The 57,671-nt window shown below is 69.8% G+C and carries 47 protein-coding genes and 1 pseudogene (2 of these 48 cut by a window edge); 23 read left to right on the top strand and 25 right to left on the bottom strand.

The genetic code is table 11. The features are described 5' to 3' along the window. From rsmG to KUA19_RS18980, 3 genes are all read left to right on the top strand, one after another. Positions 1–334, top strand: partial view of a 16S rRNA (guanine(527)-N(7))-methyltransferase RsmG gene (gene rsmG / locus KUA19_RS18990; protein WP_308167516.1) — the end only. The gene continues 371 nt to the left of window position 1, outside the view; the window shows 334 of its 705 coding nt (coding positions 372–705); its start codon lies beyond the left edge, outside the window; the stop codon is at positions 332–334. A gap of 453 nt (positions 335–787) precedes the next feature. Beyond that, positions 788–2,056, top strand: coding sequence for a ParA family protein (locus tag KUA19_RS43985; RefSeq protein WP_302499374.1), 1,269 nt, complete (start codon positions 788–790; stop codon positions 2,054–2,056). 34 nt (positions 2,057–2,090) lie between these two features. Then, a complete protein-coding gene (locus KUA19_RS18980; protein ID WP_217397320.1) occupies positions 2,091–3,128 on the top strand; it encodes a ParB/RepB/Spo0J family partition protein in 1,038 nt (345 codons plus the stop codon). 702 nt (positions 3,129–3,830) lie between these two features. Here the strand turns inward: KUA19_RS18980 and KUA19_RS18975 are convergent. Further along, entirely contained in the window at positions 3,831–4,316 is a 486-nt protein-coding gene (locus KUA19_RS18975; RefSeq protein WP_217397319.1) for a hypothetical protein, read from the bottom strand. A 5,814-nt stretch (positions 4,317–10,130) separates the two neighbouring features. On the opposite strand from KUA19_RS18975, the pseudogene KUA19_RS18970 reads away from it, so the two are divergent. Continuing rightward, positions 10,131–10,724, top strand: a pseudogene (locus KUA19_RS18970) (hypothetical protein); the annotation flags it as partial. A gap of 176 nt (positions 10,725–10,900) precedes the next feature. Here the strand turns inward: KUA19_RS18970 and KUA19_RS18965 are convergent. Continuing rightward, the gene (locus tag KUA19_RS18965) at positions 10,901–11,620 is read right to left on the bottom strand and encodes an SDR family oxidoreductase (RefSeq protein ID WP_217397318.1); all 720 of its coding nucleotides are present in this window, start codon (positions 11,618–11,620) and stop codon (positions 10,901–10,903) included. A gap of 102 nt (positions 11,621–11,722) precedes the next feature. On the opposite strand from KUA19_RS18965, the gene KUA19_RS18960 reads away from it, so the two are divergent. Then, on the top strand, positions 11,723–12,571 hold the full coding sequence (locus KUA19_RS18960) for a helix-turn-helix transcriptional regulator (protein ID WP_217397317.1): 849 nt from the start codon (positions 11,723–11,725) through the stop codon (positions 12,569–12,571). A 70-nt stretch (positions 12,572–12,641) separates the two neighbouring features. Here KUA19_RS18960 and KUA19_RS18955 read toward each other — a convergent pair whose 3' ends face one another. After that, complete coding sequence (locus tag KUA19_RS18955) at positions 12,642–13,616, bottom strand: D-alanine--D-alanine ligase family protein (protein WP_217397316.1); 975 nt, start codon at positions 13,614–13,616, stop codon at positions 12,642–12,644. A 9-nt stretch (positions 13,617–13,625) separates the two neighbouring features. Continuing rightward, on the bottom strand, positions 13,626–14,888 hold the full coding sequence (locus tag KUA19_RS18950) for an aminotransferase-like domain-containing protein (protein ID WP_254549758.1): 1,263 nt from the start codon (positions 14,886–14,888) through the stop codon (positions 13,626–13,628). A 289-nt stretch (positions 14,889–15,177) separates the two neighbouring features. Here KUA19_RS18950 and KUA19_RS18945 point away from each other — a divergent pair, with 289 nt between their 5' ends. Continuing rightward, entirely contained in the window at positions 15,178–15,846 is a 669-nt protein-coding gene (locus KUA19_RS18945) for a GNAT family N-acetyltransferase (RefSeq protein ID WP_217397314.1), read from the top strand. Here the strand turns inward: KUA19_RS18945 and KUA19_RS44580 are convergent. From KUA19_RS44580 to KUA19_RS18910, 7 genes are all read right to left on the bottom strand, one after another. After that, complete coding sequence (locus tag KUA19_RS44580; protein ID WP_217397313.1) at positions 15,843–17,081, bottom strand: DUF2786 domain-containing protein; 1,239 nt, start codon at positions 17,079–17,081, stop codon at positions 15,843–15,845. The genes KUA19_RS18945 and KUA19_RS44580 overlap by 4 nt on opposite strands. Continuing rightward, positions 17,078–18,241: an N-acetylmuramoyl-L-alanine amidase gene (locus KUA19_RS18935; RefSeq protein ID WP_217397312.1), complete on the bottom strand. Its 1,164-nt coding sequence runs from the start codon at positions 18,239–18,241 to the stop codon at positions 17,078–17,080. Before KUA19_RS18935 ends, KUA19_RS44580 begins: the two co-directional genes overlap by 4 nt. 149 nt (positions 18,242–18,390) lie before the next feature. After that, a complete protein-coding gene (gene trxA, locus KUA19_RS18930) occupies positions 18,391–18,714 on the bottom strand; it encodes a thioredoxin (RefSeq protein WP_217397311.1) in 324 nt (107 codons plus the stop codon). Positions 18,715–18,753: 39 nt separating this feature from the next. Beyond that, the gene (gene trxB / locus KUA19_RS18925; RefSeq protein WP_217397310.1) at positions 18,754–19,677 is read right to left on the bottom strand and encodes a thioredoxin-disulfide reductase; all 924 of its coding nucleotides are present in this window, start codon (positions 19,675–19,677) and stop codon (positions 18,754–18,756) included. Positions 19,678–19,783: 106 nt separating this feature from the next. After that, entirely contained in the window at positions 19,784–20,632 is an 849-nt protein-coding gene (locus KUA19_RS18920; RefSeq protein WP_217397309.1) for an RsmA family anti-sigma factor, read from the bottom strand. After that, on the bottom strand, positions 20,632–21,282 hold the full coding sequence (gene sigM / locus KUA19_RS18915; protein ID WP_217397308.1) for an RNA polymerase sigma factor SigM: 651 nt from the start codon (positions 21,280–21,282) through the stop codon (positions 20,632–20,634). The genes KUA19_RS18920 and sigM overlap by 1 nt, the downstream gene beginning before the upstream one ends. After that, positions 21,279–22,814 carry a protein kinase family protein gene (locus tag KUA19_RS18910; protein ID WP_217397307.1) on the bottom strand — a complete coding sequence of 512 codons (1,536 nt, stop codon included), beginning with the start codon at positions 22,812–22,814 and terminating at the stop codon, positions 21,279–21,281. The genes sigM and KUA19_RS18910 overlap by 4 nt, the downstream gene beginning before the upstream one ends. Before the next feature lie 234 nt (positions 22,815–23,048). On the opposite strand from KUA19_RS18910, the gene KUA19_RS18905 reads away from it, so the two are divergent. Beyond that, positions 23,049–24,572 carry a helicase HerA-like domain-containing protein gene (locus tag KUA19_RS18905; RefSeq protein WP_254549633.1) on the top strand — a complete coding sequence of 508 codons (1,524 nt, stop codon included), beginning with the start codon at positions 23,049–23,051 and terminating at the stop codon, positions 24,570–24,572. Between the two features lie 118 nt (positions 24,573–24,690). Here the strand turns inward: KUA19_RS18905 and murJ are convergent, their stop codons facing one another. Continuing rightward, entirely contained in the window at positions 24,691–26,430 is a 1,740-nt protein-coding gene (gene murJ / locus KUA19_RS18900; protein ID WP_217397306.1) for a murein biosynthesis integral membrane protein MurJ, read from the bottom strand. 58 nt (positions 26,431–26,488) lie between these two features. Between murJ and KUA19_RS18895 the strand changes: the two genes are divergently transcribed. Then, entirely contained in the window at positions 26,489–27,937 is a 1,449-nt protein-coding gene (locus KUA19_RS18895; protein WP_217397305.1) for a CCA tRNA nucleotidyltransferase, read from the top strand. 133 nt (positions 27,938–28,070) lie between these two features. Here the strand turns inward: KUA19_RS18895 and KUA19_RS18890 are convergent, their stop codons facing one another. The 7 genes from KUA19_RS18890 to KUA19_RS18860 all read right to left on the bottom strand — a co-directional run bounded on the left by KUA19_RS18890 (position 28,071) and on the right by KUA19_RS18860 (position 34,731). Further along, positions 28,071–29,411: an MFS transporter gene (locus tag KUA19_RS18890; protein ID WP_217397304.1), complete on the bottom strand. Its 1,341-nt coding sequence runs from the start codon at positions 29,409–29,411 to the stop codon at positions 28,071–28,073. A 112-nt stretch (positions 29,412–29,523) separates the two neighbouring features. Beyond that, the gene (locus KUA19_RS18885; protein WP_217397303.1) at positions 29,524–30,999 is read right to left on the bottom strand and encodes a flotillin family protein; all 1,476 of its coding nucleotides are present in this window, start codon (positions 30,997–30,999) and stop codon (positions 29,524–29,526) included. 43 nt (positions 31,000–31,042) lie between these two features. After that, positions 31,043–31,540, bottom strand: a complete 498-nt coding sequence (locus KUA19_RS18880; protein ID WP_217397383.1) for an NfeD C-terminal domain-containing protein — start codon at positions 31,538–31,540, stop codon at positions 31,043–31,045. Positions 31,541–31,698: 158 nt separating this feature from the next. Beyond that, positions 31,699–32,196, bottom strand: coding sequence for a DUF6584 family protein (locus tag KUA19_RS18875; RefSeq protein WP_217397302.1), 498 nt, complete (start codon positions 32,194–32,196; stop codon positions 31,699–31,701). A 104-nt stretch (positions 32,197–32,300) separates the two neighbouring features. After that, positions 32,301–32,765: a DUF6584 family protein gene (locus KUA19_RS18870; protein WP_217397301.1), complete on the bottom strand. Its 465-nt coding sequence runs from the start codon at positions 32,763–32,765 to the stop codon at positions 32,301–32,303. A 188-nt stretch (positions 32,766–32,953) separates the two neighbouring features. Continuing rightward, positions 32,954–34,033, bottom strand: coding sequence for an inositol-3-phosphate synthase (locus tag KUA19_RS18865; RefSeq protein WP_217397300.1), 1,080 nt, complete (start codon positions 34,031–34,033; stop codon positions 32,954–32,956). Between the two features lie 56 nt (positions 34,034–34,089). Further along, entirely contained in the window at positions 34,090–34,731 is a 642-nt protein-coding gene (locus tag KUA19_RS18860) for a PadR family transcriptional regulator (RefSeq protein WP_254549631.1), read from the bottom strand. 267 nt (positions 34,732–34,998) lie between these two features. On the opposite strand from KUA19_RS18860, the gene KUA19_RS18855 reads away from it, so the two are divergent. From KUA19_RS18855 to KUA19_RS18845, 3 genes are all read left to right on the top strand, one after another. Beyond that, entirely contained in the window at positions 34,999–35,418 is a 420-nt protein-coding gene (locus KUA19_RS18855; RefSeq protein ID WP_217397299.1) for a DUF5318 family protein, read from the top strand. 1 nt (position 35,419) lies between these two features. After that, entirely contained in the window at positions 35,420–38,275 is a 2,856-nt protein-coding gene (locus KUA19_RS18850) for a transglycosylase domain-containing protein (protein WP_217397298.1), read from the top strand. 115 nt (positions 38,276–38,390) lie between these two features. After that, complete coding sequence (locus KUA19_RS18845; protein WP_217397297.1) at positions 38,391–39,875, top strand: glycosyltransferase family 87 protein; 1,485 nt, start codon at positions 38,391–38,393, stop codon at positions 39,873–39,875. A 60-nt stretch (positions 39,876–39,935) separates the two neighbouring features. Here KUA19_RS18845 and KUA19_RS18840 read toward each other — a convergent pair whose 3' ends face one another. Continuing rightward, a complete protein-coding gene (locus tag KUA19_RS18840; RefSeq protein WP_308167505.1) occupies positions 39,936–41,786 on the bottom strand; it encodes a hypothetical protein in 1,851 nt (616 codons plus the stop codon). Between the two features lie 31 nt (positions 41,787–41,817). After that, entirely contained in the window at positions 41,818–42,606 is a 789-nt protein-coding gene (locus KUA19_RS18835) for a deoxyribonuclease IV (RefSeq protein WP_217397296.1), read from the bottom strand. 189 nt (positions 42,607–42,795) lie between these two features. Here KUA19_RS18835 and KUA19_RS18830 point away from each other — a divergent pair, with 189 nt between their 5' ends. The 5 genes from KUA19_RS18830 to rplI all read left to right on the top strand — a co-directional run bounded on the left by KUA19_RS18830 (position 42,796) and on the right by rplI (position 45,646). After that, the gene (locus tag KUA19_RS18830; protein ID WP_217397295.1) at positions 42,796–43,632 is read left to right on the top strand and encodes a hypothetical protein; all 837 of its coding nucleotides are present in this window, start codon (positions 42,796–42,798) and stop codon (positions 43,630–43,632) included. Positions 43,633–43,974: 342 nt separating this feature from the next. Continuing rightward, positions 43,975–44,265, top strand: a complete 291-nt coding sequence (rpsF, locus tag KUA19_RS18825) for a 30S ribosomal protein S6 (protein WP_120317645.1) — start codon at positions 43,975–43,977, stop codon at positions 44,263–44,265. Positions 44,266–44,365: 100 nt separating this feature from the next. Then, complete coding sequence (locus KUA19_RS18820) at positions 44,366–44,878, top strand: single-stranded DNA-binding protein (RefSeq protein ID WP_217397294.1); 513 nt, start codon at positions 44,366–44,368, stop codon at positions 44,876–44,878. A 64-nt stretch (positions 44,879–44,942) separates the two neighbouring features. Further along, on the top strand, positions 44,943–45,182 hold the full coding sequence (gene rpsR / locus KUA19_RS18815) for a 30S ribosomal protein S18 (RefSeq protein ID WP_120317647.1): 240 nt from the start codon (positions 44,943–44,945) through the stop codon (positions 45,180–45,182). Positions 45,183–45,196: 14 nt separating this feature from the next. After that, positions 45,197–45,646, top strand: a complete 450-nt coding sequence (rplI, locus tag KUA19_RS18810) for a 50S ribosomal protein L9 (protein WP_217397293.1) — start codon at positions 45,197–45,199, stop codon at positions 45,644–45,646. Between the two features lie 63 nt (positions 45,647–45,709). Here rplI and KUA19_RS18805 read toward each other — a convergent pair whose 3' ends face one another. Then, complete coding sequence (locus KUA19_RS18805) at positions 45,710–47,185, bottom strand: vWA domain-containing protein (protein ID WP_217397292.1); 1,476 nt, start codon at positions 47,183–47,185, stop codon at positions 45,710–45,712. 349 nt (positions 47,186–47,534) lie between these two features. Beyond that, the gene (locus KUA19_RS18800; RefSeq protein WP_217397291.1) at positions 47,535–48,164 is read right to left on the bottom strand and encodes a hypothetical protein; all 630 of its coding nucleotides are present in this window, start codon (positions 48,162–48,164) and stop codon (positions 47,535–47,537) included. 303 nt (positions 48,165–48,467) lie between these two features. On the opposite strand from KUA19_RS18800, the gene dnaB reads away from it, so the two are divergent. The 4 genes from dnaB to crcB are packed head-to-tail and all read left to right on the top strand — an operon-like array spanning position 48,468 to position 50,962. After that, the gene (gene dnaB, locus KUA19_RS18795) at positions 48,468–49,892 is read left to right on the top strand and encodes a replicative DNA helicase (RefSeq protein WP_443623178.1); all 1,425 of its coding nucleotides are present in this window, start codon (positions 48,468–48,470) and stop codon (positions 49,890–49,892) included. A gap of 7 nt (positions 49,893–49,899) precedes the next feature. Next, complete coding sequence (locus KUA19_RS18790; protein ID WP_217397289.1) at positions 49,900–50,295, top strand: fluoride efflux transporter FluC; 396 nt, start codon at positions 49,900–49,902, stop codon at positions 50,293–50,295. After that, positions 50,292–50,615: a DUF190 domain-containing protein gene (locus tag KUA19_RS18785; protein WP_217397288.1), complete on the top strand. Its 324-nt coding sequence runs from the start codon at positions 50,292–50,294 to the stop codon at positions 50,613–50,615. The genes KUA19_RS18790 and KUA19_RS18785 overlap by 4 nt, the downstream gene beginning before the upstream one ends. Then, positions 50,612–50,962, top strand: coding sequence for a fluoride efflux transporter CrcB (crcB, locus tag KUA19_RS18780; RefSeq protein WP_217397287.1), 351 nt, complete (start codon positions 50,612–50,614; stop codon positions 50,960–50,962). The genes KUA19_RS18785 and crcB overlap by 4 nt, the downstream gene beginning before the upstream one ends. Here crcB and KUA19_RS18775 read toward each other — a convergent pair. Then, entirely contained in the window at positions 50,944–52,323 is a 1,380-nt protein-coding gene (locus KUA19_RS18775; protein WP_217397286.1) for a glycosyltransferase 87 family protein, read from the bottom strand. The two genes, crcB and KUA19_RS18775, sit on opposite strands and share 19 nt — an antisense overlap. Next, a complete protein-coding gene (locus KUA19_RS18770) occupies positions 52,320–54,842 on the bottom strand; it encodes a putative bifunctional diguanylate cyclase/phosphodiesterase (protein ID WP_308167504.1) in 2,523 nt (840 codons plus the stop codon). Before KUA19_RS18770 ends, KUA19_RS18775 begins: the two co-directional genes overlap by 4 nt. A 307-nt stretch (positions 54,843–55,149) precedes the next feature. Here KUA19_RS18770 and moaCB point away from each other — a divergent pair, with 307 nt between their 5' ends. The 3 genes in view from moaCB to KUA19_RS18755 are tightly spaced (each overlapping or abutting the next) and all read left to right on the top strand, a layout consistent with a single transcriptional unit that may run on beyond the window. Beyond that, positions 55,150–56,160, top strand: a complete 1,011-nt coding sequence (gene moaCB / locus KUA19_RS18765) for a bifunctional molybdenum cofactor biosynthesis protein MoaC/MoaB (RefSeq protein ID WP_302499359.1) — start codon at positions 55,150–55,152, stop codon at positions 56,158–56,160. After that, positions 56,157–57,350 (top strand): molybdopterin molybdotransferase MoeA, encoded by a 1,194-nt coding sequence (locus KUA19_RS18760; protein WP_217397284.1) that lies wholly within the window; start codon positions 56,157–56,159, stop codon positions 57,348–57,350. Before moaCB ends, KUA19_RS18760 begins: the two co-directional genes overlap by 4 nt. Beyond that, positions 57,347–57,671: the 5' portion of a molybdenum cofactor biosynthesis protein MoaE gene (locus KUA19_RS18755; protein ID WP_217397283.1), read on the top strand. 101 nt of this gene lie beyond the right edge of the window; 325 of the gene's 426 nt are visible here — the first part of the coding sequence; the start codon lies at positions 57,347–57,349; its stop codon lies beyond the right edge, outside the window. Before KUA19_RS18760 ends, KUA19_RS18755 begins: the two co-directional genes overlap by 4 nt.

Here is a 57,671-nt window from a genome sequence, read left to right as displayed (position 1 = left end):
TGGGCGGGCCGAGGAGCAGGTGGGCCTGATCGCCGCGGACGTGGTCACCGCCCGCGCCGTCGCACCGCTGGATCGGCTGGCGGGCTGGTGCCTGCCGCTCGCCGCGGTCGGTGGTCGGCTGCTGGCGCTCAAGGGCGCCTCGGCAGCCGAGGAGATCGCGGAGCATGCGGTGGCGGTGGCCCGGCTCGGTGGCGGTACACCCGTCGTTCACCAGTGCGGGGTGGGCCTGATCGAGCCCGCGACCACCGTGGTGGAGATCGTCCGGGAGCGTGAGGTCGTGCCGAAGACAGCCAGGCCGTCCAAGCGGGCGAGCCGCGGAGGGCGCCGGCGCTAGCGCGACGCTAGCTTGACCCGCCGGGCACCCTCCACTCACGGGAGGGGTGCAGCGGTGGCGAAGCAGCGAGCGGGCAGATCCGGTATGCCGGTTCGGATACAGCTACCGTCCGCTCTCTCCGTCGCCCTCGCCCCTCCCCTGCCCCGGACTCTCGCAGGCTCCCTTCCGTACGCCCTGCGTCGAGCGATCGCGGCGCACGGCGACGGCTGTACCTCGTGGACGCCTGGTTTCTTCGTCTATGTCCGTCCGCGCGGCGGTTCGTCGACTGCCCAAGTGGACGACCGCGGTAGCGTCCGCCGCCCGACCGCCGTAGGCTGGCCGCGCGTCGATAATGTGGATCCGACTGTCGCAGGTGCGGATGCACCGCCGGCAGAGACGCCAGCGCGCGCCGGACCGGCCGGCGCCGCCATCCGATCCGATGCGGGCAGGGATGACACGGTGCAGGAATACGGCATGAGCCTCCCCCGGGGCTCCCACGGCGTTGTTTCACGTGAAACATCAACCCCGGCGCAGCGCGGCGCCACCGACCGAGTGGTCGGCGCGCGGCCAACCGCCCCGAACGTCTACATGTCAAGCACGGCCACCCCGGGCGCGACCCCTGGCAGCTCTGGCGGCCCGGACGCGACGGGCTTCCGGGCGACGGCCTCCGTGCCGCCGCCCAGTGGCGTACCGGCGGTGGAGGTCTCCCCTACTCCGCACGGCGCCACCGGTTATGTGCCGGCGTCGGCTCCCCCGGCGAACCGGCCCGCACCATCCCCACGCCCTCAGCCCAGTTCCACGCATGTCGCGGCTGAGGATCAGAACGCCACCGCGTACGGTGCTTCTGACGTGAACGCGACACCAGGCGATTCGGAGGACCCACCGTTGGCAATGGAAGCGATGCGCGCCGTGCAGATCCTGAACCCGAGCGGCGAGGTGACAATGCCTCGGCCGACCCGGCAGCGCGTCATGTGCGTCGCGAACCAGAAGGGTGGCGTCGGTAAAACCACCACCACCGTGAACCTCGCGGTGGCGCTGGCCCTTTACGGCAACCGGGTGCTCGTGGTCGACCTCGACCCGCAGGGCAACGCCTCGACCGGGCTGAACGTCCCGCACCACGCGGGCGTGCCCGACGTCTACGACTGTCTGATCGACCAGGTGCCGATGGAGGAGGTGGCGCAGGCGGTCGAGGGCATCCCGAACCTGTACTGCGTACCGGCGACCATCGACCTCGCCGGTGCGGAGATCGAGCTCGTCTCGGTCGTCGCCCGCGAGTCCCGCCTCGGCCGGGCGATCCAGTCGTTCCCCATGGAGTTCGACTACGTCTTCATCGACTGCCCGCCGTCGCTCGGCCTGCTCACGGTCAACGCGCTGTGCGCCGCGCAGGAGGTGCTGATCCCGATCCAGTGCGAGTACTACGCACTGGAGGGGCTGAACCAGCTGCTGAACAACATCAACCTGGTGAAGGCCCACCTCAACCCGAACCTGGACGTCTCCACCATTCTGCTGACCATGTACGACCGCCGCACCCGGCTGGCCGACGCGGTGGAGCAGGACGTGCGCAACCACTTCGGCGAGAAGGTGCTCACCTCCGTGATCCCTCGCAACGTGCGGGTTTCGGAGGCGCCGAGCTACGGGCAGTCGGTCATGACCTATGATCCCGGTTCGCGCGGAGCGACCAGCTACTTCGAAGCCGCGCAGGAGATCGCCGAGCGCGGCGCGAAGATCGGAGTCGTGGCATGACCGAGTGGACTGACATGGAAGGCGAGGTGCGGGCATGACCGCCCCCGGCCGACCCAAGGGAGGTCTGGGCCGCGGTCTCGGTGCCCTCATCCCCACCACCCCCGCTGCGGGCGCTCCAGCGCCGGTAGCGGCCCCTGCCCCCGCTCCCCCGGTTGAGACCACGGTCTCGGCATCGGCGGCCGCGGTCGAGGCGGTGGCGGTGCCGGTGCCGGTCGTACCGGTCCAGCCGAGCGGTTCGGAGCTGGCGCCGGTCCCTGGTGCTCGCTTCGCTGAGGTTCCGGTCGGCTCGATCGTGCCCAACCCCAAGCAGCCCCGGCAGATCTTCGACGACGAGATGCTGGACGAGCTGAAGATCTCCATCCAGGAGGTCGGCTTCCTGCAGCCGATCGTGGTGCGCGAGATCGGCCCCGACAAGTACGAACTCGTCATGGGTGAGCGCCGCTGGCGTGCCGCGCAGGCGGTCGGCAAGGACATGATCCCGGCCATCATCCGGGACACCCGAGACGACGACATGCTGCGGGACGCGCTGCTGGAGAACATCCACCGCGCACAGCTGAACCCGTTGGAAGAGGCGGCCGCGTACCAGCAGCTGCTGGAGGAGTTCGGGGCCACGCACGACGAGCTTGCCAAGAAGATCGGTCGTAGCCGCCCTCAGATCTCGAACACCATCCGACTGCTGAGCCTGCCCCCGCAGGTACAGGTGCGGGTGGCGGCGGGGATCCTGTCGGCAGGGCACGCTCGGGCGCTGCTCAGTCTGAACAAGCCTGAGGCCCAGGAGCAGCTGGCCACGCGCATCGTCGCCGAGGGGCACTCGGTGCGCGCGACCGAGGAGCTGGTGAAGCTCGCGAACATGGACGACGACCAGGCCAAGGAGCCCGCGGCGAAGCGGCGTACCAAGCCGCACGCCCCGGCGCTGGTCGACCTGGCGGACCGCCTCTCGGATCGGTTCGACACCCGGGTGAAGGTCGACATCGGCCGAAGCAAGGGAAAGATCACGATAGAGTTCGCCACGGTGGACGACCTGGAGCGGTTGGTGGGAATCTGCGGGGTGGAGATGTTGTGTTTTTGGTAAATGACGGGGGCCGCCCTCGGGCGGCCCGCTTCATTTTGCCTGTACAGCAGGACCGGGACCGCGACGAACGGCTGATGCCAGCCCCGCACTCCCCCGGCCCGCCCATCCTCTGCCGCTGTCGAGGGGTTGGGCGTGGCAGAAGGGCGCCAGGCCCGGGGGTGCGTACCGCGCCGGTCAGGCAGCCGGGCACGCTGTTCTTCCGGCCCGATTCGGGGGCTTGGGTCGCCGCCCACTCTCGTCGAATCGGCGTACCCCAGAGCAAAGCCCTCCGACGAGCCGGTTCCGCGCCTGGACGTGCTCGACACCTCATCCGGCGGCACGCTGGTGTCGGGGCTCTCCGCCGGCCAGACCACCACCTCAAGATCCGTTCGGTCCGGCAGAGGACGTGCGCCATCGAGCCGCCCGGGGTGGCCGGTATCCAGGCTCCAACTTCTCACCTTCGGCGGGCGGTAGCCGGAACCGACCACCTGTCACCGAGGATCGCCGGGACACTCGGGTGCCCCTCCCCGCAGTGGGTCGCCGCGACGGCGGCCAGGGGTCGCATACCGGGCCCGGCATCGGCCTGGGAGCTCATGCGTGCGGGTACGTCACCTCACGCTCGGATGGAGTCGAGCGAGCGACATCGGCAAGCGATCTCCCCGTATTGGCGAGCCCGGAGTGCTCGCTCAAGGAGCCGGGTCTGCTTTGGCCCAGACGATGCGGTCAGGCCGTGGTCCGAGACAAGTCCATGATCCAGTTTGTCGTCCAGGTGTGACCCTCGTCGAGGGAGAACGCCTGCTGCCATCGGGCAGAGTCCGGACCATCGGTCGTCCACTCGAACCGCACCTTCACCGGTCGACCGCCGAGCACGTCGTCACAGTTGAAGACGCCCCTGCCGTCGCGCCACACCCCCTCGACCGGCGGGTCGAGATGTCCCGCCCGGCGGGTGGACGCCCACCAGATTCGCCATACCTGTGCCTGCGGGTCGAACTGGCGCAGGGTGAACCCCTCGAATGGGTCCTCGCCAGGTGGCGCGTCCGTCCAGATGCGGTCCACGTGGCCCAGCCCGCCCAGAATCGGTTCGGCGTGTGCGGTCGCACCGAACTCGATCCATTCGGAACAGGCTGGGTCGGTGACATCGCGGAGCTTCCGGTTGCGTACCCGCCATCGTCCGAAGATGAAGTCGAAGTCGTTGCGGCCATCGTTCATGGGTCTCCTCCTGTGGTGCTCGCTTGGCAGCGGGTCCGATCATGCCTGCTGCCACCGACAGGAACAGGACGAGTGACTGCTGTCCGCACGCGAGGCGTACGCGTCTGACCCTCGGCGGTGGCTCCCTGGACGTGCTCGACGGGGTGGCGGGCGGGGTGCGTGCTCGCGGGGGGTCAGCGCAGGTGTGATCGCTTGATCCCCGTGTCGCCCCGCCAGTCGGTCATGACCGGAGAGGATCCGGATGTAGGGGGCCGAAGACTGCGCCGGTTGTGGCTACGTGGACGCCCCGTGGCAGATTGCCTTGCGGGTTTAGCGGGGCGTTCAGACAATCCGGTGCCGGGGTGCCGGGGTGCCGGGGTGCCGGGGTGCCGGGGTGCCGGGGTGCCGGGGTGCCGGGGTGCCGGGGTGCCGGGGTGCCGGGGTGCCGGGATTCGATGTTTCACGTGAAACATAGCCCCGGGGGTTGCGTCGGATCGCCCCCCCGTGTCTGGAGTTCTTCGGAAGTCTTAGCTGCGCTTCCGATTGCGAGCCCTGGGCGGATGGCGAACACTGCCCGGTGCCCGGTGCCCGGTGCCCGGTGCCCGGTGCCCGGTGCCCGGTGCCCGGTGCCCGGTGCCCGGTGCCCGGTGCCCGGTGCCCGGTGCCCGGTGCCCGGTGCCCGGTGCCCGGTGCCCGGTGCCCGGTGCCGTCTACGTTTCACGTGAAACAAGAAGATCCACGAGAACGCCACTCGGTGTCCTCGCAGCTTCTCCTGTGTGAGGCCAGCGGTTGCAGCTCCCGGCGCGGTGGGCAGGTCGATGGCCAAGCGATGGCCAGCACCAAGATGTCTGCCCGGGGAGCGCAACCTGGGGCATGGGCGGCCCTCATAGAGCGGGCCGGTTGACTTCGACCGACGAGAACTGATCCCCCCGCCTGTCCTCGACGGCTCGGCGCGGTAGGACGCGGGCCGCGGCTGGGTACGTGCCGCCCCTCCTGGTCGACGCTTGGATCGAGTTGAGCCCGCCACATCTGTATTCCTCGGATTCGTGGACCGCACTGGCACATCCGCTTGGGGCGGGGTCCGAACATCCGGCCATCTCTGAGGACCGCGCTGGAGGCCACCGAGGCGCCCAGCCGCAGCGGTGGACCGACGCCTGATTGGGACCCGGTGCCAACTGCCGACCGGGATTCGGCGCCGACGCTCACTGTGTCCCCCAGATCCGAACGAGGCCTGACGCATCCCAACGGACCAGCTTCACTTCCGGGCGACGTGACAGTATTGGTCGCCACCTGTTCGACCAGACATCTGATCGTCTCGAGGGCGGAGCCCGCCCTCGGTAGTACGAGTGAGGTGAACCTGGCGGCACTTTCGCAGCGCCGACATGAACCGCCTCACCCGCGTCGTAGGGCAACCCTTCGCACCTCAGTTATCCGGGCGAGCAAGCTGGCTAGTGCCCCAGCGACGAAGCCGCATGCATGGCGACTGCCAAAGGGGCCGTGCCACTCCGCCATGGCGGACCATGCCTACCTGCACGAGCCCGGCGTCCGATCCCGCCAGATCCCTACCGATCCCCAACTTCGGGTTCTGCGCACTCACCACGAACAGGTCCGATACGGCACCCGACATGCGGCAACGACATCCCGCGGGCCACAGCAAGCCCTGCTTCCCCGTCTTACCGTCGCCCCCGGCATCCGACTCGGACGACGATGTCGCCATCGGTCGCAGAGATTGTCCGGTGCGGTCTGGGCTCAGGCTGATCTCGACGCCCACGGCCGTTGTCGTGTCGGCACGCCAACCAGAGCCGGCCGGAAGAGCGGCCCCTGTGTGCTTCCGTTGGGGTATGGCGTCAGCGAGAGGGGCGCCTCCGGCAACGGCGGCGGTTGGTCTCAGCGACTAGACCTACCTCGACGCTGGAGTCGCGGTGTTGGTACTGCCGCCTTCTGCGTGCTCTCCGGTCAGCTCTGCCTTCCTGCTCGCGGTCTATCGCTGGCACTCGCGACCGCCACTGGCCGAGCCGGCATGTAGGAACAGGCTGGCGTCAGGTCTGTCGATCGAGTGGCCTACGGCCTCGTTGCCAACCCAGTGCGTTGTCCCCGGCTGGTGGTGAGCTCGGCGGGTTGACGGCACGACATCGGGCCGAGCGGGAAAGCTAAGCCAGCTGATGCAGACGCTGGCGTCGCCGGTTCTGTTGCTCCACTCCTCTTGGAACGTGAGCAGCCCGACGGTGTCGTGTCAGATCGGGCTGCGGGTACAGCTGCTCGACGGTGGAGGCGGGCACTGGGAGGAAACAGGGACGGGTCTTGGACCGCCCGCCGATCATTGCGTTTCACGTGAAACACGATGATCGAGTGCGGCCGGGTTCGGCGATCGGGCGGATCGAGATGGCAATGAGGTTGATGAGGCTGAAGTGGGACCTAGTGGCTAGGTGCCACAGACGGTGCCCATCGGGGCCGCCAGTGGTAAGTCCGCTCCGACAACCAGCTCTGCGGTCGCCATGGACCAAGTCGGTTGCTGACACGGTCACGCACTTCCAGTTGCCGGCGGCCGTTGGTGCGCTAGTCGTCGCGGCCCTCGATACGGTCAGGTGCCTGGAAGACAACCGGCCGCCGCGGGTGCACCGGTATTCGAGGTTTGGACCTAGGCCGCCGTCGGCAGCTGATGCCAGGCCACGAGCCGCGTAATCGTACGGGGCGAGGTGACAGTCTCGACGGCAAAACCCCATGGCCTGTCACGGGCAGCTGGCCGCGGTACACGCATTCGAGCACATCTGCCTTCACCCAGCGCACGCCGCACGTGCTACTGAAGTCGCCCCTTCCAGCTGAGGTGCGAACCTGCGTTCCGACGTACCGGCGTGCCTTTGTCGCTGAGCGGCTCTCCCGACCAGAGCCGGAGTACTCAGCCCAGGGCCGCTGAGGGGTCCGCGGCTGAGCAGTGGTGCCGTCGACCTGTTACGCATCCGCATCTCCTCTTATCTCCCTTTGGCGATTGGGGTGGGTACGACTTGGTGGTGAGGTACGAAGTTGGCAGGATCAGCCGCCCCTCACTCGCTCAGTAGACCGGCGGAGCGAATGTTGCCCATGGCGGATGGCCGCAGCTGATCGGATCCGAACGCTCCTTCATCCTCAATCCCCGCGACGGACCCATCACCTCCTCAGCGACGGACGGATGGGACGGTTGGATACGACGGAACATCGGGTGCTGATGACCGACTGGGACCGTGGAGCCAGTGCGTTGCGGCTACCCCTCCCCCACCGGATCGAAGTGAGGGTCATCGGCGTCGACGATGCGCAGCATCAAGTCAGGCTTCGACGCTGCTGTGCTCTGTCTGTTGGCACCGACGCCGGAACAACCCGAGACCTCGCGTTGACGCGCGCCGAGTTCGTGGTGTCTCCTGCCAACGTGCTTCAACCGCTGGCCAACACTCGGACAGGTTCGTCGCTGAGCAACTCTGAGTCGCCAGCTTCGTGGCGGTGCCGCCGGGAAGAATGAGGCATTCGGCTGGCGCAGTCTCGAAGAGCTGAGCACGGTCACCGGGGGACGGATCCTGGCCAGCTGACACAGAGACGCCACGACTCGGGAAGGCGGTGGCGGGAGCCAGAACGAACTTGCCTTCATTCGAGATGACCCGGGGACACGGTGCGACGTCCACGGCCTTAGGCATGTGTCCTCACGCTCGTTGTCGGCGCGTCCTGCAACGAGCGGAGAAGACCAGCGAAGAAGTTGGGCTGAAGCTGAGGTACAGCTGGGTGTCACCAGAGCAAGGAGCCTCGCGGGTTGGAACGCCCTCACACCCAGCGCTGGCAGCGAGGTGGCACCGTGTTCAACACCGCCGCCTCGGCCGCTCTGGCGAAGTCAGCGCGAAGGGCTGACGTACTCCCTGCGGCTCATGCCTAATGAGCCCAGCGTGCTCTGGAACCGCTGACGATGTTTCACGTGAAACATCGCCGCGCCGCAGCTTCCGCCGGGATGTGTCCATGGGTGGGTGAGGCGGCACGGCGGAGCGGCACAACTGCACGAGTGGCCGGTGCAACCGAGCCGCGGTACGCGCCCGCACCAGCGGCAGGCGCGGCTGGCTGAAGCTGCTGGGGTGGGACGTGCGGACCAGGCGGCGCATCGAGGAAGGCAAAGTCGAGTTGGCAAGCGCGGACGCACGTTCGCCGCCGGTGGCTCCGGCCACCATCTGTGGAGGACGTGGTGAGCGGAGAACCGAGGACGCCGCCCGCGTTCCGACAACTGCTGTGAGGGGCGGAGGTGCCAGTGATCCGTCGAAGCATCTGCCGAACCGTCCCTCCGACCCTCGGCTGGGGAGCCAAGCGATGGCCGTGCACGTGGACCACGAGACGTCGGCAGCCGACCACGAGACGTCGGCAACTGGAAGCCACGAGACCTGACCGCGCCTGCCGCTACCGCCGTGATGGGTTTCTGTTCGGTCGTCGTGCATCACTAGAGCTGTGTGCCGCCGTGGTGGAACTGGACAGTCGTTGACGCAGTCGACACCTCGCTCGCTCTTGCCGGCGACGAAGGAGGCGAGGCATGTTGAGCATCTCATTCGCCATCCACCCGATGGCACGCCACCTGACCGGCAGGGCCTGGCGGACGTCAGCAGGACTGAGAGCCAGCAGGACTGAGAGAGCCAGCAGGACTGAGAGCCAGCAAAGCTTCGAGAATCGCGGCCAAACTAGCTGATGACTGCGCGATGACACTCCGACCTGTACGACACCGGGCACCTGGCTGTCGAGGTTCGCCAAGAGCAGCCGACTGGCCGAAGCAGTCACATGCGGTCCGGCGGAGGTCAGGTCGCCCAGGCTGAGGAAGACGGCCGAACGTGGACGACACTGGCTAGGCGAGGACCACGACGGCTGACGGTGTCGACCAGTTGTCTGCCGTAGTCCGCTGCTGCGGCGGTGCGAGATCCATACCGGTCGGGCGGCTTGCCCAGACGCCAAGCGGGTCAGCCGACGAATGAGGCCGCCCTACCGGACGTGCGTCTCCGCCACATTCGATCAAGATCGCACCTCCGTGCCTCTCGGCCGCATCAGCCGGACACGTGGACCCGCCACAGGTGCTCGAGTGCCGGTAGCGCTTCCCACGGGAGTCGAATAGCCCACGCCGGATGCAAGCCCCTGTGGGCTCGACTCCCCATCGCGGGTCAAACCCCAGCGATTGCCGATCATGGCTTCCGCTCAGTGCACGAGCCTCCTTGGGACTGAGCGATGGCAGAGCTGTGCGTAGCCGACCGCACCGGCCAGCCAGCCTCCGAGCCGCCGAGAGACCAAGTGCTGCCCGCCAGTTATTGATCATGCCGGGCCGGTACATGTCATCTGACGAAGGCAGGTCATGCCCGGCCTCGCTGGTTCGCTACGCCAGTGGGATCAGGAGTGTCTATCGAGCGGACCGGCCGCGATCGAACGGCGTCACAGTCTCAGATCGTGTGCATGGACCATATATCAATATAAATAACACGAATCAGACTTCTCCCAGGTCAGGACCCCTGAGTGTGATCCACAACCTCTGTCGAGTTGTCCACACCTCCCCGCTACGGCTTTCCACAACCGGACATCGGTTATCCACAGGCCTCGTTTCACGTGAAACCAGCATCCGCTCTCATCCCCTTGAGCGCTGTTTCGGCGTGATGAGCACGCCAAATCACGGTTCCGAGGCCCGAACCGCAGTCCCGTGGCGGGCGTCACGATTCCTCGTTCCACAGGCGCGATCGCTTCTGTCCACACCGTTATCCACAGGTGCCTGTGGAGAGTGGTTTCACGTGAAACCGCGTGTCCACAACTCGCCGACCGGGGGGAGACAGGACCGCCGGGCTGGGCTAGATTCTGCAGGTGGCCGATACCCCCATGCCCCTTCCCGGCTTCACTGCGTGGCCCTCGTTCCCTTTCGAGGGTGATCTCAAGGTCAAGCAGCTTGACCCGCCGGTGGAAAACGAGCCCGCCCGCAAGGGTGAAGATTCTGCCGACTGCACGGCCTGCGCCGCGCCAGACGACGCTTACATCTGGGTGAACGAACGCTGGCGGGTGCGGACCATGGACCGCCCGACCGGGCTGCCCATGGTGCTGATGCTTGAGCCGCGATCGCACCTCGATCTGGGCGATCTCCCCAACCTCCTCGCCGCCGAGCTCGGCGTGATGACTGTGCGACTGGAGCGGGCGATGCGTTCGCTCGACAACGTCGCCCGGGTCCACGTCTACCGCTGGGGTGACGGCGCCGCCCATCTGCACGTGTGGTTCATGGCTCGGCCGACGGGTCAGCTCCAGCTGCGCGGCACCTTCCTTCCGCTGTGGGACGACATCCTGCCGCCGATTCCGGAGGATCAGTGGAAGGAGAGCCTGGCGCATGTCGCCGCCTGGCTCGCCGAGTTTGGGGGCACTCCTCTGGCTCAGCCGCCGCGAATCGACTGGCAGGCGCCGGCCAAACTCGGGGAAGCCTGAGCCTCAAGGCACGAACGTCATAACCTGACCCACACGGAACGAATGAAAAACCGGGAGCGGGTCTGGTTTCACGTGAAACCAGACCCGCTCCCGTTTGTTGGCTCGGTCGCGAATCGCGGACGCGCGTCCGCCGTCGAGCTCATCGGGAGTCCGCGTGCGTCGGTTCACCAGGGCAGCGGCCCGTCCTCTTGGCGGAAGGCGCCCGTGGGCGGTGCATCCTGGGTCGCCACGGTGATGACGATGCGGGCACCCTCCCCGGGCGTTCGGTGGCCGCTGTGGTTGTTGAGGTCGGTCGCGGTGAGGCCGGGGTTCACCGCGTTCACGGTGATGCCGGTGTCGCGCAGTTCCTTGGCCCAACAGGCGGTCGCCATGTTCAGCGCATTCTTGGAGGAGGCGTACGCCAGGAACGCCAGGGGGTAGTACGGCGACCCCGGATCCAGTGCGAGGGCTATCGAACCGAGATCGCTCGACACGTTGACGATCCGCGCCCGGTCGGCGCGGCGCAGAAGTGGCAGCAACGTGTTGGTGGTGACTACGCCGAACAGGTTCGTCTCGTACACCTCGCACAAAGTCGCCAGGGTCGTCTCGCTCGGCAGCGCCGAACCGTCGTAGCGAGCGATGCCGGCGTTGTTCACGAGCACGTCCAGGTGGCCGTGCTCGGCTTCGATCCGAGTGGCGGCCGTGACGACCGAACCAGGGTCGGTGACGTCCAATCGGATGAAGTCGACCCGGTAGCCCTCTTCGCGTAGCGCCGCCGCGGCCGTCCACCCTCGCTCAGCAGAACGCGCGCCGAGCAGGACGGTGTAGCCGTGAGCGCCGAGACCGCGGGCCGTCTCGTAGCCGATCCCCTTGTTGGCCCCGGTGACCAGAGCAATCTTTGTCATGACCGCAGCGTGCCCGCTGGCGCGGGCGCCGACGAGGCCACCGACGATGGTGGTACTGCTGGTACCTCCCACGGCGAGGGCCGGACGGGCAGGCTGTGGAGCGTGAACAGAGAAGCGTTCGCGGAGTTCGTCCGCAGCCGCCGGGCTCGCCTGCGTCCGGCCGAGGTCGGCCTGTCCGACAGCGGTACGCGCCGCACCCCCGGACTGCGCCGTCAGGAGGTCGCGCAGTTGGCCGGTATCTCCATCGAGTACTACATCCGGCTGGAGCAGGCCAGGGGTCCGCATCCGTCCTGGCAGGTGCTGTCGGCGCTGGGGCGGGCGCTGCTCCTGAACGCCGATGAACGGGCGCATCTGTTCCAGCTCGCGGGCGTGTTGCCCCAGCAGCAGGACGGCCCCTCGCGCGACGTGCCGGATGGCATCCGGCACCTGCTGATCGCGCTGACCAAGGTGCCCGCGTACGTGCTGAATGCGAAGTACGACATCCTGGCGTGGAACGAGATGGCGTCTCGACTGCTCATGGGTGGCCCGGTCGCCGGTCTGAAGGCGATCCCGCCAGGGCGGCGCAACGTGGTCCGGTGGACCTTCCGATCGCCGAACCTGCGCCGCCACCTGGCGGACGAGCAGGCAGCACGGTTCGCCAGGTTCTCCGTCGCCGACCTGCGTGCCGCACGTGCCCGCTACCCCGGTGACCGAGGCATTCGCGACCTGGTCGATGAACTGCTGCGCACCAGCCCTGAGTTCGGTGAGATCTGGTCCGAACACGAGGTGGAGAGCCACCGGACCATGACCAAGCGGATGGAGTACCCGATCGCCGGTCCGCTGGAGTTGGAGTGCCAGGTGCTGCTGGTGCCTGACCGGGACCAGCGGTTGGTGGTGTACACGGCCGCGCCCGGTTCCTCATCCGCCCAGGCGCTGCGAGCCTTGGCCACCGTCGACCAGCCGCAATGGTGAGACGTTAAGAGGGCACCTTCTTCTACGCAAAGCGATAAGAAGGTGCCCTTCTTACCTCGGGACCGAGGGGTCAGCGGTGGGCGGCGCGGTTGACGAGGGTGGCGAGGACCTCACCGAGGTCGAGCCCGCCCGCTTGGATCGCCATGGGGAGCAGCGAGGTTTCGGTCATGCCGGGAGCCACGTTGACTTCGAGCACGGTGCAGTCGCCGTCCGGGGTGACGATGAGGTCGACGCGGGACAGGTCACGCAGGCCGAGCGCGTTGTGCGCGGCCAGGGCGGTCTTGACCACGTGGGCGCTGACCTCGGGCGCCAGCCGGGCCGGGGTGTGCCAGGTGGTCAGTCCGGCGGTGTAGCGGGCGGCGTAGTCGTACACGCCGTTGCTGGGGACGATCTCGACCGGGGGCAGCGCGAACGGGCCCTCGCCGAGGTCGAGCACGGAGACGGCCACGTCGACCCCCTCGACGTAGCGCTCGACCAGTGCGGTCTGGTGGTACGCGAAGCAGCCGACCATCGCCGCGGGCAGCGCCGACGCGTCGGACACGACCGCGGCGCCCAGCCCGGAGCCGCCTTGGGCGGGCTTGACCATCAGCGGGAGGCCGAGTCGGTCGACGATGCGTTCCAGCACGGCGACCGCGCCCAACTCCGAGAAACGGTCGTGGGGCAGCGCCACCCACTCCGGGGTGGGGATGCCCGACTCGCTCAGCACCGCTTTGGCCGACGGCTTGTCCCAGGCGAGCCGGGACGAACTGGCGTCGCAGCCGACGTACGGCACGCCGCAGAGGTCGAGCACGCCGCGCAGGGAGCCGTCCTCGCCGGTGGAGCCGTGCAGGGCGATGAACACCGCGTCCGGCGGGTCGGCCTTGAGCGTGGGCAGCAGCATCACGTCGGCGTCGGCGAGTTCCGCTTCGACCCCGGCGGCGCGCAGCGCGTCGAGGACCCGGGCACCAGAGCGCAGTGACACGTCACGCTCGTACGACAGCCCGCCCGCGAGGACCAGGCAGCGCAGTTCGGCGGCGGTTGCGGGCGGGGCAGAGGACTCGGTCACAGGTTCAGATCATGCCAAGTCGGGCCCGGGTGCGTGCGCGCCGGGCCGCTGCGGGCCGGACGCGCTGTCCAGGGAGCCCGCGTCGGCGAAGACGGCGCGCAGCGCCAGCTCCTGCTCGACGACGCCGGCCAGGCGGCGCACGCCCTCACGGATGCGCTCCGGCGACGGGAACGAGAAGTTCAGGCGCAGGTGCTGGCGACCGGTGCCGTCGGCGTAGAAGCCGGTGCCGGGCACGTACGCGACCCGGGCCGCGATGGCCCGCGGCACCATGGCCTTGGAGTCCAGGCCCTCGGGCAGGGTCGCCCACACGAACAGGCCGCCCGCCGGGCGGGTCCAGGTGGTGCCCTCGGGCATCAGGTCGGCCAGCGCGGACAGCATGGTGTCGCGGCGCTCGGCGTAGATCTGCTGGTACGTCTTGAGCTGCTGGCGCCAGGGCATGGTGGACAGGTAGGTGCTGACCACGGACTGGGCGAAGTTGCTGGGGCACAGGATGTTCGCCTCGGTGGTGATCACCAGCTTGTCCCGCACCGCGTGCGGGGCCAGGATCCAGCCGACCCGCAGGCCCGGCGCGAAGGTCTTGGAGAAGGTGCTCAGGTAGAAGACGCCGTCGCGGCGGCGGGCGCGCAGCGGGCGCGGGGCCTCGCCCTCGAACCCGAGGCGGCCGTATGGGTCGTCCTCGATCACCAGCAGTCCGGCCCGCTCGCAGATGTCGAGCACCTGCTCGCGCCGCTCCTCCGACAGGGTGACGCCGGCCGGGTTCTGGTACGTCGGAATGGTGTAGAGGAACTTGACCCGCCGGCCGAGCCTGCGCTGCTCCTCGATCGCGGTCTCCAGCGCCGCCGGGATGAGCCCGTCGTGGTCCATCGGCACGTGCACGACCTCGGCCTGCGCGGCCTGGAACACGCCCAGCGCGCCCACGTAGGTCGGGCCCTCGGCGAGGATGACGTCGCCCGGGTCGAGGAAGAGGCGGGCGATCAGGTCAAGGGCCTGCTGGCCGCCGATGGTGACGACGACGTCCTCCGGGGACGCGCCGACCGAGGCGTCGATGCCGACGTCGGCCATCAGGGCGCAGATCTGCTCGCGCAGCTCCGGCATGCCCTGGCCGAGTCCGTACTGCAGGGCGGTGGCACCCGAACGGGCGACGAGCTCGCCGATGACCTCACCGACGGCGTCGAGCGGCAGCGCGGAGATGTACGGCATACCCCCGGCGAGTGACACCACTTCCGGGCGGTTCGCCACGGCGAAGAGAGCTCGGATCTCCGATGCGGTCATCCCCGAGATGCGCTGCGCGTATCGGTCGGTGTAGTCGTCGAGCGTGGTGCCCGTCTCCGCCACGATCCCTCCCAGTGCCGTGGAACCCCGGTAGGATCGGCGTTCCGCAAAGTCAGTCTTCGAATCGTACGCTCGGTGAAGTCGGTCTTGAACCGACATTCGGTCGAATCCAACCGCCGGGATAGGGTGCAGTCGGGCAGAAGTCGGGCGTAAAGTCTATGAGTTGACCCGTTACAGCGGTCGACTCGTGTCGGTCTGCGGCGTTGCCGCTACGGAGCCGGAGCTGCTCATGTCACGCAGAGTGGTCAATCTGACACTTGACACCCTGGAAGACCTGCCCAAGGGGTGCCGCAGCTGCGTGTACTGGGAGCTCGATCCGGTGTCGGCCGAGCGTGCCTGCGCCGCCGGTGATCCGGGCCTGGAGAAGGAGGCGTGGGTCTCGCAGACCCTGCTGGAGTGGGGCTCCTGCGGCAAGATCGCCTATGTCGACGGCATGCCCGCCGGGTTCGTCCTCTACGCCCCGCCGATGTACGTGCCGCGCGGCAGCGCCTTCCCCACCTCGCCGGTCTCCCCCGACGCGGTCCAGCTGATGACCGCGCACGTGGTCGCGGCGTTCGCCGGGGGCGGGCTGGGCCGGGTGCTGATCCAGTCGATCGCCCGCGACCTGACCAAGCGCGGCGTCAAGGCGATCGAGGCGTTCGGGGACGCCAAGTTCGGCGAGCGCGACGAGGACGAGACCAGGCAGACCAGCTGCCTGGCTCCGGCCGACTTCTTCCTGGCCGTGGGCTTCAAGACGGTGCGGCCGCACCCCCGCTACCCGAGGTTGCGGATGGAGCTGCGCACAGCCTTGTCGTGGAAGTCCGATGTCGAGTACGCGCTGGAGAAGCTGCTCGGCTCGATGAGCCCCGAACTGCTGCGCCCCGGCGTCCGCCCCGCCGTGCGGGGCACCACCAACTAGTTCGGCAGCCGCTCGCGCATCGTCAGTTCGGCCCGGTCGGCGGCGGCCAGCCCGGCGTGCCAGCCCTCGCGGTTGCTGACCGACGCGCTGCGCCCGATGCGGGTGGGGAACAGCGCCTCGAACGCCGCGTCCACCGCCTCCGCTCGCGCCGCCAGCACCGGCACCAGGTCCGTTCCGGCGACCATCTCGGCGTCGACCTGGTCGGTTGCCTCGGCCAGTCGTTCGCCGATGCGCTGCGCGTACGCCGTGAGGAAGGACTGGCGGAACGAGCGGATGTTGTTGCGGCCGTAGCGGTCGGCGCGCGGGCCCGTCCCGGTCATCGCGCGGGTCGCCTGCACGAGCAGCGACGTGAACAGCAGCTCCACCGACTCCAGGTCGGCCTCGAAGCCGACCACGGTGCTCAGGCCCCACTCCTTCATGAACACGGCGTGGCAGCGGTTGGCCTCGGCGACGGCCTGCAGCAGCAGGCACTTGGGCAGCTCGTACGGGTTGTCGATCGGGATCCGCAGCACGGCCGGGGCGTCGGCACCGCCCCCGGCGGCGGACAGCCGCGCGGCGTCGATGCTGTGCCGGGCCATCAGCTCCTGCGCCTTGGCGGTGAACGCCTCGGCCTCGTCCGGGTACGTGGTCGACTCGGCCTTGGCCAGCAGCGCCCGGATCCGGTCGAGCTGCCGCTCCGGCCCGTCGGCCGGTGGTACGCGGCGCCGGAGCTGGCGCGGCATCACCGAGACGCCCGGAGCCGGGACGACCAACTCCATCTGGGGCAGGCGCAGGAAGAGCTCCAGCAACCTAACGACATAGTCCACTAGATCGCCTCGGTCCAGCCGATGCTGGGCGCCGGCCTCGCGGGCATAGGAGAGGCCATCGCTCCACCAGACCGCCGCGCCGATCTCGTCGAGTTGGCTCTGCCAACGCGGGTCGATCTGGTCGGGGGTAAAGCCCCGGATCAGGCTCGCCATCGCGTCGACCGTGAGCGAGGCGGCCGTCGCGTCGAAGGTCCGCCGCACGGCACGGGCGAGTTCGGCGGGCTGCCAGTTGGCCTCCCAGGCGCGCAGCGCGCCCTTCTCCAGCAGCACCGGCATGGCGGCGTCGATCACCTGCTCGCCGAGGGTGGAGGTCAGGATCTGGCCGCGCACTCGGCGGTAGTTGCGTTCGTCGCCGTTGCGCAGGGACAGCACGGCCTCGTGGAACATGCGCTCCGCGTAGAAGACCGGCGAGGGGCCGGGGTCGGTCACTTGCTCAGTTCCCCCAAGGCCAGGCGAAGCTGGCTGACGTCGATGGTGCCGGTCTTCACGTCGATCTCGGCCGGGTAGTACATGCGCTGCACCGCGGCCACGATCGCCTCGACCACCCGCTCGCGGAACATCGGGTCGGTGAGCTGGGCGCGATCCTTCGGCGAGGTCAGGTAGCCGACGTCGACGCGTACCGCGGGCATGCGGGTGTAGCGCAGCAGCTCCCACGTCTTCGCGTGAGTGTGGCAGTTGCGCAGGCCGGTGCGGGCCACGATCTCGCGCTGCACCAGCCCGGCCAGCCGCTCCCCCATCGTCGAGGTGACACCGTTCTCGGTGCCGTAGTGGTACGTGGCGACGCCGTCGGCCTCCGGGTTGTGGTGGCCGTCGATGTGCAGCGAGATCAGCAGGTCGGCACTCAGATCGTTGGCCAGCTGCGCCCGGTCCGCGTCGCTGGGCGCCTCGATCGGCAGCGGCCCGCGGGTCAGGTGCACCCGCATCCCGGCGGCGGCCAGGCGGCCTTCCAGCCGCGTGGCGAGGTCGTACGCGAGGTCGGCCTCGGTCCAGCGCAGCGGCCCGTCGGGGACGACCACCCCCGGGTCGGAACCGCCGTGCCCCGGGTCGACCACGATCTGGCGACCGACCAGGCTCGGCCCGGAGGCGCGGAACAGCGACTCCTCACGCAGTTTCAGCGGCGAACCGCCGGTCACCTTGCGTCCGAGCCGGCGCAGCATGTGCAGGGTCTGCGGGCCGCAGGAGCCGTCGGGCACCAGGCCCATCTCGCGCTGGAACGCCGACAGCGCCTTGGCGGTACGGGCACCGTACGTGCCGTCGGTGCGCCCGGCGTCGTACCCCATCTCCAGCAGCCGCTCCTGCAGCTGGCGCACGTCGTCGCCGCGCAGCGGATTGGAGACGCTGTAATACAGCGTGCGGGCGCCCAGCGTCCATCTGGCGGCGTCCAGGGCGCGCCAGGTCTCCGCGCCCACCTCGCCGTCGACGGACAGCCCTCGGCTCTGCTGGAAGGCGCGCACGGCCCGTTCCGTGGCGTCGTTGAAGTGGTCGGCCTCGGCCGAGTCCGGGGCGGGCTGCATCAGGCCGAGGGTGACCAGAATCTGCCGGATCTCGGTGACGGCAGGGCCACGCTCACCGCGCTTGATCGCTCGCACAGGCGGACCTCCTGAGAAACCTCACAAATGCCACCGGAGCCTACCTCGCCTGTCGGCCCGCCAGTGACGCGCGCCACGGTTACGGCTGTCCGGGGGCGCCGTAACAGACCGAGGCCCCGAGCCTGAGCCCGGGGCCTCGTAAGACGCTGTCAGAGAGCGGACTCGATCAGCCGGACGATGTCGCCCTTCGGGCGGGCGCCCGCGACCGACTGCACCGGCTGGCCGCCCTTGAACAGGGTCAGCGTCGGCACCGACATGACCCGGTAGGCCCGTGCGGTCTCCGGGTTGGCGTCGATGTCCAGCTTCACGATGGTGACCTGGTCCTTCATCTCGGTGGCGATCTCCTCGAGCACCGGGGCGACCTTGCGGCACGGGCCGCACCACTCGGCCCAGAAGTCCACCAGGACCGGCTTGTCGGACTGCAGTACATCAGCGACGAACGAGGCGTCGGTGACCGCCTTGGCGGATCCCATCTCGGGTCTCTCCTATCTCAGATCTCTACGGTGTCTCAGTCAGTGCGCCAAGAACCGCTCCGCGTCCAGCGCGGCGGTACAGCCGGTGCCGGAGGCGGTGATGGCCTGGCGGTAGGTGTGGTCGACCAGGTCACCCGCGGCGAAGACGCCGGGGATGCTGGTACGGGTGCTCGGCGCGTCGACCTTCACGTAGCCCTCGTCGTCCATCTCTACCTGGCCGACGAACATCTGGCTGCGCGGGTCGTGGCCGATGGCGACGAATACGCCGGTGACCGGCAGTTCACGGGACTCGCCGGTGATCACGTTGTGCACGCGTACGCCGGAGACCTTGCCGTCGGCACCGAGGATCTCGTCGATCACGGTGTTCCACTCGACCGAGATCTTCTCGTTCGAGAGGGCGCGCTCGGCCATGATCTTGCTGGCGCGGAACTCGTCGCGGCGGTGGATGATCGTGACGTGGTCGGCGAACCGGGTGAGGAAGGTGGCCTCCTCCATCGCCGAGTCGCCGCCGCCCGCCACGACGATGCGCTGGCCCCGGAAGAAGAAGCCGTCGCAGGTCGCGCAGGACGAGACGCCGTGGCCGAGCAGCTCCTGCTCGCCGGGCACGCCCAGCGGGCGCCACGCCGAACCGGTGGCCAGGATGACGGCACGGGCACGGTACTCGGTGTCGCCGACCCAGACGCTCTTGACCTCGCCGGACAGCTCGACCCGGGTCGCGTTGTCGGTGATGAACTCGGTGCCGAACCGCTCGGCCTGCTTGCGCATCTGGTCCATCAGTTCGGGGCCCATGATGCCGTCGGGGAAGCCGGGGAAGTTCTCGATCTCGGTGGTGGTCATCAGCGCGCCGCCGGACTCGACACCTTCGATGAGCAGGGGCTTGAGGCTGGCGCGTGCGGCGTACACGGCGGCGGTGTAACCAGCCGGACCCGAGCCGACGATGATCAGGTTTCGGACGTTCTCCACGAAACGCGCTCCTAGCGATCGGTTCGCCGTGCTGACGCAGGCTGAAACGCCATCGTACGGAGCGCGCATTCCTTTACCACCCCAGCGGTGGGTCAGCTCACTGTGTCTAGTCCGCCGCGATCCGGAAGAGCTCGTCAGAGCCACCGACACCGCACTGCGGACCCGCCACCACGACCCAGTGCCGGTCCGGCCCGGCGATCGAGATGACGACCGCGGGGCGCCCCTCGAAGCGGGCGAAGTCGACCAGTTCGACGGTGCCCGGCACCGTCGAGAGCACCGCGTTGAGGCAGCCGGCGAGGGCGGGCTGCGAGGCGGCCAGCGGCTGCAGCGCTGCGGGAACCCGGTCGACCGAATATCCGTCCGCGGCCGCGCTCTTCGGCGCCTCGGGCGTGCTGAGCGTCGTCATCGGCGGCGCCGACTTATCCGTCTCGCGCGCGTTCGGGGTGATCGTGGCCCGGTTGTAGTCGAGCCCGCTCGACGACAACGGGACCGACGGGTACAGCTCCGCACTGGCCGGTTTCTCCGCGGTGTCATAGGCGCCGGTCCCGCCGTACTGCGACAGCGGCAGCGACACGCCGGCGACCACGAGCGCGGCCGCGGCGACACCGACCGGAACCGCCCAGCGGCGACGGCGGCGGGTGGCTGCACCGGGGCGGCGATCCAGGGCGCGCTCGCCGGTGCCCGGCCGCGGCGCGGGAGCGGGCACCGCGGCGAACTGCGGCCCGGCCAGCAGGTCGTCGAAGCGGGCCGCGAGGTCGGCGGGCATGGGTTCGGTGGCTGCCGCGAGCAGGGCCAGGTCGGCCGAGACCAGCGGGAGCGCGGTGCGGAGCCGGACGGCGGCCTCGGCCCAGGCCGGGTCGTGGGCCACGAGGTCGGCCACGCGGGCCTCGTCGGGAGTGCCGTCGAGGGCACCGTCGACGTAGTCGGCGAGCAGATCGAGATCGACCGGGCTCATCAGGCGCCTCCTCTCGGCATGGTCTGGCTGTCGCGCGGCTGTGTGGCCGTGTCGGGTCGGACGTCGCCGTCGCCGCTGAGGTTGCGTAGGTGGCCCAACATCACAGCCAACCGGGCGCGACCGCGTGAACAGCGGCTCTTGATGGTGCCCTCCGCCACTCCCATCATGATCGCCACTTCGGCCACCGAGTAGCCCTGCAGGTCGACCAGGACGAGAGCGGCGCGCTGCTCGTACGGCAGCTCGGCCAGCGCCGCGCGCACGACCATCGCGGTGTCGTGATCCGTGGTCGGGGCGGCCGGTTCGTGGCGCCCGGCGCCACGGTCGTCCTCGTCGTGGCCGACCTGGCCCGGCAGCGGGACAGTGGCGTGGGTCTGGCGTCGCCGCAGTCGGTCGACGCAGGCGTTCACCACGATGCGGTGCAGCCAGGTGGTGACGGCGGCCTCACCCCGGAACCTGGCCGCCGCGCGGTGCGCCGACAGCATGGCTTCCTGCAGTGCGTCGGCGGCGTCCTCGCGGTCGTTGACGGTGCGCACGGCGACCGCCCAGAGGCGGTCGCGGTGTCGGCGGAACAGCAGCCCGAAGGCGTGGGGGTCACCAGCGACGTGGGCGTGCAGCAGCTCCTCGTCGGTACGGGGATCCGGGCCGGTCACTGCACCTCGACCACGATCTCCTGCACGCCGATGCGGTACTTGTTGGCGGTCTCCAGCGGCAGGTCGGTGATCCAGACCATGAGGAACTGGTACGGCACCGAGGTGTCGGCCGGGAACACCATCGTGGTGCCGGAGTCCTTGCCGACCGGCTCGCCGAGCCGCTTGTACGTCTCGACGATGGTCTTGTCGCCGGCGCTGGTGGCCGGCTGGTCGGCGTTGCCGTAGCGCAGCTCGGCCGAGGCGCCCGGCACGGTCAGCTGCACCCGCACGCTGGACACCAGCGCCGGCTGGTCCAGCTTGATCAGGATGCCCATGCCGGCCTTGCTGTTGCCGAAGTTCGAGCGGTTGTAGTAGCGGCTGGTCTGCCACGCCGTCTTCGGGTTGCCGTCGACGACCAGCTCGGAGTCCTTGGTCTCGCTGCGGTCGCCCTTGGGGTCGACGATGCGGACCTGGTCGGCGCGCAGCTTCAGGGCGTGCGGCTGCGGCGCCGGCGACGCGGTGGCCTGCGGCGAGGCGCTGGCCGGGGCCTGGGCCAGCGGGTCCTCGCCGCCGGAGTTGAGCGCCCGGATGGCGAAGACCAACCCCGCGATGACCAGTGCCACCGCCACGCCGCCCGCGATGAGCAGCTTGGGGGTGGTGGCCCGGGTGGTGGTCTCCGGGGCGATCTCGTCGGCGAAGCGCAGCGTGCCGTTGCCGCCGAGCAGCAGCCGCTCGCCGGTGTCCAGCCGGGCCAGCTCGGAGGCGAGCACCTGGGCCGTGGGCAGCGCGAGCTTGCCGTCGAGCAGGTCCATGACCAGGTCGTCGAGGTACGTCGGGACGCCGGCTCGGACGTTGCGCGGTGCGACGAGCGCACCCGTGCCGTCGCGGCGGCCGTCGGGCAGTGCGGACCGCCCGCCCTCGGTGGGCCAGTGGCCGGTGAGCATGAAGTAGGCGAGCGCGCCGAGGCTGCGCACATCGGCCTCGGCGCTGGTGTTGGCGTCGACCCGCGCGTCGGCGAGCACGACCCGGCTGTCGTTGGCGACGAGCACGGTGCCGGGGTGCACGTTTCCGTGCGCCATGCCGCTGGCGTGCAGCGCGGACACCGCGTCGGCGACCGCGTGCAGCACCGTGGTGGTGCGCTCGGCGTCGAAGGGGCCCTCGTCCGCGACCAGGTCGCGCAGGGCCACACCCTCGATCCACTCGCGGACCACGTATGCCTGGCTGCCCTCGTCGATGGCGTCGTAGACGCCGATCAGGTTGGGGTGCACGACCCGACTGGCGGTCACCGCGGCCGACAGCATCTCCTCGGCGGACGAGCCGCCGGGGCGTCGGAGCACGAGGGCCACGGGGCGCCGGAGCACGACGTCGACGCCGCGCCACACCTGGCGGCCGGCGCTGTCGTTGTTGATGTGCTCCTCGAGGCGATACCGCTCGGCCAGCACGTCGCCAGCCGAGAGCCCGCCGCGGGTTTCCGCCGCCGGCTCGGCCGCGCGTGGACCCTCGCCGACCTGGGTCACCCGTCCTCCCCCTCGTGAAGCAGTGTGTCTTCGCATCGATGACTTCGGCCGCCGCCGAAGTCGCGAGGACGCCGTCCGCTACTTAGAGAGCCTAGGCGCTCCGCTCGGTTGCCGAGTGCGACCTTACAGCTATCCGACGGATCGGCGTACCGGTAAGGCGCCCCGTTCTCGGATTCGAACGTATACCACCCGCCGAGTCAGATACTCCCTGCGTAGGACACAAAGTGGCTACGCTTCCTCCATATCGGGCAAAACAGGCAGGGGGCGCTGATGGATGCCGAGGCGATCAAGGCGGGGTACGCCTTCGCGGGAGCCACGCTCGAACTCGGTGCTCTCGTGGTCGACGACGGCAAGGCCGATCCCCAGTGCCCGATCCGCCTGCCGCTGGCCATGCTCAACCGGCACGGGCTGGTCGCGGGCGCGACCGGCACCGGCAAGACCAAGACGCTGCAGGTCATGGCCGAGCAGTTGTCCGCGGCCGGCGTCCCGGTCTTCCTCGCCGACATCAAGGGCGACGTCAGCGGTATGGCCGCCGCCGCCACCGCGTCCGACCGGATCACGGAGCGGATGGCCGAGCTGGGCCAGCCGTGGACGCCGACGGCGTACCCGTGCGAGTTCCTCACCCTCGGCGGCAGAGGCGTCGGGGTGCCGATCCGGGCGACCGTCACCGATTTCGGGCCGCTGCTGCTGTCCAAGGTGCTCGGGCTCACCGAGGTGCAGCAGTCCTCCCTCAACCTGGTGTTCCACTTCGCCGACCAGAAGGCGCTGCCGCTGGTCGACATCAAGGACCTGCGCGCGGTGATCCAGTACCTGGTCTCCGACGAGGGCGCCGCCGAGCTGAAGAACCTGGGCGGGCTGTCCAAGCAGACCGCCGGGGTGCTGCTGCGCGAGCTGATCGGGTTCAGCGACGCGGGCGCGGACGCGTTCTTCGGCGAACCCCAGTTCGACACCCCCGACCTGCTGCGGGTGGCGCCCGACGGCCGAGGCATGGTCACCATCCTGGAGCTGCCCGGGGTGGTCGCGCAGCCCGCGCTGTTCTCCTCTTTCCTGATGTGGCTGCTCGCCGAGCTGTACGAGGAGCTGCCCGAGGTCGGCGACCCCGACAAGCCGAAGCTCGTCTTCTTCTTCGACGAGGCGCACCTGCTGTTCAAGGACGCGTCCAAGGCGTTCCTCGAATCGATCACCCAGACGGTGCGGCTGATCCGTTCCAAAGGAGTAGGTGTCTTCTTCGTCACGCAGACGCCGAAGGACGTGCACGCCGACGTGCTGGCGCAGCTGGGCAACCGGGTCCAGCACGCGCTGCGGGCGTACACGCCGGACGACGCCAAGGCGCTCAAGGCGACCGTGTCGACGTTCCCGAAGTCGGACTACGACCTGCAGCAGGTGCTGACCCAGCTCGGTACGGGTGAGGCGATCGTCACGGTGCTCAACGAGAAGGGCGCCCCGACGCCGGTGGCCTGGACCCGGCTGCGCGCACCGCAGTCGTTGATGGCGGCCGTCGACCCGACGGTGCTCGGGGCGGTGGTGGCCGCCTCGCCACTGGGCACGAAGTACAACCAGCCGGTGGACCGCGAGTCGGCGTACGAGATCCTCACCGCGCGCATCGCCGCCGCCGCTCCCCCGCTGCAGGCCGCTCCCCCGCCCGCCGGGCGGCAGGCTCAACCCAAGCCGGACCCCAACCTCGCCGAGCAGATCCTCGGCTCCCGGACCACCAAACGCCTGCTCACCACGGCTGCCGCCGCGGCGGGCACCGCCATCATCCGCAGCATCTTCGGCACCCGACGCCGCCGCTGAGGCCGCCCCCGCTTACCGGCAGGGTGCAGGGAACGTGCTGGAATCTTGGCCGGATAAGCGCAGTTTCCCCAAAACTGCACCTACCCGGGCTGCGAAGCTTGCGCCCGGCGGGCGGGGGTCACCTGCCGAGGCGACGGCGGACCATGCCGAGGACGTCGTGGACCTCTTCCACGCGCAGGGCGAGGGTGACCGCGCCGTACACGCCGCAGATGATCAGGCCGCCGAAGATGAGGGTGACCCAGGCGGTGAGGCTGCTGACGGAGCTCTGGGTGGCGCCCATGTAGAGCAGCTTGACGCTGCCCCAGCCGGCCGCCGCCGCGATCAGCGCCGCGACCAGCACCTTGGCCAGCGTGGTGGAGATCCGGCGCAGGCCGATCAGACCGATCCGGCGCTTGAGCAGCACCGCCGAGAACAGCGCGGCCGCGATGTAGGAGACCGCGTTGCCGAACATCATGCCGACCGCGGTGGTGCTGATCGCGAACGCGGCGATCCAGCCGAGCTGCAGCGCCAGTCGCAGTGAGATCACCGGGAGGTTGATCAGGGCGGGGGTCTTCGTGTCCTGCATGGCGTAGTAGCTGAAGTTGAACAGCTGGCTGATCGCGAACGGCAGCAGCGCCAGGCCCGCCACCATCAGCACCGGCGCGGTGTGGATCGAGGCTTCCCGGTTGACGGCACCGCGCTCGAACAGCGCGATGGCGATCGGCAGCGCCAGGACGGCGTAGGTGACCGCGATCGGCGCGATGACCACGGACACCATGCGGATGCCGCGGCCCAGGTCGGCGGCGATGTCGCTCGCACGCCCGTCGGCGGCGGCGGCGCTCATCCGGGGCAGCAGCGCCGTGATGATCGATACGGCGATGATGCCGTGCGCCATCATCATCAGCAGGAAGACGTTGTTGTAGATCATGGGGCCGGGGCCGTGCTTCTGACCGCGGTTGAGCAGGTTCGTCATCACCAGCAGCGCGAGTTGGTTGACGATCACGTAGCAGAGCATCCAGCCGCCGATGCGCGCCAGCCGCCGCAGGCCGAGCTCGCGGAAGCCGAACCTCAGCCGCCAGCGGAAGCCCACCTTGCGCAGCGCCGGCAGCAGGCCGATCGACTGGATCAGGATGCCGAGCAGCACGCCGCCGCCGAGCAGCAGGATCTCGCCCCGGGTCACCTGGCTCGGGTCGGTGACCGGCTTGTCGTGGTAGATGACCATGAACGCGATGCCGGTGCCGATGACCACGATGTTGTTGAGGATCGGGGTCCACATGGGGGGCCCGAACCTGCCCCGGGTGTTCAGCACCGCGCTGCACAGACCGGTCACGCCGTAGAAGAAGATCGTCGGCAGCATCAGGTACGACAGGGCCGTGATCAGGTCGCGGTACTCCTGCGGGTTGCCGCTGGCGTAGGTCAGCGACAGCAGCGGGGCGCAGATCACCGCGAGCACGGTGGTGATGCCCAGCACGATCATGGTGATCGTCAGCAACCGCTGCGTGTACGCCTCGCCCCGGTCCGGGTCCGTCTTGCGCGCGCGGACCAGCATCGGCACCAGCACGCTGGACAGAATGCCGCCGAGCAGCAGCTCGTAGATCATGCCGGGGAAGATCTGCGCCGTGGTGTACGTGTCGCCCAGCACCTCGGTGCCGATGGCGGCCGTCAGCACCGCGGTACGCAGGAAGCCCGTGCCTCGGCTGACCAGCGAGCCGACCGCCATGAGCATCGAGTTACCGGCCGCACCCTTGTGCTCGTCCTCGAAGCTGGGCTCGGCCGCGGCCTCCAGCTCCTCGGCGGGCAGCCCGTCGGACACCAGCCGTGGCAGCACAGCGGTGTGATCGGCGGCGTCGATCGGGGGGAGGCGATCGGGGGCGGTCATGGCATGCACCATACCTGCGAATCAGGCTGAGCAGCCCGCCAAGTAGGCTGGATGATCGATGTCGCCCTCCACTCCGCTCTCCGAAGCCCAGCGCAACGCCGTCACCGAGCTGTTGCGCGTCTCCCCCGTCGCCGACGAACTGGGTCGCCGGTTCGCCAAGGCCGGTCACCAACTGCACCTCGTGGGCGGTTCCGTCCGTGACGCCCTGTTGGGGCGGCTCGGCGACGACCTCGACTTCTGCACCGACGCGCACCCGGACGAGACGCTGCGCCTGCTGAAGGGCTGGGCCGAGGCGACCTGGGAGACCGGTCGCGAGTTCGGCACCATCGGCGCCCAGCGCTCGGGCCTGCGGCTGGAGATCACCACCTACCGCGCGGAGTCCTACGACGGGATCAGCCGCAACCCCCAGGTGCAGTACGGCACGAACCTGCACGACGACCTGGTGCGCCGCGACTTCACGGTCAACGCGATGGCGGTGAGCCTGCCGGGGCACGAGTTCGCCGACCCCTTCGGCGGGCTGCGGGACCTGGCCGCGCGGGTGATCCGTACCCCCGGCACGCCGCAGCAGTCGTTCGGCGACGACCCGCTGCGCATGCTGCGCGCGGCCCGGTTCGCCGCGCAGCTGCGCTTCGAGGTCGAGCCATCGGTGGTCGAGGCGATGGAGCGGATGTCGGCCGACCTCCAGCGGATCACGGCCGAGCGCATCCGCGACGAGTTCAGCAAGCTGATGCTCGGCGCCGACCCGGTCACCGGCCTGCGGCTGCTGGTCGACACCGGCCTGGCCGACCAGTTCCTGCCCGAGCTGGCTGGGCTGAAGCTGGAGATCGACGAGCACGCCCAGCACAAGGACGTGTACGAGCACACGCTCAAGGTGGTCGCCAACGCGGTCGGCTTCGACACCGTCGACGGCGGTCCCGACCTGGTGCTGCGGCTGGCCGCGCTGCTGCACGACATCGGCAAGCCCGCCACCAAGGCCGTGGGCGCCGACGGCGGCGTGAGTTTCCACCACCACGAGATGGTCGGCGCCCGCCTGGCCAAGTCGCGCCTCAAGCTGATGAAGTTCCCCAAGGACGTCATCACGCCGGTGGTCCAGCTGGTCGCGCTGCACCTGCGCTTCTACGGGTACGGCCGGGGCGAGTGGACCGACTCGGCGGTGCGCCGGTACGTCACCGACGCCGCCGACCAGCTCAACCGGCTGCACAAGCTCACCCGCTCCGACTGCACCACCCGCAACAGACGTAAGGCAGCCCAGCTGGCCGCCGACTACGACGCGCTGGAGCAGCGCATCGCGCAGCTACAGGAGGCCGAGGACCTGGCTCGGGTCCGCCCGGACCTGGACGGCAACGCGATTATGGAGCTGCTCGGCGTTCCGCCGGGTCCGATCGTCGGCCGTGCCTGGAAGCACCTCAAGGAGCTGCGGCTGGAGCGCGGGCCGCTCGACCGCGACGAGGCCGAGGCGGAGTTGCAGCGCTGGGCCAGAGCCGAAGGCCTCATCCCGGAAGCCTGACCCGGCGGGCACTCGCGGGAGCGGCGGCGGTCGGGCCCTCGCGGGGCGGTCGTGGGCCCAGGATCCTCGAACTGCCGGGCAGTCGGTCACCGTATGGCCCCTGAAACGGCCGATCGCCGGGCAAGTCAGATGATCAGGCGGGGGTCGGTCGGTCCGGGCGCGAGGCTGTGGCGTACCAGAACGCGAGCAGCATGAACGACGCGGCGGTCAGGACCAGCGCGAGGACGGACTTGCCGTTGGGCGGCAGCGTGAACGCGGCGGTGAACAGGCCGCCGACCCAGAGCAGGTTGAACAGGGTGTCGTTCACGCTGAAGATCCGCCCGCGGTAGGCGTCGTCGCACTCGTGCTGCAGCGTGGCGTCAACGATGATCTTGATGCTCTGCGCGGCGACGTTCACCAGGAACACGGCCACCAGCAGCGGTGACTGCCGGAACGGCAGGCCGAAGAGCAGCACCACCACACCCACGCCCGCGACCACCGCGACCAGCCAGCGCCGCGCGTCCCACCAGCGCACCGCCAACGGCGTGATGACGGCGGCCAGCGCCACCCCGGCCGCGCCGAGGATCACCACGAGCCCCAGCGACAGCAGCGACTGCCCCGACCGCTCGGTGCTGTTGCCGAAGTAGCGGCTGTAGAGCAGCAGTGTGGCGAGGGTGAGCACGCCGTAGAAGTAGCGGTAGCCCGCCTGCAGCAGCATCACCCGCGCGGCCTTGCGCCGACCGGCCAGGTGACGCGCCCCCTCGACCATGCCCCGGAACACCTCGACCAGCGCCTGCAGCAGCCTGCCGGTCCGTCGCTCCTCGGCCAGCGGGCCGAGCTCGCCGGGCTGGAACAGCGAGCGCGCCAGCAGGCCGGACAGCAGGTAGCCGACGGCGGCGGAGGCGCAGATCAGGCCGTACCCGTGGCGGTCGCCGCCGACGACGTGCAGGCCGATCAGCACCGCTGAGCTGAACAACCCGATCGAGTAGCAGATGGTGCCCAGCGTTGAGGCGAGCGCGTTGGCCGGGACCAGCTTGCGGTCCTCCACCACGTGCGGTAACGAGGCGGACAGCCCGGCCAGGAAGAACCGGTTGATCGCGATGACGATGAGCGCGGAGACGGCGAAACCGACGCCCTGCAGCCCCGACCACAGCAGCGCCGCGCACGGGATCACCATCACCGCGCGGGCGATGTTCGCGAACGACAGCGAGGCCCGGCGGTCCCAGCGGTCCAGCAGCACACCGACGTACGGCCCGAGCACCGAGTACGGCAACAGCAGGATCGCGAACCCGGCCGCGATGGCGACGGGGCTGCTCTGCTTCTCCGGGTTGAACAGCAGCGCCCCGCCCAGACCCGCCTGGAACCACCCGTCGGCGACCTGGCTGGTCAGCCGGGTCGCCAGCAGCCGCCGGAACGGCCCGCCGGCCAGGATCGCGCGCGAGGACGCGACCGGCGCGGTGCTGTCGGTGGTGTTCGGGATCACGGGGTGCGGCACGTCACCCACCCTACGTGCCTTCGGCCGGTCGTACGTGAACGCAACAACCCGCTGGCATGAACGGGGCCGGCGCCCCCGTGCTACGACGGGGAACGCCGGCCCGGTGGGGAACTCAGCTCTCGCGAGCCGCGCCGGTGACCTTGGCCAGCAGCGCGGGCAGGTCGATACCGGTCAGGTCCGTGCCCAGCTGCAGGCCCTGCGCCACGTTCGAGGCGACGGACTTGGTCAGCGAGCTGGCGCCGTCGGTGGAGATCACGGTCATCTTGTCGATGGCGCTCATCGGCGCGGCCGCGGCCGCCACCACCTGGGGCAGCACCTTGACCAGCAGATCGAGCACGGCCGCCTCGTTGTACTGGGCGAACGCCTCGGCCTTGAGGCGCATGGCCTCGGCCTCGGACTGACCCGTGGCCAGGATCGCCGCGGCGTTGGCGGTACCTTCCCGCTCGACCGCCTCCGCGATGGCCGACCGGCGGCGCTGCTCCGCCTCACCCTCCTTGGCACCTTCGATGGCGTTGGCCTCGGCCAGCGCGGCACGCCGCGCCCGCTCACCCTCACCGGTGAGCCGCGCCTGCTCGGCGTTGGCCTGCGCGGCGGCGATGGTCGCCTGGCGGGCCGCGTCGGCGGCGAGCACCCGGGCGTTGCGGTCGGCCTCGGCCTCCTGCTCGACCTTGTACCGCGCCGCGTCGGCGGGCTTGCGGACCTCGGTGTCGAGCTGCCGCTGCTTGAGCTCGGCGTTCTGCTCGGCGACCTTTCGCTGCTCGGCGATGATGATCTGCTGGCGCTCGGCCTCGGCCAGCGGACCGGCGGCGGCGGAGACGGCCTTGGCGGCGTCGATCTCGGCCTGGATGGCGGCCTGCTTGAGGGCCAGGTTGCGCTGGGCCTCGGCGATCGACTCCTCGGCCAGCAGCCGGGCCTGCTCCGCCTGCTGGCGGGCGACGGCCTCGGCGATGGCGGCGTCCTTGAGCACCCGGGCGGCCTCGGGCCGACCCAGGTCCTGCAGGTACGACCCCTCGGCGAGGATGTCCTGGAGCTGGAAGGTGTCGAGCACCAGACCCTGGTTGGTCATCGAGTGCTCCGCCTCCTCGGCCACCGCGCTGGCGAACGCGGCCCGGTCGCGGATGATCTCCTCGATGGTGAGTCGGCCGACGATGGAGCGCAGCGCACCGGCGAGCACCTCGCGGGTGAACTCCTCGATCTCAGCCTGCTGGTGCAGGAACCGCTGCGCCGAGGCGCGGATGGCATCCTCGGTACCGCCGACCTTGACGATCGCGACGCCCTGGAGGTTGGCCCGGATGCCCTGCTTGCTGACCGCGCCGGTGATCTCCACGTGGATACGGCGGCTGGACAGGTCGAGCACCTGCAGCTTCTGCACGACCGGCAGCACGAACACCGAGGCGCCCATGACGACCTTCTGGCCGGACAGGTCGGTGGAGCGGACGCCGTCGGCGGACTCGATGCTGCGGCCCTTGCGGCCGGTGACGATGAACGCCTCGTTGGGCCCGGCCACCTTGATCCGTGACAGCACGAACAGGACGACCAGAAGCAGCAGCAGTACGCCGCCGGCGATCGCGATGTAGAGGAGTGACATTGCCTTCCTTCTGACTGGGCGGCAGCGCGTGCCGCCGGAGGAGCTACTGCTCGGGGAGTTCCCGAACGTACACGCTGGTGTCACTGAGGGCCTCGACCACGAGGACCTTCATGCCCAGCGGTACGGGCCGGTCGGCGCGGGCGCCGAGCTTCACGGGCTGGCCGCCGATGCGGATCCGCACCTCGCCGTAGCCGCCGGCGGGCACCGGCGTCACCACGACGCCCCGGGTGCCGACCAGGTCGGCGCGGGTCGGGGTGGCATCGGTGGGCATGTCGCCGAGGCGGTTGGCCAGCAGACCGGTAAGCACGGCGATGGGGATCGCCGCCGCCAGGCCCAGCGCGAGCACCGCGATCAGGCCGACATCGCCGCCGACCAGTTCGTTGAGGATGGCGGCGGCGAAGCCGAACCCGCCGACGAACGAAGCCACGAGCTCGGTGGAGACGAATCCGTCACCGAGGTCGAGCAGGTCGCCACCGAGCATGGCGACCGCGGCCAGGACGATGCCCATGGCCCCGATGACCAGGAAGATCAGCGTCGCGATACCCACGGCCCAGAAGGTAGCCCCCAGCTGCAACCTGGCGCCCGCCTCCGCGGGCGCGGCGCGCTCGCCTTTCAGGCGGCGTCTTCCCTCGTCGCTGCCGAGCCTTCGGCCCGGTCACGCTCCTCAGTCCAGACGCCGCCGGGAGCGCGCGGTCGGGGTCAGGCTAGGAGGTACGCCATTACTTTCCAGGCGCCGATGCCGACGAGGGCGAGGGCCACGAGCAGCACGATCGTGGTGAACAGGCACGGCAGGGCGACGCCGCGGCTCTTGCCGGGGGCCCGGTACGAGCCGACCCAGCGGCTGGGCGCGCCGGACTTCTCGGCCTCCTCGGCCAGCTGCACGAGGCGCTGCGCGGCGGCGTCGGACAGGCCGACCGGATCGCCGTCGAAGTGCAGCAGGCGCAGTCGTTGCCAGGGGTCCGGATTGGCCTTGGCGTACGCGGTGAGTTCCGACTCGCGTACCTCGTCGGTGAGGAAGCCCCAGCGGCCCGCCTCGACCGGATTGCCCGTCTGCCGATAGACAGAGGTCAGCAGCGCGCGGACCTCCAGGTCGTTGGGCAGCACCGCGAGCAGCGTCCGGAGGCGCTGAACAGCCACATGGGTATGCCCGGCCGCGAGATCGGCGCGCACCCGGGCGAGTACGTCCGCCTTTGCCACGCACTGATCCTTATGGACTGGTGCCGATCACGCCAGAGGCATTTATAACGGCCGGGTCACAGAAAATGAGGGGGCCGGCCTCACGCGGCAGCAGCCCCGTCCTGTCAGAACAACCACTCCAGCACGGTCTGGGCGCCGATGACGGCGAGCAGAGCCAGCGCGACCAGGGCTGTCACCGCCGTGGCGGTCGTCAGCCGCCGTAGACCGGGCGGTGCGGCGGATGTCGGGGTCGCTACAGCCACTGCTTGCAGCGGGGCGAGCCGTACCCGGGAGATGTCGGTGGGGGCGTGGGCTCCGGCGGGCCAGCGCAGCGCCTCGAGACGGCGGTGCAGCGGGTACCGGCTCTCGAACGCGCCGATTTCGGCGGGGTCGGCGGAGTCGTCCAGGTAGGACCAGCGGCCGGCTTCGACGGCGTTGCCGGTGGCCCGGTAGATCGCCGCGAGTCTTCGCCGGAGATCGAGGTCGGTGGGGTGCGCGGCGACCAGGCTGTGCATGCGCTGGATCGCCGGGTAGGTATGGCCCTTGGTTAGGTCCGTGGCCACCCGGTCCATGAGATCTGACTTACCCATAGCTTCACTATGCATACTCTGGGGCATCGGGTCCATACGCTGAGCATGCCCAGAAGTGGAACGTCAGAGGCCACTTAGTACAGATGATGGCCTATCTGCCCATCGACCTGAGTCGATTTCTGCAGCAGATAGGCCATCGACGGTTGAGTGAGTAATCCCGCTCACATCTTCATGTGCGGGCTACGAAATCAACGATTTACGGTGCCCTTGATGAAGCCCTCGACGGCCTCGTGGGCGTCGTGGTCGTTGTACTGCACCGGCGGCGACTTCATAAAGTAGCTCGAAGCGGACAGGATCGGGCCACCGATCTTGCGGTCCAGCGCGATCTTCGCGGCGCGCACCGCGTCGATGATGACGCCGGCCGAGTTCGGCGAGTCCCACACCTCGAGCTTGAGCTCGGCGTTCAGCGGGGTGTCGCCGAAGGAGCGGCCCTCCAGGCGGATGTAGGCCCACTTGCGGTCGTCCAGCCACGGCACGTGGTCCGACGGCCCGATGTGCACGTCACTCTTGCCCATCTCGTGCGGGATCTGGGACGTCACCGACTGGGTCTTCGAGATCTTCTTCGAGACCAGGCGCTTACGCTCCAGCATGTTCATGAAGTCCATGTTGCCGCCGAAGTTCAGCTGGTACGTACGCAGCAACTCGACACCGCGGTCCTCGAACAGCTTCGCCAGCGCGCGGTGCACGATGGTGGCGCCGACTTGGCTCTTGATGTCGTCACCGACGATCGGCAGCCCGGCGTCCTCGAACTTCTTGGCCCACACCGGGTCGGAGGCGATGAACACCGGCAGCGCGTTGACGAACGCGCAGCCCGCGTCGATCGCGGCCTGGGCGTAGAACTTGTCCGCCTGCTCCGAGCCGACCGGAAGGTAGGCCACCACGACGTCGACCTTGGCGTCCTTGAGCACCTTGACCACGTCGACCGGGGAGTCGTCCGACTCCTCGATCATCTCGCGGTAGTACTCGCCCAGGCCGTCGAAGGTCGGGCCGCGCTGCACGGTGACACCGGTGGGCGCCACGTCACACAGCTTGATGGTGTTGTTCTCGCTGGCGACGATGGCCTCGGCCAGGTCCCGGCCGACCTTCTTGGCGTCCACGTCGAAGGCGGCGACGAACTCCACGTCACGGACGTGGTAGCCGCCGAAGTCGACGTGCATCAGGCCGGGTACACGCTCGTTGGGGTCGGCGTCCCGGTAGTACTCCACGCCCTGGATCAGGGACGAGGCGCAGTTACCGACACCGACGATGGCAACGCGGACGGAGCCCATAGCTCCTGCCTCCTTCTTCTCTTCGGGCGTCCGACCGGTCGGCCGGGTCACCCAACTCACTCGGCGGAGTCGTCAGGGCCCGGTCGGGCCGTGAGCGGTCTTGCTGGGTCTGTGGCCGGTGCGGGACCGGCGGCGCCGCGCACCTGGGGCGAGCGGCCGGAGCGCTCGTTGGAGATCAGCTCCTCCAGCCAGCGGACCTCGCGGTCCGCCGCGTCGAAGCCGTGACGCTGCAGCTCCAGGGTGTAGGCGTCGAGCCGCTCCGAGGCGCGGGCGAGGACTTCGCGGAAGCCCTCCCGGCGCTCCTCCACCTTGCGGCGGCGGCCCTCGAGAATGCGCAAACGGATGTCCACGTCGGTCCGGGAGAAGAACGCGAAGTGGACTCCGAAGGCCGCATCCTCGTACGCCTCCGGTCCCACCTGCGCCAGCAGGTCCTGGAACCGTTCCTTGCCCTCGGCTGTGATCTTGTAGACCACCCGTCCCCGGCGACTGGTCAGCGGTGGCACGCCGGCGTCGTCGGCGGGGGTCTCCCCCGCCTCTGTGATCCAGCTCGCGGTTTGCAACCGCCGCAGTGTTGGGTAGAGGGAGCCGTAGCTGATCGCCGCACGGATGGTGCCGAGCTTGGTGCTGAGCTGCTTGCGCAGCTCATACCCGTGCATCGGCGATTCATGCAGCAGGCCGAGGATGGCAAGGTCGAGCAAGTGGGCCACCCCCTCCTCGTGCCATGTTCACTCGTACGTTGGCTATGCGATGTATCGCGGCGATACATCGCTACGTTAGAACGGAGCGACGGGTCTAGGCAATACAGGGGTGCCCGTGATCACCGTGTCTGCGCAGGGCGCGTCGTTCGTCACGCTCTGTGACGGGCGTCGCGGCTGCCGCCACGACGAGTTACCCTGCTTTTCATGCGCGCGCAGCAACGGATCTCTGTGCCCCGACTCGGGGTGCCTACGGGGAGTCGCCCCCGTATGGACGGGTTCGTTGACTATGCCCTGCAGCGGCGGGCGCTGCTGCGGGAGGTGTACGCGGGCAGGGTGGGCACGTCAGAGGTATGTGACGCCTCGCCCTACCTCAAGAGCGCGGCTCGCTTCCACGGCGAGGCCACCGAGAAGCGGTGCCCCATCTGCCGCCGCGAGTACGTGATCAACGTGCACTACATCTACGGCGATCAGCTCAAGCACGCCGCCGGCCAGGCACGCTCGCGCGCCGAACTGGCGGCACTGGCCGACACGCTCGGTGAGTTCCAGGTATACGTGGTCGAGGTCTGCCGCGGCTGCAACTGGAACCACCTCGTGGAGCAGTACCTTCTTGGCCGCGCACACAGGACGGCTCCCCCGCTGTCCGAGGCTGGCGCCAGCGCCGGCTCATCCCCGACCGGAACGGTGTGACATGACTTCGTACGGCGACCCCAACGCCGGCAACGGGTACGACGACGAGTACTACCGTCCCTCGTACCAGCAGCCTGCGGCGAACTCGGGCCGCGCTTCGGTGCCATCCGACGACTACGGATACGACTACTCCGAGGGCCAGCAGGGTGATTCCGGTCACGCCGCCGGCCCCGGCCAGCAGTCGTACGACCAGGGCGGCGGTTACGGCCAGCAGGGCGGCTATGGCCAGCAGGGCGGCTACGACCAGGGTGGTTACGGCCAGCAGGGCGGTTACGGCCAGGACCAGGGATACGGCCAGGACCAGGGCTACGGCCAGGGCGGCTACGGCCAGGCACCGGTGAGCCCCGGCGCGGGACGCGCTTCCGTGCCCAGCGCGGCAGGCCGGGCGAGTGTGGGCAGTGCGAGTGTCGGCGCCGCCGGCCGCGCCAGTGTGCCCAGCGTGGCGGGACGGGCCTCCGTGCGTCCCCCGTCCGTGCCCGACGAGGACCGCCCCGGCGGCTCGGTCCGGCCCGGCGGCAAGGCCAAGAAGGGCGCCGACGGCGCCAAGAAGAAGCCGAAGCGCAAGCGGCTGAGCATCATCCTGTCGTCCGTCGCGGTCTTCATCCTGCTCGCGGGCGGCGGTCTGATCGCCGGCACCTACTTCTACTCCTCGGTGCCCGAGCCGTCCGCCTTCAGCGACAACCAGAACACCTTCGTCTACGCCAGCGACGGCAAGACTCAGATCGCCAAGCTGGGCGGCGAGAACCGCGAGATCGTGCCGATGGCCACGCTCAGCGAGGAGGTGCGGGTCGCGCTGATCGCGGGCGAGGACAAGAACTTCTTCAACCACCACGGCATCGACCTGTGGGGTATCGCCCGTGCCGCCTGGAACAACCTGACCGGCGGCGACACCCAGGGCGCCTCGACCATCACCCAGCAGTACGCGCGTGCCGCGGCCAAGGACCTCGAGGTCACCTACGCCCGTAAGCTGCGCGAGGCGGTCATGGCCCGGCGCCTGGAGGACAAGTACTCCAAGACCGAGATCCTCGGCTTCTACGTCAACACCGTCTGGTACGGCCGCGGTTCGAGCGGCGTGGGCGCGGCGGCGAAGGCGTACTTCGGCAAGCCCGCCGACAAGCTGACGATCGAAGAGGCCGCCGTGCTGGGCGCGGTGCTCAAGCAGCCCGAGCCGAACGAGAACGACGGCACCAAGGGCTTCGACCCCAACTTCAACATGCCGGGCGCGCAGGAACGTTGGAATTACGTCCTCAACAACATGGTCGAGATGGGCAAGCTCGACGCGGCCAAGCGCGCCACCATGGTCTACCCGGAGAAGGCCCTCAAGAAGTACTCCGCGCAGTCGGGCGAGCAGGGCATCACCGGCACCGGCACCGGCTTCGTGGTCAACAAGTACATCGACCGCGAGATGGCCGCCTGGGGCATCACCAACTGGCGCAACAAGGGCTACAAGATCATCACGACGATCGACGCCAACGCCCAGAAGTCGCTCGAGGCCCAGCTCTACCGTGACTTCCAGCGCCAGGAGAAGTGCACCGGCGAGGGCGACAAGAAGGTCTGCAAGGAAGAGATCGTCAAGCCGATCGACCGTCCAGGCACGAAGATCAACGGCTATCCGAAGAACGTCATCGCGGCAGGTGTGGCGATCGACCCGCACAACGGCCGGGTGCTCGCCTACTACGGCGGTGCGAACGGCACCGGTGTCGACTACGCGGGCAAGTTCGCCGAGGGGACGGAGTTCGAGGACGGCGGCCACCCGCCGGCGTCCTCCTTCAAGATCTACACCTTGACCGCCGCGATCGAGAACGGCATCTCGATCAAGTCGATGTGGGACCCGACCCCCATCACCCCCAAGAACTGCAAGGACTACAACGCCTGCCCGTACAAGGTGTCGAACTCCGGCCGGGAGACCAACGACATCGACTGCAAGACGAACTGCACCCTGCAGCACGTCACCGAGCTCTCGCTGAACGTGCCGTTCTTCAAGATCGCAAAGCAGATCGGTCCGGAGAAGATCCTGAGCGTGGCCAAGCGCGTCGGCATCACCACCATGTGGTCGACCAACGACGGCAAGGCGCGTCACCTGAACGATCCCAAGGCCGACGTCGACCGGGGCTCGTTCGACTACCAGATCGGCTTCGGGCAGTACCCGATCACGGTGTTCGACCACGCGACCGGGGTGGCGACGCTGGCCAACCACGGCACGTACAACAAGCCGCACTTCATCATCGAGGTTCAGCAGAAGGACAAGGACACCGGCAAGTACAACAAGGTGCCCGGCACCGGCGAGACGCTGCACCCTCAGCCGGCGATCCGGCCGGAGGTCGCCGACGAGGTGGCGAGCGTGCTGAAGAACATGCCCGCCCGGTACGGCCGTTCGCTCGAAGGCGGCCGCCAGGCCGGCGCCAAGACCGGTACTTGGGAGTCGGTGAAGAAGAAGGGGTCCAACTCCAACGTCTGGACGGTCGGCTTCACCGACCAGGTCGCCGCGGCGATCTGGGTCGGCAACGTCGGCGGCGCGTCCGAGCCGATCTACCAGAAGGACGGGCACACCAACATCGCCAGTGTCGGCCTGCCCGCCCAGATCTGGCAGGCATTCATGAACGGCGCCAACAAGGGCAAGAAGATGGAGTCGCTGCCCGACGGCAGCGGCGGCGCCATCGGCTCGGTGGAGGAGGGTGACGGCGTCGAGCCAACCCCGACCGCCCCGCCGACTCTGCCCACCGACGGCTGCCAGCTCGGCGTGCTGTGCCCGAACCCGGACCCCTCGCAGTCACCGGGCACCGGTGGCGGCGGCAACGGTCCCAGCCCGCAACCATCGCGATCATGTAAACCGACAAACCCACTGTGTATTCGCTGATCAGGTGGCATGAAGAGGGGGTCCCGTGTCGGGGCCCCCTCTTTCTCTGCCTTTCGCCGTCCGCTACCTGGCGCCTTGCTGCGCTTCGCAGATTTCTGAGGCAGGATGTCGGGCTATGAGTGATGTTCGTGAGCACGTCGTCTCGCCTTCGGTCGAGGATCCGTTCGTGCACGGCCTCAGCCAGGCGATCGGCGGCCCGCGCGGCGAGCACGCGGTGCCGCAGACTCCCGACCGCGGCGGCAGGTTCTGGACCGCCGCCCGGATCGTGCTCGCGCTCACCTGCCTCATGCTCGCGTTGCACTGGGTGCAGAAGTCGCCCTGCAAGGACGGCGCGTGGGCGGACTACAAGCAGTACACGCACTTCTGCTACACCGACGTGCTTGCGCTCTACTACGCCGAGCACCTCAACGAGGGCGCGGTGCCGTACGTCGACTACCCGGTCGAGTACCCGGTGCTCACCGGCGCCTTCATGGGCGCGATCGGCCTGCCCGTGCACGCCTTCGGCAGCAAGAACGACATCAACCAGGCGGAGTACTTCTACAACGCCAACGCCCTGGTGCTGAGCGTCTTCGCGGTCGCCACGGTCGCCATGATCCTGTCGTTGCGGCGGCGCAGACCCTGGGACGCGGCGATGTTCGCCCTGTCCCCCGCGCTACTGGTCACCGCCACGGTCAACTGGGACCTGCTGGCGATCGTGCTGGCGGTCGCGGGCATCTGGTTCTGGGCCAAGCGGTACCCGATAGCCGCCGGAGCCATGCTCGGCCTGGGTATGGCCGCCAAACTGTGGCCCGCGTTCCTCTTCCTGCCGATCGCCGTGCTGGCGCTGCGGCCGGTGCGCGAGCTGCCCGGTGAACCGGACAATCCGCTGACCGACTTCTGGCGCCGCCGCGAACTCGGCCCGGCGCTGATCGCGGTGGCGTCGGGCGCCGTCGCCTGGGCCGTGGTGAACGTGCCGGTGATGGTCACGCACTACGACAACTGGTCGCGGTTCCTGGACCTGAACAAGGAACGCGGCATCGACTGGGGCACCTCCTGGTACGTCGGGCGCCACTTCGACCCGACCGGGGCGACGATCTGGGACAACGTGCCGCTGGTCACCAACCTGTCGCTGGCGCTGTTCGCGCTGTGCTGCGTCGGCATCGCGGCGCTGGGCCTGCTGGCCAAGACCCCGCCGCGGGTGGCGCAGCTCGCCTTCCTGGTGGTGGCACTGTTCCTGATCACCAACAAGGTCTGGTCGCAGCAGTTCACGCTGTGGATGCTGCCGCTGCTGGTGCTGGCGCGGCCCAAGTGGATCTCGTTCCTGGTGTGGCAGGTTGCCGAGGTGATCTACTTCCTGGCCTTCTACGGCGAGCTGATGACCGCCTCGGGCAAGCAGGTCTTCCCGGAGGGCGTGTTCGTGCTGGCCGCCTCGATCCGGCTGATCGCCGTGCTGGCGCTGGTGGTGCTGGTGGTCCGCGACATTCTGCGGCCGGAGCTGGACGTGGTGCGCCGTACGTACGCCGACTCCGACACCCCCGACCCCGACGCCGGTCCGCTGAACCCGGACTCCGCTCCCGTGGTGACCGCCGACGCCGCCCCCGGCAGGTTGGCCACCGCCTGACGGCAGAACGAGTGCGGCCCCCGCTCCGACCGGAGCGGGGGCCGCACTTTTGTCACCGGCTCACTGGAACGTGAAGGTGACCGCGTCGTCGGTCTCGGTGCGCTGCAGGCCCAGGCCGTCGCCCGGGTTGGTCAGCGCCGCCTCGTACGGGCCGCCCTTGGCGTACTCCTTGAGCACGACCACGGTCTTGACGCCGATCTGGCGCAGGCGGTCGACGCTGGCCTGGTCCGGGAAGTTCTTGGTCAGCTCCCGGATCTCGCTCAGGCTCTGCGGGGTGAAGCCGCTGTTGCCGTTGACGATGGGCTCGAACCGGTCGGTCGACCAGACCATGACCTTCATGTCCATCAGCGCGTCGCTGGGCAGCACCAGCAGCGGACCCTGGGCCGAGGCCATCGCGGCGGGCTGGAGTGGCACGACCGGGTGCTCGGTGACGTTCAGCCCCTCGAACAGCACCAGCGCCAGCGGGAGGAAGGTGGCCAGGCGCAGCATCGGGTGCGGCCGGGCGGGCACCCGTTCCTGGGCGATGGTCTTCGCCTGCTCGACGAAGGCGGTGACCGCCCCCGCCGCGAGCAGTGCCAACAGCAACGTGGTCCAGATGACCAGGCGGCCGGGGGTGCGGATGGCGTCCCAGCCGGGGAGCACGTCGTACAGCCAGAGATAGCCGGGGCGACCGCCGAAGAAGCGGGTGCCCATGGCCAGCACGATGCTCAGCACCACGCCCGCGAACAGCAGCAGCCGCTGGCGCAGGGTCCAGATCGACAGGATCAGACCGGCGATGGCCAGGCCATACAGCACGAAGCCGGGCAGCAGGCTGGTCTCGCCCGAGCAGCAGCCGTCGGCGCCGTCGAGCACGGACCGGGCGCTGGAGTGGGCCTGCCCCCACAGCAGATCCTGGGCCGGGCTGGTGAAGAAGCCCAGGATCGGCGGGGAGTACCAGCTCAGCTCGACCTCGGAGCGCTGCGCGTACGGATGCAGCTCGACGACCTTCAGGTACGGCAGGGCCATCAGCAGGCCGACGGCGGCGAACACGACTCCGCCGACCAGGTCGGCCGAGAACAGTTTCCAGCCGAAGGACCGGGGCGTGCCCCACTTCCAGCGCCGGAACGCGAACCACAGCACGACGCAGGTCAGCACGATCCCGGCGAGCACATACGCGAAGGGCAGGCCGATGCCGAAGCCGAGGCTGACCTGCCACGCGGCGACCAGCCAGCCTGCCAACGCCCAGCCGGGCTTGCGCTTCTCGGGCTGGTAGCCGTGCCGCAGCGAGTAGCCGTGGCCCCGCGCGAGCATGGCCAGGGCCAGGGCGATGCCGCCGACCGACATCACGTGCATGTGCCCGGCCTGGGCCAGGCGCCACGGGGCGTACGCGAAGGCGGCGCCCGCCACAGCCGCGCCGGTCTTGCCCGAGCCGAGCTGACGCGCCAGCACGTACGCGCCGAAGAAGGCGAGCGCGTGCAGCAGCACGTACATGATGTTGTAGCGGATGAGCGCGGCTTCCAGCCCGGTGCCGAACAGACCCGCGGGCGCGTAGCCGAGCAGGGTGTCGGAGAAGGCGAAGCTGTATGGCTCGGGGTAGAAGCTGTTGGAGTTCCACAGCTGCGCGATGTCGGTCTTGAGCGAGTGCCCGGACCAGGCCATCTGCCACGCCTGCAGGGTGGGGTCGCCGGTGTCCTGCGGGATGGTGTACGCCGGGTACTTCAGCGTCGGCCAGGTCATGATCGCGGCGAGGAGCAGCGACGCGTACGCCGCCAGCGCCCACTCATGGATCATCACTCGCCAGGTGCCCCGGCCGATCCGGCGCAGGCGGCCGGGGTTGTCCTCCGGGGCCGGGCTGAACCGGGCGAAGGCGTCCTCCTCGACCGGCTCGGGCTCCGGCGCGGCATGTCGCGGAGTCACGGGCTCGTTCGCCACGGTGCTCTCGGTCCCAGTCACAGCTGTCCTCTCACAGGTGTGCGCGCAGGTACGCGATGTCGGCCGACTGACCCTCCACACCGCCGGGGGTCTCCACCACCGCCGGTGCACCGGACGCGCTGATGACCGCCGCGACCAGTTCCGGATCGATCATGCCGGGTTCGGTCTTGCTCGTCAGATTGTCGTGCCGATCGCGTCCGGAGTCGAATCCGTCTCGCGATCCGTTCGCGTGGATCAGGTCGATCCGGCCGGTGATGGCCTTGACCCGATCGACGATGTTGAGCAGATCCTCGCCGCCCGCGTGGGCGTGGCAGGTGTCCAGGCAGAAGCCGACGCCGAAGTCGCCGACGGCGTCCCACAGCCGGGCCAGGTTGTCGAAGCGCCGCGCGCACGCGTTGTCGCCGCCCGCCGTGTTCTCGATCAGGATCGGGGTCTGCGGGAGCAGCGCCCCGCTGTCCTGCGCCTGCTGCATGGCCTTGCGCCAGTTGTCGAAGCCGGTCGCCAGATCGTCGCTCTTGTCGACGTGCCCACCGTGCACGATCAGCCCGGACGCGCCGATCTCGGCGGCGCCGACCGCGTGCTGGATGAGCAGTTTGCGGCTGGGGATCCGGATCCGGTTGTTCGTGGTGGCCACGTTGATCCGGTAGGGCGCGTGGATGAAGACCTGCACCTCGCTGTCGCGGATGGCGGCGGTGTCGGTGCGCGGCACCGGCGGCTTCCACTCCTGTGGGTCGGACAGGAAGAACTGGATGACGTCGGCGTTGCGCGCCGCCGCCTCAGCTAGTGGATCTTCATAATCGACGTGAGCCCCGATAAGCATTCGACCAGTATTACCGCTCCCTCCGACCTGTTGCGCGGTCGTGAGCGCAACCGGAGCGAAGTTGTTGCGTTGATTTCATTGCCGCACGTGGCTCCCCACGCTCCGCCGGTCGGGAGGCACATGACGCGTGCCACCTCGCCCCCCGCGAGGCTGACCTGATCCGGGGCACCTGCCCCAGGGGGAGAAGCTATGTCGTACGCCATTCGTCGACGTGCCGCCGCGCTCGCCGCGGCGGGCCTGCTCGCGGGCCTGCCGCTGCTGCTGGCGAGCCCGTCCGCGGCCGCCGAGCCGGAGGCCGCGCCGAACGTCGACTTCACCGGGGGCGGGCTCGGTCTGCTGCTGTGCGGTTCCAAGCCGGCTACGGCGAAGATCACCGTCGCCGCCGAGTCGCGGGTCAAGCTCACCAACGGCCTGGGCCAGAACGCGACTCTGCAGATCGACGGCAAGGACAGCGCCGCGGTGTCCGACGGCGAGACGATCGAGGTGCAGTTCCACCGCGGCCCGGTCAAGGTCGCCATGGTGCCGGAGTGCCTGCTCAACCTCAACCCGAGCTTCGAGCCGCTGACCGTCGAGGTGGCCTCGCGCACCACCCAGCCGGGCACCGGCACCACGACCGGCACCGGCTCGACGGCCAACCCGAGCCGCAGCTCGGGCTCCACCGGCAGCTCGCCGTCGAGCAAGCCGACCAGGAAGCGCGACACGCACAGCGGCAGCGGTAGCGGGTCGTCCAGCTCGAACCCGGCCCCGACCGGGGACGAAACCGAGCTGCCGGATCCGCCGCAGGGCCTGTTCAACCCCGACGACGAGCAGAAGAGCGACGACGCCGAGCCGAGCCCCGAGGCCTCCCCGGCCGTGGTGGTGGGCGACGACCACCGGCTCGATGACGCGAAGGCGGCCGGCTTCCCGGTCGACAACGGCCCAATCGGACTTCTCGCAATTATTGCCACAGTGTGTGTCGTTGGTGTCTCAGCCGGGGCAATTCGCGCTATTATCGCTCAGCGGGCTACTCGGACAGAGTTCGCGTAGTATCCGTTGGAGACTCCGCGGAGCGCTCTTTTCCAACATCGTCGGTGTGGTCGTTCCTCCCCAGGTCCCACCCAGCGTCGGAAGGGCGCTCCGCGGTCCTTTCCCTGACTGGCAACAGTCCGACTCACGGCCGTCCCGGCAGGGGCGGCCGTGTCGCGTTGCCGACCGTGACACGGCTCATGCGCACCGCGGGTACGGGCGAAAGCGGGCGCACCCGGTCGAGCAGGTAGTATGGGCGAGTTCTGTGAGCCGCGGGCCGATCCCGCGGCTTTTCGCGGAACGACGCAGACCTCCTGCCACGGACCGACCGTGGCCGATCAGCCCATAGGAGGTGAGTACGTCTTGCGTCACTACGAAGTCATGGTGATCCTCGACCCCAGTCTCGAGGAGCGCACCGTCGCACCGTCGCTGGACACGTACCTCAACGTGATCCGTACGTCGGGTGGCTCGGTTGAGAAGCTCGATGTGTGGGGCCGTCGCCGGCTCTCCTTCGAGATCAACAAGAAGGCCGAGGGTATCTACGCCGTCATCGACCTGCAGGCGACGCCTGCGGCGGTGGCCGAGCTGGACCGCCAGCTGCGACTCAACGAGTCGGTGCTGCGTACCAAGGTCATCCGTCCGGAAGTTCGCTGAGCTTCCTCCCGGATACGCAACGCCCGGACCGCTTCACGTGTGCTGTCGCATCCCTGTGGGAACCTTTGCGGCAGAACATATGTGAACCGAGGAGAAGGTCATGGCTGGAGAAACCACCATCACGGTCATCGGCAACCTGACCGATGACCCTGAGCTGCGCTTCACCCCGTCGGGTGCGGCAGTGGCGAAGTTCCGCATCGCATCCACCCCGCGCACGCTCGACCGGGCCTCCGGCGAGTGGAAGGACGGCGAGCCGCTCTTCCTGCAGTGCTCGGTGTGGCGCCAGGTCGCGGAGAACGTCGCCGAGTCGCTGCAGCGGGGCTCTCGCGTCATCGTCTCCGGACGACTGCGCCAGCGGTCGTACGAGACGAAGGAGGGCGAGAAGCGCACTGTCTTCGAGCTGGAGGTCGACGAGATCGGCCCGTCGCTGCGGTACGCCACGGCGAAGGTGCAGAAGATGTCGCGCTCCGGTGGCAGCGGTGGCGGCTACGGCTCCGGCGGTAACAGCTCCGGCGGGGGCGGCGGCGGCGGAGGTTTCGCCGACGACCCGTGGGCTACCGCCACTCCGGCAGGCGGTTCGGGTGGCAACTTCGACGACGAGCCACCGTTCTGACGGGTGATGCGGCCGCCCCGGCGGCCGTCCGTCAGAGACTGCACACAGACTGAGGAAGATGAAAATGGCGAAGGCTGCGGCCCTGCGCAAACCGAAGAAGAAGGTGAACCCGCTCGACAAGGAGGGGATCACCTACATCGACTACAAGGACACCGCGCTGCTGCGCAAGTTCATCTCCGACCGCGGCAAGATCCGCGCTCGGCGGGTGACCGGCGTGACCACGCAGCAGCAGCGGCAGATCGCTCGTGCGGTCAAGAACGCCCGTGAGATGGCGCTCCTGCCGTACACCACCACGGGTCGCTGAGAGGGGGCACCGCAATGAAGATCATTCTTACGCACGAGGTGTCCGGTCTCGGCACCCCGGGTGACATCGTCGAGGTCAAGGACGGTTTCGGCCGTAACTACCTGCTGCCCCAGGGCTTCGCGATCACGTGGACCAAGGGTGCCGAGAAGCAGGTTTCCTCGATCAAGCGGGCCCGCGCGGCCCGTGAGGTCCGGGACCTGGGCCACGCCAACGAGCTGAAGTCGGCGCTGGAGGGCCTGAAGGTCACCCTGCAGGCCCGCGCCGGCCAGGGCGGCCGCCTGTTCGGTTCGGTCACCGCCAACGAGATCGCCGACGCCGTCAAGGCGGCCGGCGGTCCCGCGCTCGACAAGCGGAAGATCGAGCTGCCGGGCCACATCAAGACGACCGGTGGTTACACGGTGCAGATCAAGCTGCACCCCGACGTGACCGCCAAGTTCAACCTGAACGTGGTCGCCGCCAAGTAAGCGGTACGCACCGCGGCCCCCGGGACATGTCCCGGGGGCCGCGGTCGTTTCAGCGCGGTCAGCTCAGTCGCGCTGGACCAGCAGCGGCTGGGCGTCGTGGATCAGGTCGGCCAGGTCGTCGACGGCCCGTTCGTCCAGGTCGGCGGCGGCCGCGTCGGCGATGCGGGCGAGGTCGGACACGTCGGGACGGCCATCGGTGCCGCCGCGCAGCGCCACCGCGAAGAACGCCGCCGCGTAGCTGACCCGCAGCCGCGGGTCGGTCCGGTCGAACGCGCCACCGAGGTCGGCGGCGTCGACCGACTCGTACGCCTCCGAGGCCTCCTTGCTGACCGGGTCCAGCCAGTGCACCCGGACCTCGGCCACCCGGCCGCTCGCCTCCGGCGCCAGCTTCACCAGGTACAGCGCGGTCACCGAGTGCCCCGGGCCGACCTCGCCACCGTCGACGTGGTCGTTGCGGAAGTCCTGGTCGGCGACCTTGCGGTCGTCGTACCCGATGAGCTGGTAGCTCTCCACGGTCTTCGGGTCGAACGTGACCTGCGCCTTGGCGTCCAGCGCCCGCAGCGACAGGGTGGCGGGCAGCCTGCGGACGAAGACGTCCCGGGCCTGGCGCCGCTCGGAGACGTACACCACGAACCCGTCCCCGCGGTCGGCCAGCCGCTCCATCAGCGCGTCGCCGTACTCGCTGCCCACGCCCACGCCCAGCAGCGCGATCTGCTTGTCGGCTTCCTCGCGCACCTTGCGCAGCATCCGGTCGGCGTCGGTGTTGCCGGTGTTGGCCAGGCCGTCCGACAGCAGGATCACCCGGTTGGAGTAGCCCTCGCGGAAGCCGTCCCGGGCTGTCTGGTAGCCGGTGACCAGCCCCGCGTCCAGGTTGGTGCTGCCGTCGGCGCGCAGCGAGTCGATGGCCGCGTGCAGGTCCGTCTTCTCCGCCACCCGGGTCATCCGGCGGACGACTCGGGCCCGGTCGTTGAAGGTGACGATGGCGACGGCGTCGGTCGGCCGGAGCTGGTCGACGAGGGTGTGCAGCGCGTCGGTGACCAGGTCCAGGCGGCCCGGGTCGCCCATCGAGCCGGACACGTCGATGACGAAGGTGAGCGCGGCGTCCTTGCGGCGCGCGTCGTCCTCGGCCCTGGTCTGCAGGCCGACGCGCAGCAGCCGCAGCGACGAGGAACCGGCATGGCTCTCGGGCAGCCGGGCGCCGTCGACGTGCACGGCGAAGCCGTCGCCACGCGGTTGTGGATAGTGCTGGTCGAAGGAGTTGACGAACTCCTCGGGGCGCACCGTGCTCGCCTCGGGCAGGCGCCCGTCGGCGATCCGGCCCGCCGCGTACGTGTACGAGGCGGTGTCGACGTCCAGAGCGAAGGTGGACTGGTTGTCGCGCTGCGGGTCGACGGCGGCGCCCTGGTCGCGGTCGGTGCCGGCCTGGGCGGGCGGGGCGGGCCGGTTCGCCGGCGCGGACGAGGGACTGTCCTTGGCGGAGCAGCCCGCGGCGGCCAGCAGAACGGCGAGCAGGATGGCGGTGGCACTGGGTCGCTTCATGCATTCATGGACGGGCCATCGAAGATCAAAAGCTCGTGATGTGTCGTACCTGAGACACAAGCGGAACCAATCGCGACACTCCCGACACCATGCCGTTATCCCGGTTCCGATCGGACGCCGCGTATTCCGGTAAACCGCGCCCACGCTGCGCCCATCCTCCCCGCCGCAGCCGTCCGAGCCCGCCCACGCCTCGGTCGTGCCCCGCCCACACCCCGGTCGCGCCCGGGTCGCGCCGCGAGATGGCTGCAGTTTCGGGGAAACTGCGGGAATGGCGGCCCGGATACCGGCAGTTTCCCCGAAACTGCGGCTACGCGCGGCGCGGCGACCGCGGCGACCGCGGCGGCCGCGGTCAGATGATGTTGAGGAGGACGGTGGTGGCGCCGCCCGCCACCACCGCGGCGCAGAAGCCGATGGTGACGGCACGCCAGGCGTCGCTGGCCCAGCGCAGCACGGCCGCCACGGCGAGCGCGCCGCCCAGCGCCAGCGCCCAGCGCGGCGCCGAGGCGATCAGGTCGCCCAGCGCCTCGGAGCGCTTCGAGCCGCACCCGCCCAGTCCGGCCGCCAGGCACGCCGGATCCGTGTCGCCCGACAGCAGCAGTGCCCGGCCCAGCAGGATCACCAGGGGCACGGCGAACCAGCCTGCGGCCCAGAGCAGAGCCGTCCAGTAGTCGCGCTCGCCGAGCCGGTGCTCGGGCTCCGGGGCGTGGAGGGTGCGGACCTCGGGCGGGTTGAGCTCGGCCAGGTTGTCCGGCCAGCGGTCATCCTCGTACGGGTCGTAGACCTCGCTGGTGACGTACGTGTGGAAGCCGGGGTCGTCGCGCTCGTCGGGTGACGGTTGGCCGTACCGGTCGGCGGCGGAGCGCTGTCGGGGGAGGGCCGGGTCACTCGGACGTGGCCAAGCGCCCGCACGGCTGTTCGGCGTGCCCTGCGGTGCCTGCCCCCACCCGTCGGCCGGTGGCGGCCACTCCGGATATCCCACGCTGGGCAGCGTGGCGGAGACCGATGTCCCGGACAATCCCCCGAACCGGCGAGAATCGGCGGACAACGATGTCATGACCTGCGCCACGCCGGATCGAAAATCTTGATAAGAATCTTCCGTACACACCCTGTGGGTGATGTTTATGCAGGTCAGAACGTTATCCACACCTTGTGGAATGCGACTGTCCACAGGTTGTGCACAGCCTCGCCCACAGCAATGCACCGGGTTGTCCACAGGTTGTCCGCAGCCCTGTCCACCGGGGTGTTTGTGCCGCGGCGACGGCACGCCTAGGGTCAAACAGATCTGCGTAAGAGGGTGGGAGGCGCCGTGACGACAGTGGGCGACGGCGTACGGGCACCGGTGCTGGGAAATCAGCCGCCCGCTCCCGAGCAGGGGGTCTACGAGCGCACCCCGCCGCAGGACGTGGCGGCGGAGCAGTGCGTGCTGGGCGGCATGATGCTGTCCAAGGACGCCATCGCCGACGTGGTGGAGATCCTGCGCGCCAACGACTTCTACAAGCCCGCGCACTCCACCATCTTCGAGGCCGTGCTCGACCTGTACGGCCGCGGCGAGCCCGCCGACCTGATCACCGTCGCGGCGGTGCTGGAGGCCAAGGCCGAGCTGTCCCGGGTGGGCGGTGCGCCGTACCTGCACACGCTGATCGCGACCGTCCCCACCGCGGCCAACGCCTCCTACTACGCGCGCATCGTCAGCGAGCGGGCCGTGCTGCGCCGCCTGGTCGAGGCGGGCACCAAGATCGTGCAGCTCGGCTACGGTTCGGCCGCGGGCACCGGCCGCGACGTCGACGACGTCGTGGACCTCGCCCAGCAGGCCGTGTACGACGTCACCGAGCGCCGGGTCAGCGAGGACTTCGCGATCCTCGCCGACATGATCCAGCCGACCCTGGACGAGATCGAGGCCGTGGGCGCCGCCGACGGCACCATGCGTGGCGTGCCGACCGGCTTCCAGGACCTCGACGGGCTGCTCAGCGGCCTGCAGGCGGGCCAGCTCATCATCGTCGCGGGCCGTCCCGGTCTCGGTAAGTCGACCGCGTCCATGGACTTCGCGCGCAACGCGGCGATCCGGTCGAACATGGCCAGTGCCATCTTCTCGCTGGAAATGTCGAAGACCGAGATCGTCATGCGTCTGCTGTCGGCCGAGGCCAAGGTGCCGCTGCACGTGCTGCGCTCGGGCAAGCTGTCCGACGACGACTGGACCAAGCTCGCCCGCTGCATGGGCGAGATCTCCGAGGCGCCGATCTTCGTCGACGACACCCCGAACATGAACCTGATGGAGATCCGGGCCAAGGCGCGCCGCCTCAAGCAGCGGCACAACCTCAAGCTGATCGTCGTCGACTACCTCCAGCTGATGAGCTCGCCGAAGAAGACCGAGAGCCGTCAGCAGGAGGTCTCCGAGCTGTCGCGTGGCCTGAAGCTGCTGGCCAAGGAGGTCGAGTGCCCGGTGATCGCGGTGAGTCAGCTCAACCGTGGCCCGGAGCAGCGGACCGACAAGCGACCGCAGCTGTCCGACCTGCGTGAGTCCGGCTCGATCGAGCAGGACGCCGACATCGTGATCCTGCTGCACCGCGACGACTACTACGACAAGGAGTCGCCGCGCGCGGGTGAGGCCGACTTCATCGTGGCCAAGCACCGTAACGGCCCGACCGACACCATCACGGTCGCCGCGCAGCTGCACTTCTCCCGCTTCGTGGACATGGCCTTCGGCTGAGCCCGGCATGCGGCGCGGACAGTGGGACGTGCTCGGCGTGATCTCCGCCGGGGGTGTGCTCGGCGCGCTGGCCCGCTACGGGCTGGGGGTGGCGTTCCCGCAGCCGCCGGACGGGTTCCCGTGGACCGTCTTCGGCATCAACGTGCTCGGCTGCGGGCTCATCGGCGTACTGATGGTGCTGGTCACGCAGGTGTATCCGGGGCGGCGGCTGCTCCGGCCGTTCCTCGGCACCGGCGTGCTGGGCGGGTTCACCACCTTCTCCACGTATACCGTCGACATCGTGCGACTGCTGCACGCCGGTGCGCCCGGCACGGCTCTGGCCTACCTGGCCGGCACGCTGGTGTCGGCGCTGCTCGCGGTGTACGGCGGGACGGTGTTGACGCGATGGGCGGTGCGACGGTGAACGCGCTTCGACTGACGGTCGTCGTGGGTGAGGACGACCGGGTGGCGCACCGACCGCTGTACACCGAGATCGTGCACCGGGCCCACCGGGCCGGGCTGGCGGGTGCGACGGTGCTGCGCGGGGTCGAGGGATACGGCCGGTCCGCGCGCATCCACACCGACCGGCTGCTGTCCCTCTCGGCGGAGCTGCCGATGTTCGTCGTGATCGTTGACGCGGCCGAGAAGGTGCGGGCGTTCCTACCCGAACTGGCCGTGCTCGGCGTCGCCGGGCTGGTCACGTTGGAACCGGTCGAACTCGTCGACCTGGGCGGCGTGCCGTGACGGTGCTGCTGGTGGCGCTGGGCGCGGCGGTCGGGGCGCCGCTGCGGTATCTGGCCGACCGGGCGGTGCAGGCCCGCCACGACTCGGTGTTCCCGTGGGGCACGCTGGCGGTGAACGTGGTCGGGTCGTTCGTGCTGGGCACGCTGGCCGGCGGCGCGGTCCGTGGGGGGTTCGCCGCCCTGCTGGGTACGGGGTTCTGCGGGGCGCTGACGACGTACTCCACCTTCGGGTACGAGACTCTCAAGCTGGCCGAATCCGGCGCCAGGGACTACGCCCTGCGCAACGCGATCCTCAGCGTCACCCTCGGCCTGCTCGCCGCGGCGGGCGGCTACGCCTTGCTGAGTTGATCAGGAAGCTGTGCCCCCGACACACCGTCGAACCGTGCCATAAGTTCATGATCGACGGTGAGGAGGGGGATGGTCCAGAGGGCCAGGGCGGCGGGGTAGAGGAGGTAGCCGAAGCGGGTGGCGGGCATCAGGACGATGGCGGCCAGCAGGCCGACGGCGCAGACGGCGGCGACCGAGGCGGCGCTGCGGGGCGGGTGGCGCAGCAGCCACCCGGCGATGGCCAGGGCGGTCAGGCCGAGCAGAGCCAGGGCGAGAATGCGGCCGCCCGGGACGTGCTCGGCGAGCAGGCGGCCCAGCAGCGGCGACGCGGCCGGACTGGTGACCAGGCCATGGCCGGTCGGGAAGCGGATCACGTTCTCGACGAAGGCGGCCGGTTCGACCAGCAGCGGGGGCAGCATCGCCAGCAGTGGCAGGCCGACGGCGCCGACGGCATACCGGACACCCTGTCGGCGGACCAGCGCGTAGGCGCCGAGCACCACCACGACCGGCCACGCGAGCAGCTTCATCGCCGCGGCGGCACCGATGGCCACGCCCGCCCAGCCGAACCGTCGCCGGGCGGCCAGCGCCAACGCGAGCAGGCACAGGGCCAGCACCGGCAGGTCGTCGCCACCGGTGGCCAGGGTCAACGCGCACAGTGGCAGCACCGTGGCGGCCTGCACCGCCCGCACCAGCAGGCTGTCCTGCGCGGCGCGCGGGTCGAGGCCGTCAGCGGCGGGCGCGACCCTCGTGCCGGGTGCGGGCACAGGCAGGCGGAGCAGGTGCGCCGCGGCGAGCAGACAGGCGGCGGTGGCCAGGGCGAACCATACCCGGGCGTCGGTCCAGGCGGCGGCACCGAACACGGCCCGAGGCAACCCGAAGACGGCCATCCCCGGCTGGTACGGGGTGTAGCCGAGCAGTGGCTCGGGCAGCAGTGCGATCGCGGCCCGGCCCAGATACGGGGTGCCGGTGTCGAGCAGTCGCCGGGCGGAGTCCTCGACCACCAGGACTTCCTCCTGGGCCCGGTCGGTCGCTCCCCCGGCCCGGTCGGCCGCCTGCAGCAGCAGCGGCAGCAGCGTCACGGCCAGCCAGGTGGCGGCGGTGACGGCCGCGCGGGCGGCCGGTTCGGTGCGGCGCGCGGATGAGGGCTGCCTGTGGGCGTACCGGATGACGAGCTGGACCACGACGGCGGCCGTCGCGGCGGCATAGCCCCAGACCGCCACCGCCCCCCAGGCCCGGTGCGGCGCGAGCGTCGACCCGGCGGCGGTGAACCCGGCGAACAGCGTGCTCAGCGCGTATAGGCCGAGGTCGGCGCCGAGGCCGTCGGCGGCCCGGTCGACCCGGCGCCAGAGGTCACGGGCGGGTCGGCCGGATGCGTTGGTCACGCCGTGGAGTCTGACACCCGTCCGGTCCCGGTGCCGCGCCCGGGGCTGCGCCGCTTCTGCGGCAGCTGCACCACCGCGCCCGGCTGGTGCAGTGGCTCGGCCAGTTGGGTGATCTTGCCGGACTCGATCAGTTCGAGCAGCGCGGGCAGCGGCATCGGCTTGGCGAACAGGTGTCCCTGCCCGGCGGTGCAGCCGAGCTTCCACAGCATCTGCCGCTGGCTCTCCCGCTCGACGCCCTCGGCGACAACCAGCAGGTCGAGATGGTTGGCCAGCTCGACGGTGGAGCGGACCACGGCGGCGGAGTTGACGCTGTTCTCCATCTGCACCGTGAACGAGCGGTCGATCTTCAGCTCGCGGGCCTGGATGCGGGCCAGCACCGACAGCGAGGAGTAGCCGGTGCCGAAGTCGTCCAGGGCCAGCTCGCAGCCGAGCTCGGTCAGCTCGGCGAGCACCTGATCGACGACCTCCAGCGGGCTGAGGTTGTGCGACTCGGTCAGTTCCAGCATGAGCGCGTCGCCGGGCAGTCCATGGTCGTCGAGGCGGGTGGCGACCAGCGCGGGCAGGCGCCGGTCGAGCAGGCTGCGCGGGGAGATGTTCACCGCCACCGGCCAGGTGCACCCGGCCGCGCGCCACCGGGCGGCCCCGGCCAGCGCCTGGTCGAGCACCGCGTCGGTGAACGCGGTCAGCAGGCCGGAGCGCTCGATCGGCTCCAGGAAGCTGCCCGGCTCGACCCGGCCCCGGTCGGGATGCTGCCAGCGGGCCAGCGCCTCGGCGCCGATGGTTGCGCCGGTGGCCAGGTCGACGATGGGCTGGAACTCGAGCGTGAACTCGCGCTCGGCCACCGCGCGCGGCAGCATGCCGCCCACGACCAGGCGGGCGCGGTCGGCCGTGTCGCGGTCCGGTGCGTACGCGGCGACCGTGCGGCCGGTGCGCTTGGCCTGGTACATCGCGATGTCGGCGCGGCGCAGCAGCTCGACGAAGCCGCCGGTGCTCGGGCCGGTGGCCACCCCGGCGCCGGCCGACACCACCATCGGCATCCCGTCGATCTCGACCGGCTCCTGCAGCACCTTGAGCAGCGTCTCGGCCCGGTGCTGGGCCAGCGCGGGCGTCGGCACCGACCGGTACAGCACGGCGAACTCGTCCCCGCCCAGGCGGGACACGAGCGCTTCCGGCCCGGCTGCCTCCTCGAGCCGGCGTGCCACCGTGACCAGCACCTGGTCGCCGGCGCCGTGGCCCAGGGCGTCGTTGATCTCCTTGAAGTGGTTGAGGTCCAGCACCAGCAGCGCGGTGACACCGCGCCGGGTGCCGCGGGTGTCCAGCGCCAGCGTGACCTCGTCGCGCAGCAGCCGCCGGTTCGGCAGCCCGGTGAGCGGGTCATGGGTGGCGTCGTGCGCGTGCTGGTCGGCAAGCTGCTCCAGCTGTACGAACGAGGTCGCGTTGCGCACCGAGGTGCCGAGGGCACCGGCGAACGCGCGCAGAGTGAGCTGCTCGCGTTCGGACAGCGACACCGGGCGCTGGAAACACAGCCGCAGTTCGCCGACGCGCTCGCCGTCGCCGTCCCCACCCAGCGGCACGACCGCGGTGCGGGCCGGGTCCGGCGGCACGTGGGTGGGCGGGCCCTGGTACAGGATCTCGGCGTGCGTGCCGCTGACCAGCTGCTCCATCCCGGGAAGCCAGATCTCCACCTCGACGGTGTCGGCCGAGAACAGCTTCGCCCCGTTGCGGGCGGCCTTGCGCAACACCTCGTCGAGGTGCACCGCGTTGAGGGCGTCGGTCGCCTCGGCGAGCTGCTGCCACGCCTTGCGCTCGGCGCGGGCCCGCACCCGTCCGCGGTGGGTGAGGTGCAGGCTGAGCACGATCACCGGGATGACGATGAGAAGCTTCGGCTCCTTCTCCAGCACCACCAGTGTCAGCACCGCCACGGCGAAGCGCACCAGCGCGGAGCCCCAGCGCAGGTCAGGATCGGCCAGGAACCGGTCGCGCAGGCTGGTCTGCGTGGCCAGCGCGATGACCGGCAGCGCGAGGATGTCGTCGGCTATCTGTGCGGCGAAGTAGGCGGCCGCGAGCAGGCCCAGGTGCTGCACCGGATCCATGCCGGGGCCGGGCCCGAGCAGCAGGATCGCGGCGGCGAGCCCGCAGGTCACGGTCTCCTTGGCCACCGCGAAGACGAGCTTGATGGGCGGCCTTCGGTTGATGCTCTTGGCGACGGCGGTGCCGACCGCCGCGGACAGCACGGCCCAGGGCAGCGGCAGCAGGGCCGCGGCGACCAGCAGTGCGCCGTCGGCCCAGACCACGTTGTGGTGATTGGAGCGGATGCGTACCTGCACTGAGGTCAGCGCCGCCAGCATCACCAGCAGCGCCAGCGCCACGAACCGCAGCGGTTGGTCGGCGGTGACCGGACTGTTCGCGATCATCGTGATCGCGACGGCGACGACGACCGAGGCCAGACACGCAACTAGACCGACGAGCAGTCTGAGCTGCCGATCGGTCTGCTGCGGTGTGGTGGACTCGCCGGTCACTTGGGACTTCTTCCGTCAGAAGACAGATGGTCTTAAGTGCCGACAGCCTAAGCGATTTTCAGCCCCAGTCGTGAGTGCGCTGCATGTCCTTCTCCCATCTCGCGGCTTCCGCTTGCGAACGCCTGAGAAGGAGCGTAGTTTCTCCGCGGTTGCTATCGGCTGATGTGTTCACATACTAAACAAGTATGGCGATTTATCACATTTTGTGATGGGTCGCTTACCCGTCGTGTTCACTGTCAGTGTTCGACTTCTTGGCAACTAGGCTCTAGTCGTGACAGAACGACCAACGCACGGAACCTCACCTCAACTGACTCATGTGGACGCATCCGGGGCCGCGCGGATGGTGGACGTCGCGGGCAAGGAGATCACCGTGCGTAGCGCGGTCGCGGCCGGGCGGGTGCGAACCACAGCGGCGGTCCTCGAGCTGCTGGCGGGAGCGGGCGTGCCGAAGGGCGATGCGCTGGGCGTAGCCCGGTTGGCCGGGATCATGGCGGCCAAGCGCACTCCGGAACTCATCCCGCTGTGCCATCCCATCGCCATCCACGGTGTCACTGTCGACCTGTCTCTCGCGACGGACGGAGTGGAAATAACCGCGACGGTGCGTACGGCAGACCGTACCGGCGTGGAGATGGAGGCGTTGACCTGCGTCGCCACGGCCGGGCTGGCGCTCATCGACATGATCAAGGCGGTCGATCCGGCGGCCAGCATCGAGCAGGTCCGGGTGCTGCGCAAGGAGGGCGGCAAGACTGGCCTCTGGGTACGGGACGCCATGCCGCAGCCTTCCCCCGCAACCGTCGTCCCAAACACCGGGACGCCGCGCGTACACGTCGTGGTCGCCTCGACCCGAGCCGCGACCGGCGTCTACCCCGACACCGGCGGACCCCTGCTCGCCGACGGCCTGCGCGCCATCGGCTGCGAGGTCACCGGCGTGACCGTGGTGCCCGACGGCGAACCCGTCCGACAGGCCCTGCGCGAAGCACTGGCCGACCGGCCGGACGCGATCGTCACCACCGGCGGCACCGGCATCAGCCCCACCGACCGCACCCCGGAGGTCACCCGCGCCCTGGTCGACTACGAGGTCACCGGGATCGCCGACGCGATCCGGGCCGCCGGGGCCACCCCGCTGGCGGCGCTGTCCCGGGGCATCGCGGGCGTGGCCGGGCGCACCCTCGTCGTCAACCTCCCCGGCTCCACCGGCGGGGTCCGCGACGGCCTGGCGGTGCTGGCCAAGGTGCTGCCGCACGCGGTCGAGCAGCTGCGCGGGGCCGACCACGCGACACAGCCCGGAGCGGACACAGGACTAGGGTCGAAGCCATGACCGTATCGCCGCCCCGCGACTGGGCCGCGGCCCGCAGCGACGTACACGCCGCAGGCTGGAAGGCACAGCGGCAGTCCGTCACCGTGCCGCTGCTCGACGCCGACGGACTCACCCTGGCCGCGCCGCTGTCGCCCGGCACCGATCTGCCCGCCTTCCCCACCTCCAGCATCGACGGCTTCGCCCTGCGCGGTCGCGGCCCGTGGCGGATCACCGGCCGGGTGCTCGCCGGAGGCGTGCCCGAGCCGCTGACCCGCGACGGCGCGGGCGTCGAGATCGCGACCGGGGCGATGGTGCCCGAGGGCACCGAGGCCATCCTGCGCGTCGAACACGCCACCCGCAGCGGCGACCTGGTCGACGGGGCACCCAAGAGCGAGCGCGAATGGCGACTGCCCGGCGAGGAGGCCCACGTCGGCGAGTCGCTGCTGCCCGCCGGGACGCCGGTCACCCCGGGCGTCATCGGTCTGGCCGCCTCGTGCGGGCACGACACCCTCGCGGTACGACCCGCGCCGCGCGCCGCGGTGCTCGTCTTCGGCGACGAACTGCTCACCGAGGGCCTGCCCGGCGACGGCCGGGTCCGCGACGCGCTCGGCCCGTCCATCCCGTCGTACCTGCGGCGGCTCGGCGCGCACTGCGGACCCGCCGCCGAACCGATCAAGGACACGCTCGCCGCGCACGTCGAGGCGCTGCGGTCCGCGCTCGCGGACGGCGCCGACCTGATCTGCACCACCGGCGGCACGATGCACGGACCCGTCGACCACCTGCACCCCGCCCTGGCCGAACTCGGCGCCGAGTACGTCGTCAACACCGTCGCGGTCCGCCCCGGCTTCCCCATGCTCGTCGCCGCGCTGCGCTACGAGGACCGCACCCGGTTCGTCGCCGGGCTGCCCGGCAACCCGCAGTCGGCCGTGGTCGCGCTCGTCTCGCTGGTCGTGCCGCTGCTCGCGGGCCTGACCGGCCGTCCCGAACCGGCCCTGCCGCAGGTCACCCTCGGCGCGGCCGTGCCCGGCCGGGGCGACTACACCCACCTGGCCCTGGTCCGGATCGACCCGGTCGACGGACTGGCCCGACCCGTTCCCCATGTCGGCTCGGCGATGCTGCGCGGGCTCGCCGGAGCACACGGCTTCGCGGTCATCCCGCCCGGCGCCAGCGGCCGCCCCGGCGACGCCGTCGACCTGGTGGTCATGCCGTGACCGCCCGGATCACCCTGCTCGCCGTCACCACCGCGCCGCTGGACGTCGCCGCGCACGAGGCTGCCGTCGCCGACCCCCGAGCCGGGGCGGTGGTGAGCTTCGCGGGAGTGGTCCGCGACCACGACCACTCCCGCCCGGTCACCTCGCTGACGTACGAGGCCCACCCCAGCGCCGAGGCCGTGCTGCGGGAGGTCGCCGAGGAACTGGCGGCCGACCCGGACGTCTACGCCGTGGCGGTGTCCCACCGGTACGGCCCACTGGCCGTCGGCGACGTGGCGCTGGCGGCGGCGGTCGCCACGGCACACCGGGCGGCCGCGTTCA

The organism is Catellatospora tritici (assembly GCF_019083965.1).
Taxonomy (GTDB): Bacteria; Actinomycetota; Actinomycetes; order Mycobacteriales; family Micromonosporaceae; genus Catellatospora; species Catellatospora tritici.
This window is presented reverse-complemented; position numbering and strand designations above follow the sequence as displayed.

Coding starts and splice junctions, on each gene's coding strand:
- KUA19_RS18895 (WP_217397305.1), top strand. CDS start 26,489: ATGTCGCCCTCCACTCCGCTCTCCGAAGCCCAGCGCAACGCCGTCACC.
- KUA19_RS18760 (WP_217397284.1), top strand. CDS start 56,157: ATGACCGTATCGCCGCCCCGCGACTGGGCCGCGGCCCGCAGCGACGTA.
- KUA19_RS18855 (WP_217397299.1), top strand. CDS start 34,999: ATGGACGGGTTCGTTGACTATGCCCTGCAGCGGCGGGCGCTGCTGCGG.
- KUA19_RS18865 (WP_217397300.1), bottom strand. CDS start 34,033: ATGGGCTCCGTCCGCGTTGCCATCGTCGGTGTCGGTAACTGCGCCTCG.
- KUA19_RS18950 (WP_254549758.1), bottom strand. CDS start 14,888: ATGACCGCATCGGAGATCCGAGCTCTCTTCGCCGTGGCGAACCGCCCG.
- KUA19_RS18920 (WP_217397309.1), bottom strand. CDS start 20,632: ATGAGCCCGGTCGATCTCGATCTGCTCGCCGACTACGTCGACGGTGCC.
- rpsR (WP_120317647.1), top strand. CDS start 44,943: ATGGCGAAGGCTGCGGCCCTGCGCAAACCGAAGAAGAAGGTGAACCCG.
- KUA19_RS18975 (WP_217397319.1), bottom strand. CDS start 4,316: ATGAACGATGGCCGCAACGACTTCGACTTCATCTTCGGACGATGGCGG.
- KUA19_RS18830 (WP_217397295.1), top strand. CDS start 42,796: ATGTCGTACGCCATTCGTCGACGTGCCGCCGCGCTCGCCGCGGCGGGC.
- KUA19_RS18965 (WP_217397318.1), bottom strand. CDS start 11,620: ATGACAAAGATTGCTCTGGTCACCGGGGCCAACAAGGGGATCGGCTAC.
- rplI (WP_217397293.1), top strand. CDS start 45,197: ATGAAGATCATTCTTACGCACGAGGTGTCCGGTCTCGGCACCCCGGGT.
- murJ (WP_217397306.1), bottom strand. CDS start 26,430: ATGACCGCCCCCGATCGCCTCCCCCCGATCGACGCCGCCGATCACACC.
- KUA19_RS18845 (WP_217397297.1), top strand. CDS start 38,391: ATGAGTGATGTTCGTGAGCACGTCGTCTCGCCTTCGGTCGAGGATCCG.
- KUA19_RS18850 (WP_217397298.1), top strand. CDS start 35,420: ATGACTTCGTACGGCGACCCCAACGCCGGCAACGGGTACGACGACGAG.
- KUA19_RS18910 (WP_217397307.1), bottom strand. CDS start 22,814: ATGCGAAGACACACTGCTTCACGAGGGGGAGGACGGGTGACCCAGGTC.
- KUA19_RS18790 (WP_217397289.1), top strand. CDS start 49,900: ATGCGGCGCGGACAGTGGGACGTGCTCGGCGTGATCTCCGCCGGGGGT.
- KUA19_RS18980 (WP_217397320.1), top strand. CDS start 2,091: ATGACCGCCCCCGGCCGACCCAAGGGAGGTCTGGGCCGCGGTCTCGGT.
- trxA (WP_217397311.1), bottom strand. CDS start 18,714: ATGGGATCCGCCAAGGCGGTCACCGACGCCTCGTTCGTCGCTGATGTA.
- KUA19_RS43985 (WP_302499374.1), top strand. CDS start 788: ATGAGCCTCCCCCGGGGCTCCCACGGCGTTGTTTCACGTGAAACATCA.
- KUA19_RS18885 (WP_217397303.1), bottom strand. CDS start 30,999: ATGTCACTCCTCTACATCGCGATCGCCGGCGGCGTACTGCTGCTGCTT.
- KUA19_RS18905 (WP_254549633.1), top strand. CDS start 23,049: ATGGATGCCGAGGCGATCAAGGCGGGGTACGCCTTCGCGGGAGCCACG.
- KUA19_RS18835 (WP_217397296.1), bottom strand. CDS start 42,606: ATGCTTATCGGGGCTCACGTCGATTATGAAGATCCACTAGCTGAGGCG.
- KUA19_RS18805 (WP_217397292.1), bottom strand. CDS start 47,185: ATGAAGCGACCCAGTGCCACCGCCATCCTGCTCGCCGTTCTGCTGGCC.
- KUA19_RS18870 (WP_217397301.1), bottom strand. CDS start 32,765: ATGGGTAAGTCAGATCTCATGGACCGGGTGGCCACGGACCTAACCAAG.
- KUA19_RS18820 (WP_217397294.1), top strand. CDS start 44,366: ATGGCTGGAGAAACCACCATCACGGTCATCGGCAACCTGACCGATGAC.
- KUA19_RS18945 (WP_217397314.1), top strand. CDS start 15,178: ATGTCACGCAGAGTGGTCAATCTGACACTTGACACCCTGGAAGACCTG.